Source organism: Aestuariivivens marinum (assembly GCF_022662175.1).
Lineage (GTDB): Bacteria > Bacteroidota > Bacteroidia > Flavobacteriales > Flavobacteriaceae > Aestuariivivens > Aestuariivivens marinum.
This window is the reverse complement of sequence record NZ_JAKMCR010000002.1, coordinates 346,029-403,699: the sequence shown is the minus strand read 5'-3', so window position 1 is coordinate 403,699 and position 57,671 is coordinate 346,029. Positions and strand designations below refer to the sequence as shown.

The 57,671-nt window shown below is 35.4% G+C and carries 45 protein-coding genes (1 of these 45 only partly in view); 18 read left to right on the top strand and 27 right to left on the bottom strand.

Features of this window, described 5'->3' with window-relative positions; genetic code table 11:
- A protein-coding gene (gene ccsA / locus MR053_RS09070) for a cytochrome c biogenesis protein (RefSeq protein ID WP_242132132.1) crosses the window boundary here: on the bottom strand, nucleotides 1-1,353 show its 5' portion. 1,827 nt of this gene lie to the left of the window's left edge; only the first 1,353 of its 3,180 coding nucleotides appear in the window; the start codon lies at nucleotides 1,351-1,353; the stop codon falls past the left edge of the window.
- Nucleotides 1,354-1,499: 146 nt separating this feature from the next.
- Between ccsA and MR053_RS09065 the strand changes: the two genes are divergently transcribed.
- Together MR053_RS09065 and MR053_RS09060 are read left to right on the top strand one after the other, a co-directional pair.
- Nucleotides 1,500-2,234: a hypothetical protein gene (locus tag MR053_RS09065; RefSeq protein WP_242132131.1), complete on the top strand. Its 735-nt coding sequence runs from the start codon at nucleotides 1,500-1,502 to the stop codon at nucleotides 2,232-2,234.
- Nucleotides 2,235-2,252: 18 nt separating this feature from the next.
- Nucleotides 2,253-2,966, top strand: coding sequence for a GW dipeptide domain-containing protein (locus MR053_RS09060; protein ID WP_242132130.1), 714 nt, complete (start codon nucleotides 2,253-2,255; stop codon nucleotides 2,964-2,966).
- Nucleotides 2,967-3,161: 195 nt separating this feature from the next.
- Here MR053_RS09060 and MR053_RS09055 read toward each other — a convergent pair whose 3' ends face one another.
- From MR053_RS09055 to MR053_RS09025, 7 genes are all read right to left on the bottom strand, one after another.
- Nucleotides 3,162-4,214 carry a cytochrome c3 family protein gene (locus MR053_RS09055; protein WP_242132129.1) on the bottom strand — a complete coding sequence of 351 codons (1,053 nt, stop codon included), beginning with the start codon at nucleotides 4,212-4,214 and terminating at the stop codon, nucleotides 3,162-3,164.
- Nucleotides 4,215-4,237: 23 nt separating this feature from the next.
- Entirely contained in the window at nucleotides 4,238-6,196 is a 1,959-nt protein-coding gene (locus MR053_RS09050) for a hypothetical protein (protein ID WP_242132128.1), read from the bottom strand.
- Nucleotides 6,193-7,047: a cytochrome c3 family protein gene (locus MR053_RS09045; protein WP_242132127.1), complete on the bottom strand. Its 855-nt coding sequence runs from the start codon at nucleotides 7,045-7,047 to the stop codon at nucleotides 6,193-6,195. Before MR053_RS09045 ends, MR053_RS09050 begins: the two co-directional genes overlap by 4 nt.
- Before the next feature lie 70 nt (nucleotides 7,048-7,117).
- Entirely contained in the window at nucleotides 7,118-8,206 is a 1,089-nt protein-coding gene (locus MR053_RS09040) for a 6-bladed beta-propeller (RefSeq protein WP_242132126.1), read from the bottom strand.
- 196 nt (nucleotides 8,207-8,402) lie between these two features.
- Nucleotides 8,403-9,056 carry a cytochrome c3 family protein gene (locus MR053_RS09035; RefSeq protein ID WP_242132125.1) on the bottom strand — a complete coding sequence of 218 codons (654 nt, stop codon included), beginning with the start codon at nucleotides 9,054-9,056 and terminating at the stop codon, nucleotides 8,403-8,405.
- A 1,202-nt stretch (nucleotides 9,057-10,258) separates the two neighbouring features.
- Nucleotides 10,259-11,956, bottom strand: a complete 1,698-nt coding sequence (locus MR053_RS09030; RefSeq protein WP_242132124.1) for a cytochrome c3 family protein — start codon at nucleotides 11,954-11,956, stop codon at nucleotides 10,259-10,261.
- The gene (locus MR053_RS09025) at nucleotides 11,953-12,927 is read right to left on the bottom strand and encodes a 6-bladed beta-propeller (RefSeq protein ID WP_242132123.1); all 975 of its coding nucleotides are present in this window, start codon (nucleotides 12,925-12,927) and stop codon (nucleotides 11,953-11,955) included. Before MR053_RS09025 ends, MR053_RS09030 begins: the two co-directional genes overlap by 4 nt.
- A gap of 251 nt (nucleotides 12,928-13,178) precedes the next feature.
- Here MR053_RS09025 and MR053_RS09020 point away from each other — a divergent pair, with 251 nt between their 5' ends.
- Complete coding sequence (locus tag MR053_RS09020) at nucleotides 13,179-13,784, top strand: DOMON domain-containing protein (protein WP_242132122.1); 606 nt, start codon at nucleotides 13,179-13,181, stop codon at nucleotides 13,782-13,784.
- A 79-nt stretch (nucleotides 13,785-13,863) separates the two neighbouring features.
- Here MR053_RS09020 and MR053_RS09015 read toward each other — a convergent pair whose 3' ends face one another.
- A complete protein-coding gene (locus MR053_RS09015; RefSeq protein ID WP_242132121.1) occupies nucleotides 13,864-15,093 on the bottom strand; it encodes a glutamyl-tRNA reductase in 1,230 nt (409 codons plus the stop codon).
- 82 nt (nucleotides 15,094-15,175) lie between these two features.
- Nucleotides 15,176-15,583, bottom strand: coding sequence for a c-type cytochrome (locus MR053_RS09010; RefSeq protein ID WP_242132120.1), 408 nt, complete (start codon nucleotides 15,581-15,583; stop codon nucleotides 15,176-15,178).
- A gap of 413 nt (nucleotides 15,584-15,996) precedes the next feature.
- Here MR053_RS09010 and MR053_RS09005 point away from each other — a divergent pair, with 413 nt between their 5' ends.
- The 9 genes from MR053_RS09005 to manA all read left to right on the top strand — a co-directional run bounded on the left by MR053_RS09005 (nucleotide 15,997) and on the right by manA (nucleotide 28,850).
- Nucleotides 15,997-16,410, top strand: a complete 414-nt coding sequence (locus MR053_RS09005) for an HYC_CC_PP family protein (protein WP_242132174.1) — start codon at nucleotides 15,997-15,999, stop codon at nucleotides 16,408-16,410.
- A 109-nt stretch (nucleotides 16,411-16,519) separates the two neighbouring features.
- Entirely contained in the window at nucleotides 16,520-20,236 is a 3,717-nt protein-coding gene (locus tag MR053_RS09000) for an efflux RND transporter permease subunit (protein WP_242132119.1), read from the top strand.
- A gap of 36 nt (nucleotides 20,237-20,272) precedes the next feature.
- Nucleotides 20,273-20,626 (top strand): four helix bundle protein, encoded by a 354-nt coding sequence (locus tag MR053_RS08995; RefSeq protein ID WP_242132118.1) that lies wholly within the window; start codon nucleotides 20,273-20,275, stop codon nucleotides 20,624-20,626.
- A 2-nt stretch (nucleotides 20,627-20,628) separates the two neighbouring features.
- Entirely contained in the window at nucleotides 20,629-21,909 is a 1,281-nt protein-coding gene (locus MR053_RS08990) for a TolC family protein (protein ID WP_242132117.1), read from the top strand.
- Nucleotide 21,910: 1 nt separating this feature from the next.
- A complete protein-coding gene (locus tag MR053_RS08985; RefSeq protein WP_242132116.1) occupies nucleotides 21,911-24,412 on the top strand; it encodes a heavy metal translocating P-type ATPase in 2,502 nt (833 codons plus the stop codon).
- A gap of 2 nt (nucleotides 24,413-24,414) precedes the next feature.
- On the top strand, nucleotides 24,415-25,125 hold the full coding sequence (locus tag MR053_RS08980; RefSeq protein ID WP_242132115.1) for a PepSY domain-containing protein: 711 nt from the start codon (nucleotides 24,415-24,417) through the stop codon (nucleotides 25,123-25,125).
- Between the two features lie 2 nt (nucleotides 25,126-25,127).
- Entirely contained in the window at nucleotides 25,128-26,894 is a 1,767-nt protein-coding gene (locus tag MR053_RS08975; protein ID WP_242132114.1) for an efflux RND transporter periplasmic adaptor subunit, read from the top strand.
- Between the two features lie 31 nt (nucleotides 26,895-26,925).
- Entirely contained in the window at nucleotides 26,926-27,366 is a 441-nt protein-coding gene (locus MR053_RS08970) for a heavy-metal-associated domain-containing protein (RefSeq protein ID WP_242132113.1), read from the top strand.
- A gap of 275 nt (nucleotides 27,367-27,641) precedes the next feature.
- Nucleotides 27,642-28,850, top strand: a complete 1,209-nt coding sequence (manA, locus tag MR053_RS08965; RefSeq protein WP_242132112.1) for a mannose-6-phosphate isomerase, class I — start codon at nucleotides 27,642-27,644, stop codon at nucleotides 28,848-28,850.
- Between the two features lie 10 nt (nucleotides 28,851-28,860).
- Here the strand turns inward: manA and MR053_RS08960 are convergent, their stop codons facing one another.
- The 10 genes from MR053_RS08960 to MR053_RS08915 all read right to left on the bottom strand — a co-directional run bounded on the left by MR053_RS08960 (nucleotide 28,861) and on the right by MR053_RS08915 (nucleotide 42,058).
- A complete protein-coding gene (locus MR053_RS08960; protein ID WP_242132111.1) occupies nucleotides 28,861-29,013 on the bottom strand; it encodes an SsrA-binding protein in 153 nt (50 codons plus the stop codon).
- 501 nt (nucleotides 29,014-29,514) lie between these two features.
- A complete protein-coding gene (locus MR053_RS08955; protein WP_242132110.1) occupies nucleotides 29,515-31,833 on the bottom strand; it encodes a M56 family metallopeptidase in 2,319 nt (772 codons plus the stop codon).
- 5 nt (nucleotides 31,834-31,838) lie between these two features.
- On the bottom strand, nucleotides 31,839-32,198 hold the full coding sequence (locus MR053_RS08950; protein WP_242132109.1) for a BlaI/MecI/CopY family transcriptional regulator: 360 nt from the start codon (nucleotides 32,196-32,198) through the stop codon (nucleotides 31,839-31,841).
- Between the two features lie 152 nt (nucleotides 32,199-32,350).
- The gene (locus MR053_RS08945) at nucleotides 32,351-32,764 is read right to left on the bottom strand and encodes a DsrE family protein (RefSeq protein ID WP_242132108.1); all 414 of its coding nucleotides are present in this window, start codon (nucleotides 32,762-32,764) and stop codon (nucleotides 32,351-32,353) included.
- A 15-nt stretch (nucleotides 32,765-32,779) separates the two neighbouring features.
- Entirely contained in the window at nucleotides 32,780-33,457 is a 678-nt protein-coding gene (locus MR053_RS08940) for a twin-arginine translocation signal domain-containing protein (RefSeq protein WP_223550834.1), read from the bottom strand.
- Between the two features lie 2 nt (nucleotides 33,458-33,459).
- The gene (locus MR053_RS08935; protein WP_242132107.1) at nucleotides 33,460-34,335 is read right to left on the bottom strand and encodes a c-type cytochrome; all 876 of its coding nucleotides are present in this window, start codon (nucleotides 34,333-34,335) and stop codon (nucleotides 33,460-33,462) included.
- A gap of 403 nt (nucleotides 34,336-34,738) precedes the next feature.
- Nucleotides 34,739-38,224, bottom strand: coding sequence for a 4Fe-4S binding protein (locus MR053_RS08930; protein WP_242132106.1), 3,486 nt, complete (start codon nucleotides 38,222-38,224; stop codon nucleotides 34,739-34,741).
- 96 nt (nucleotides 38,225-38,320) lie between these two features.
- Nucleotides 38,321-38,875 (bottom strand): OsmC family protein, encoded by a 555-nt coding sequence (locus MR053_RS08925; protein WP_223550840.1) that lies wholly within the window; start codon nucleotides 38,873-38,875, stop codon nucleotides 38,321-38,323.
- A gap of 225 nt (nucleotides 38,876-39,100) precedes the next feature.
- Nucleotides 39,101-40,126, bottom strand: coding sequence for a proline iminopeptidase-family hydrolase (locus MR053_RS08920; RefSeq protein ID WP_242132105.1), 1,026 nt, complete (start codon nucleotides 40,124-40,126; stop codon nucleotides 39,101-39,103).
- A gap of 87 nt (nucleotides 40,127-40,213) precedes the next feature.
- Complete coding sequence (locus tag MR053_RS08915) at nucleotides 40,214-42,058, bottom strand: sigma 54-interacting transcriptional regulator (protein ID WP_242132104.1); 1,845 nt, start codon at nucleotides 42,056-42,058, stop codon at nucleotides 40,214-40,216.
- A gap of 121 nt (nucleotides 42,059-42,179) precedes the next feature.
- Between MR053_RS08915 and MR053_RS08910 the strand changes: the two genes are divergently transcribed.
- Together MR053_RS08910 and MR053_RS08905 are read left to right on the top strand one after the other, a co-directional pair.
- Nucleotides 42,180-44,213: a FlgO family outer membrane protein gene (locus MR053_RS08910; RefSeq protein WP_242132103.1), complete on the top strand. Its 2,034-nt coding sequence runs from the start codon at nucleotides 42,180-42,182 to the stop codon at nucleotides 44,211-44,213.
- A gap of 148 nt (nucleotides 44,214-44,361) precedes the next feature.
- Nucleotides 44,362-44,700, top strand: coding sequence for a DUF4870 domain-containing protein (locus tag MR053_RS08905; RefSeq protein WP_242132102.1), 339 nt, complete (start codon nucleotides 44,362-44,364; stop codon nucleotides 44,698-44,700).
- 82 nt (nucleotides 44,701-44,782) lie between these two features.
- Here the strand turns inward: MR053_RS08905 and dnaN are convergent, their stop codons facing one another.
- The 5 genes from dnaN to MR053_RS08880 all read right to left on the bottom strand — a co-directional run bounded on the left by dnaN (nucleotide 44,783) and on the right by MR053_RS08880 (nucleotide 50,088).
- Complete coding sequence (gene dnaN / locus MR053_RS08900) at nucleotides 44,783-45,901, bottom strand: DNA polymerase III subunit beta (RefSeq protein WP_242132101.1); 1,119 nt, start codon at nucleotides 45,899-45,901, stop codon at nucleotides 44,783-44,785.
- Between the two features lie 83 nt (nucleotides 45,902-45,984).
- A complete protein-coding gene (gene gldG, locus MR053_RS08895) occupies nucleotides 45,985-47,652 on the bottom strand; it encodes a gliding motility-associated ABC transporter substrate-binding protein GldG (RefSeq protein WP_242132100.1) in 1,668 nt (555 codons plus the stop codon).
- The gene (locus MR053_RS08890; RefSeq protein ID WP_242132099.1) at nucleotides 47,645-48,130 is read right to left on the bottom strand and encodes a hypothetical protein; all 486 of its coding nucleotides are present in this window, start codon (nucleotides 48,128-48,130) and stop codon (nucleotides 47,645-47,647) included. Before MR053_RS08890 ends, gldG begins: the two co-directional genes overlap by 8 nt.
- Nucleotides 48,127-48,846: a gliding motility-associated ABC transporter permease subunit GldF gene (gldF, locus tag MR053_RS08885; RefSeq protein ID WP_242132098.1), complete on the bottom strand. Its 720-nt coding sequence runs from the start codon at nucleotides 48,844-48,846 to the stop codon at nucleotides 48,127-48,129. The genes MR053_RS08890 and gldF overlap by 4 nt, the downstream gene beginning before the upstream one ends.
- Nucleotides 48,847-49,197: 351 nt before the next feature.
- Nucleotides 49,198-50,088 carry an SAM hydrolase/SAM-dependent halogenase family protein gene (locus tag MR053_RS08880; protein WP_242132097.1) on the bottom strand — a complete coding sequence of 297 codons (891 nt, stop codon included), beginning with the start codon at nucleotides 50,086-50,088 and terminating at the stop codon, nucleotides 49,198-49,200.
- 154 nt (nucleotides 50,089-50,242) lie between these two features.
- On the opposite strand from MR053_RS08880, the gene MR053_RS08875 reads away from it, so the two are divergent.
- Both MR053_RS08875 and MR053_RS08870 read left to right on the top strand, forming a co-directional pair.
- Nucleotides 50,243-51,199: a PhoH family protein gene (locus MR053_RS08875; protein ID WP_242132096.1), complete on the top strand. Its 957-nt coding sequence runs from the start codon at nucleotides 50,243-50,245 to the stop codon at nucleotides 51,197-51,199.
- 140 nt (nucleotides 51,200-51,339) lie between these two features.
- On the top strand, nucleotides 51,340-52,287 hold the full coding sequence (locus MR053_RS08870; RefSeq protein ID WP_242132095.1) for a phosphoribosylaminoimidazolesuccinocarboxamide synthase: 948 nt from the start codon (nucleotides 51,340-51,342) through the stop codon (nucleotides 52,285-52,287).
- A 51-nt stretch (nucleotides 52,288-52,338) separates the two neighbouring features.
- On the opposite strand, the gene MR053_RS08865 is transcribed toward MR053_RS08870, so the two are convergent.
- Complete coding sequence (locus MR053_RS08865) at nucleotides 52,339-52,848, bottom strand: YybH family protein (protein ID WP_242132094.1); 510 nt, start codon at nucleotides 52,846-52,848, stop codon at nucleotides 52,339-52,341.
- Between the two features lie 63 nt (nucleotides 52,849-52,911).
- Nucleotides 52,912-53,235, bottom strand: a complete 324-nt coding sequence (locus MR053_RS08860) for an EthD family reductase (RefSeq protein ID WP_223550865.1) — start codon at nucleotides 53,233-53,235, stop codon at nucleotides 52,912-52,914.
- A gap of 323 nt (nucleotides 53,236-53,558) precedes the next feature.
- On the opposite strand from MR053_RS08860, the gene MR053_RS08855 reads away from it, so the two are divergent.
- Together MR053_RS08855 and MR053_RS08850 are read left to right on the top strand one after the other, a co-directional pair.
- Nucleotides 53,559-56,879, top strand: coding sequence for a glycoside hydrolase family 2 TIM barrel-domain containing protein (locus tag MR053_RS08855; RefSeq protein ID WP_242132093.1), 3,321 nt, complete (start codon nucleotides 53,559-53,561; stop codon nucleotides 56,877-56,879).
- 200 nt (nucleotides 56,880-57,079) lie between these two features.
- The gene (locus tag MR053_RS08850) at nucleotides 57,080-57,655 is read left to right on the top strand and encodes a YceI family protein (RefSeq protein ID WP_242132092.1); all 576 of its coding nucleotides are present in this window, start codon (nucleotides 57,080-57,082) and stop codon (nucleotides 57,653-57,655) included.
- Nucleotides 57,656-57,671: the final 16 nt, after the last annotated feature.

The following is a 57,671-nucleotide window of genomic DNA, read 5'->3' as shown; positions in this document are numbered from 1 at the left end:
TGAGTTTTTATTGAATAAAGTCCAAATAAAACCAATAATCATCAAGGCATATCCTAAATAGGTGATCATTGTCCCCCAAAAATCATGGTTTACAGATAACACGGTTCCTTTTTCATCTTGATCATATGAAGATTGGAAAAAACGATAGCCGCCATAATCAAGGACATTGTTCATAAAAATACGATGGTCTTTTGTAATGCCTTTATTAGGGTCTATAAGCGTAACTTCGCTTGCGTATGAAGAAGGACTCATGGAACCAGAATAGCGTTCCAACTCAAATTTATTAAGTTTCAATGAAAATGGTAAGGTTATTTTTTTCGCACCATAGGCTAATTTAAGACTTAGGTCCTCCAAAGGAACATTTACATAATTTTCCATGTAGCCCGACCCTCCAAGTACATTGATTTCCTGGGTTTTTCCATTGTGCTCCACATCTAAGACCAATGCATTGGGTCGTTTTTCATTATCCTCGGCTTCAACATATGTTATAGCGGTATTACGTAATACTTTAGTGAGCACAACTGCAATTCCAGTTCCTAAAGGCTCGTATAGCTTCATTTTAGTAAATTCACCAAGGCTGTCCTTTGAAATAAGCCCTTCTTCCATATCTGGCATACGAGAAGTTTTAATATCACCGGCATAATTAATAAATAATTGGTCTGCATTACCTGTAATCACCAAGCCATCCGGCCTTGAATTATTATTAAAGGCAATTGGAAAATTGTGGACATACTGTACCTCTCCATCTTTCAATTTAATGTCGTCTTTATGACCTTCAACATTAAGGGTTAATTCAAGCATTGTAAACCCTTGTTCGGCTTCAACATAAGACTCCTTGGCGTTTCTTATAAAATCTTTATATCGAATTGAAATATCCCCTTTTTGTTTGGTTTCAACTTTAACTTCAAAAGCATTATCAGTGATCATGCCTAAGTTCATTTCCTTGTCAAGATTATAATCCTTAGAGCCGTCTGATGCCCTAATATTCAAATAGTTTTGACTGCTGTAAATAAAATTGGACGAGGCACCTTCACGAATATGCATCATGCCTTCAAAACCAATATATCTCGTAATACCTGCACCAATAATGATGATGATAAAAGCGGTATGAAATATAAATCCGGACAATCGTTTCCAGGTTAATAACTGATATCTTTTAACACTACCAATAAAATTAAAGATCATTAACAGCATTAATACTTCAAACCATTTGGCATTGTAAATCAACAATTTTGCAGTTATGGTATCATAAGAGTTTTCAATAAAAGTAGCAACGCCCAAGGCTATTGCAAAAATGACCAATAGGCCTAGGGTTGTTCTCGGGGAGTAAATTATTTTCAATAATTTTTTCATGATAAGTCAGATGAATTTATAATGATTCAGCATCAAAATTACTATAATGCGCCATGATTATAGATGACTTTTGTCAGCTATTCTATACTATATTATAGCTATTTTTGTTATATCTTTTAAATCAATTATAATAAAAAAAAAATAGAATGAAAATCGCTTTAAATTTACTGGTCGTACTCGTACTTTTTTTATCCTGTAAGGATAAATCATCTTCCAAAACCACAACTGAACCTGAAATCCATAAAGGTATAGTTCAAGAAGTGCTTCACGTAAGGGAATATTCTTATATACGTGTATTGGAGGGTGACCAAGAAAAGTGGCTTGCGGCACCCATAACAAATGTTGAAAAGGGGGGTACCTACTATTACAGTAAAACCATGGAGATGAAGAATTTTGAGAGTAAAGAATTAAGCAAAACTTTTGAAACCATTTATTTCATTGAAAAGATAAGCGCCACCGAAGCGGATGTGAAATCACCATTAAAAACAAACCCCCATCCTTTGCCAATGGTATCCAATCAACAAGCAGTACCTGGCCAAGCAACCAAACCAGTTATTGAAAAAAAGGATGTAAATGTGGCTGCTACCGAGAACACCATTAGCATTTCCGAATTATTTAAAAATAGGGAAACCTATAAGAATAAGGTGGTTAGGTTAAGAGGAGAGGTTACAAAATATAACCCTGCCATTATGAATGTTAATTGGTTGCATATTCAAGATGGTACAGACTATGACGGTGAATTTGACCTTACTGTTACCTCTACTTCAACTGTAAAGGTTGGGGATGTGGTTACCATTGAGGGAAAAGTAACTTTAAACAAGGATTTTGGAGCAGGCTACAAGTATGGCATTATTATAGAAAATGCGACAATCCTAAACTAATCTTGAAAGCACAAGACTATGAAAATATTTAAAACAGTTTTTATTTTAGTACTATTTCTATTTGGGGTCGATACCTTGGCACAGGACCCACATGCCGATAGTGGACTCAAAAAAGTAATTGTACAGGAAGTTATACAGGTGTCTTCCTATACTTACTTACATGTTCTGGAAGGTGAAGAAAAAAAATGGATTGCCGTTCCAAAGGTTGAAGCCAAATTAGGCGAAATTTACTATTATAAAGGCGGTATGGCCATGCCCAATTTCCATAGTACGGAACTTAATAGAACTTTCGATTCTGTCCTTTTTTTAGGGGCCATTACTAGTGCCGATGCCATTGATATTGATAATGGCCTAATCGATCCAAATGCACCAAAAGGAGATGGCTCACCAGCAAAGAAACCTACCCTTAATAAATTAGAATTGAACATTGAACCCGTTGAAGGCGGCATTCGTATTGCCACCCTGTTTGAAAACGCTCAACAATATGCTGGAAAACAAGTTAAAATTGTTGGCGAAGTCACCAAATTTACGGCCAGTATCATGGGCAAAAACTGGGTACATTTTCAGGATGGAACATCCCATGAAGGCGCTTACGATTTAATGATTACCACTCAGGAGAATCTAACGGTGGGCGATGTTGTTGTTTTTGAAGGTGTTATTGCAATAAATAAAGATTTTGGGGCTGGATACTTTTATAAAGTCATTATGGAAGATGCGGTTCTGTTAAAGTAAACCCACAGATTAATAGCAATTTAAAAAAGCGCTGTTGGATTATCCTTCAGTGCTTTTTTATGTTATTTCACGGCTAGTATGTTGGTAACAAGATTTATATCTGGAAGTTTGCAATTAAAAAAGACCGGCTTTAAAGCCGGTCTTTAATACAACAAACATATTTAATCATGAAAATAAATAATGTCCAAATCCTTATTATCGCACATAGCTTTGTTCTTTATGGCAACCTGTGGCGCAGGTACCTCCATTGTCGTTCTCAATAAAATTTAAGGGCATATCCCAACGGCCAAACTTAACTGTTGCGGCAATAAGTTTGGTGTTATTGGCTCCATGCACATCATGACAGTTTGTACAATTACGCCCTTTTATCTTGTTGACATGCAGATAATGTAAATTATGATCACCTTCTCTAAATTCAGTTCCAACAGTCGTGGTTTCTACATTCAATAAGTCGGTATCATGGCATTGAAAGCATAATGCGAAATTATCTTCTATACCCTCAACATAATTGCCTATTGTAAAATTCTCTTTTAATAAACGTTCCATTTCAGATAAATGGGGACTATGACAACCGGTACAGCTTCTGCCTAGGGCTCTGTGTTCATGAGTACTTTCGCTTAGGTGTTTTTCAATATTTGCGAGGAGCGTACCATCTTCTTTTTTAAGAATTTTATTATGGCAGTTTAAGCACAATTCGCGGTTATTGCCTACCAATAGTCTTCTTTCTTTCGAGGCATGTGGGCTATGGCACTGTAAACAGGCCTCTCCTGTATAGGATGCGGTATGTACCGATTTTGCTGTGGCCCGATTATCATCAAAATCACTATGGCAGAAAAAGCACAGATCGGGGGCCTGGGTAAATACCAGTTTTGGATCGTTCGAGCTATGGACTTCATGGCATTCGGCACATTCCCCATTTTTGGCAGGTTTATGTACGTATTTTAAGCCGAATTGTTCCTTAATCTCGGTATGGCAGGAATAACAAAGGTCTGCACCTTCGGCAAAATAATTAAATGCCGATACGTCTTCTACAGGGTGCTCCTTACCATTGGGTTCATGGCAAATGGTACAATCGGTAGCCGTTGGGCCATGTAAAATGTCTTTTTTTACCGTACGCTTGTGGCATTCCAAACAACTTTCATTGCTGCTTTGCTGTGCTACAATCACATTATATGCAAATATGAAAAATACACACATCAAAACGGTTCCTTTTACTTTAAAATACCTTGCTTTTTTACTGGTTTTCATGATTTTAGTGGTTATGTATAAAGTTAAAAAATTCTGGTGACTTTTAGGTTAATGGCGCTAAAATTATAGTCTTCTGTAAGCAAATAGTGTCTTCTGTAAAGATCTGCCGAGATGCTTATCGTTAATTTATTGAACGAGGTAGAAAATTCGGCCCTGGAGGTGAACAGATCCAGATCAATGCCCTCGCCTTCCTGTTTCCGGTAACCTGCCGTGCCAATTAACTTGGTAGTATGATTAAACTGATACGCTAAATTACCTGAAGCATTCACAAATAGCTGCGTTCTGCCTTCCTCACCAATCATATCATAATCCCTCACATTGGCATTAATGACATAAGTTAACTTTTTATTTAACCTGCCATTGATATTTAAAAAATAGGCGTTGAGTTTATAGGGTACAATAGTAGAATTATAGTGGTCCTTTTCGGCACCCAATTCAATACCATCATAATGAAGCTGTACCCCAATGACGTTTTGATTGGTATAATTTAAAATATTGGTATTGGTAACATTAACATCATTATAATCTAAATTAAAGTGCCTGTAATACACATTGACCAAATTATTATAGAAACTGAGTTGCGAACTAAACCTATGGTTTGTTGATATGTAATTGAAACTGCCCAAACTTTGGGTTATAAAATCGAGGTACACCTGGGTGTTGTTGGGGATCAGGCCACCCGGCAGACGTTGTATCTGATAAAAGTTGTTGTTTTCAATAATGATATAATCTACATTTTCCTGGTAAATCAAGCTCCCTGAAATATCCTTTACTATAATAGTCTCTTTTAAGACATTGGGGTAGGGTATTAGGGTTACTTCTGTGTCGCTTAACACAACAGATTCATTAAAATAAGATATATTAATAGGTTTACTGTCCCTGTCCAGTTTGTTTAGAGCATAATTATAGGATAAAGTTAGATTGCTTTTAAAAGGAAGCTTTTTGGTATAGGTAAAACCAGCCCTTACAAAGTTGGAGGTTTCATTAAATGCCGTTTGTTTGATGGTTCTGGATTCATAGCCGATATAAGAGTCTACGCTCTCATAGAGTTTATGTCTTATAACACCAGAGTAGTTAATGTTATCAATCTTTTGACTGTTTTGTTCTATGTTATTAAAATTAAAACTGCCAGTAAAATTAAAATTGTTGGGTAAGGTATATATTAAATTTTCGTTTACACTGAAGCGTTTATATGCATTAACACCAGTTATATCCAAGTATGATATGTATGAGCTAAAGAACTTACTTTTCTTTGAGTCAAAATAAATGCGATCATTTAAATTTATTGTTGTACTATTTAAAATGTTTTTATATACCCCTAAAAGCTCATTGGTTAAATTTCGATGTGAAAATTTTACATCATGACTATCAAAATCACTAAAGGATGTTTTAGTGTTTAAGGTAAGCTCATCACCTTTATTTATAAAGGTACGGTTAAAAAATTTTTGCTCTTGCTGTCTATCAAAATTTAAATAATTAAATCGTAATGGTGCAAATTTATTTCTAAAAGTGATATTGCCTCCAAAATCAAAATTGTAATTTTTATTTTCATTGATGTTTTCAGCGTTCGAGTAAGAATTGCTATAATTAAAAAATGCACGATAATTCAATTGTTTTTTTCTAAAAATTGTGGTGCTCAATCGTAATTGTTGGGACACGGACTCTATGGCAAAATCGGGTTGTAGTAACGAGCTGTTTTGCCCGGCACCCGGGAAATAGGTGCCACCCACATTTAAGACCATAAAATTAGGGTGCCAGACATACGATTGGGTATCCACATCCAATCGACCGGACCAGAAGGTGTTTTCAATCTTATTACGAGTTATACTAATTTGAGAATTGACTATTCTATAGGTGCCCAAGAGTTCTATTTTGCCATTAAGGTCCATCAGGTTCCAGAAGGCAGGCTGATACTCTGTATCCTGGGCATAACCTATACCCATAATCATTAAACCTACTATAATCACTCTTAACGGTCTCATTGCAGTGCGGTTTTATTTAAGAGATAGTGGTTAGAACCTCCATGTGGATTATGGCAAGTAGTACACGATTTTGTATTGGTTTCTTTATGGGTACTTGTCTTGTTGAGGTCTTGGGCGTTATGGCAGTTTAGGCACAGGGCATTGGTTGTATTGGTTAGTAAATGGGGCTGTTTGGAATTATGGTCTTCATGGCAATTGACACACAAGCCTGCCGCTACAGGGCCATGCACATTATTGAATTTGCTGTTATAATTGTCATGACATCCAAAACAACTGTTCTGGGTCAATAAAAATCGGGTGTTAGCACCGTGGGGGTTATGACAGTTTAAACATTGTTGCGTCTCATCAAGCCTATTATGGATACTGGTTTGCAGTAAATAGGATTGGTCGTGACATTCCAAACAGAGTTGGTTATCGTTTTGTGTTAAGAGCCCCTCATATTTTGATTTATGGGGGTTATGGCATTGGGTGCAATGGCCAAAATCCACAGGTCCATGTAAAGTTTGATAGGTGTATTCAAATTGGTCATGACAGGTATAACATAAGGCTTTATTATTAGCCATGGATTCACTACGCTTATACTTTTGATGACAAGTCTTACACTTTTTTTCCTGAAAAGGTGGATGATAAATTTCTTTAGACTTGGCTTGTTCTAAAATACTATCTCGTTTTTTAAATCCTGTAGAATCAATACTATTTATATTAGCAATTATTGAATTTTCATTAATTGGATCTGGTACCCCATCAAAAAAAAAGCTTTTAAAATGATAACTGCTTTTGGGGCTACACGAAATCATAACTATGGTACAAACAAGAACTTTAAAAACTATATTATATATTTTTTTAGTCATGGTGTTCACCAAATTAGACTATTAAGAGCTTTGCGGGGTTTTAAATTTTATAACCAATAGCCCCATTGCTTCATTGTTCCTTAAGTTCTATTCTGCCATAGACTGAGACTTTATCTGGACCATACTGGTTGGTGACCAGTATTAAATACAATAGTTTATAGCGTTTATCCACCAAATGTTCAAAATAGTGGATATTGTCGTAATCAATAGTAATTTGGGCAGGCAGGTACATATCCCCTGGCCCTTTATAGGGCCCACCAAAAAACATCAATAACTGGCCGTTTTTATTAAACAGCTGGGCATTTTCAAAGGCGGCATCCAATACATACACATTGTCGTCTTGATCAACCGCATTGCCTTTGGGCCTTGAAAACTGACCTAAACCGTCGCCTATATTCCCCATTTTTTTTATAAACTCACCCTTTAGGGAATAGATTTTAAGTGAATAATCACCAGTATCAGTAATATATATATTATTGTTTGAAATACTTATTGCGCTAGCTGAATATAGCCAGTCGTCATTGCCGACCACACTATTGGGAAAATAGCTTAAAAAGGCTTTGGTGGTTTTATCAAAGATGTTGACGCGGTTATTTTGAATGTCAACCACATAAATTTTATCATTTGTAACAGCAACATCAACAGGTCTAAAATTTACTTTTTTTCCAAATTCTGTAATATAATTAAAATTGACATCATATACAGAGATTACACGTTGTAAAGGGTTGGCCAAATAGATGAAGCCTTCACTGTCAACAAACATATTAATAGCCTGTGCAAAACCTTTTTTTAGTGTGGGTTGTATTGAGTTAAATGTTTTGTTTTCAATGTCTAAAATGACTATTTTATTACTATTTAAATCGCAAATATATATTTTGCCTTTTGCCATGCTAATCCCATAAGGTTTTCCAATTTCAAAAACCATTTCCTCTCCCAATATAGATGCTTTGAATGCCGATTGTTTGGGTGTAATATCTGTAGATTTACTAAAGGCTCTTAAAAATTGTATACGAGCAGTATCTGCATACTTAGGATAAAAAATAGGTTTGTTTTGGGGTGTTACTTTAGTACTGGATATTTTTGGTGCACAAGAAAATACTACCAAAAACATACTTATGCCAATTATAATATATTTGAAAAAGATAATAGGAGTCTTCATACTTTTAACCTGTTTTTTTACTTTAAGTTTACGCTGTTACATATTATGTAAAGGTACCTATTACTAATTCCAAAAAGTATGACAAAAGTCAACTTAAGAACTTTAAAAGTATCTATAAACACCAAATTTTTAAAACTTGTTAAGGCAAAAAAAAAAGGCAAATAAAATTTGCCTTTTTTTCAACTCTAAGTTATAATTATTTGTTATGACAGGTTAAACATAATGCACTATCAGCATTAGTTTTAACTAACAGAAAACTAACTCCTGATGGTCCGTTATTATGAACATCATGGCAAGACGCACATTCCAATTGATCATTTCCTGTTCCGAAAAGCATATCATCATCAATTTGTGCAGTTATTCCACTATCTGTAGTTGTTGGGTTATGCAAACCACCATCAGTTGTCGCTAAAGTCGCATTATATGTTAAAGAAATAGGATGGTGTGTTGTTAAGTTTACCCCTAAACTTGCAGTAGTACCTGTAAAAAGTGTAGAAATATTACCAGTACCTGCATCTCCACCAAATGCATCAACATTCGTTACGCCATCATGACATGATAAACATAATTTTGATGTACCAGTTGGAACTCCTACAGTTGCATCTAAAGTTCCTGTATCTGCATAAGGAGTAAAAGTTTCAGTTGTAACCAAATGGTCCCATAATGGTGCACCTTGATCACTATGAAGAGCGTTGTGAGGGGTATGGCAAACTTTACATATTTCACCTCCAGACCAACCTTCAGCTTTAAAATCGTGAGCAGATCCAGTAATAGTACCGTTTTGAGCAAATGCAAATGTACCTGTTAATGCAAGTGCCAGTGTTAAAAATAAAGATTTTGTTGTTTTCATAATACTTAAATTTAAGTTTTTTATATATACATGTATTTATTAAAAAAATGTTAATTAATTGTTATGAATATAACCAGCATACCCACAAAAAAACATGACAAAAATCATGTTTCCTGCTTATCGCTATTTTTAGCGACACTTTTTTTAAAACACCTGTAAAACATTGAAAAACAGTAATATACAAGCACTGTTGTTTGCCCTTAGAGCGACACTTTTTTTTTGTGAAAAACACCTGTTTTTAGCAATTTTGTAAAATGCTGTAAATCAATGTATTATGTTGTTTATAATGAATTTAAATAAGCCTTAAAATTGTTCAATTCTTCTAGTTGGCTCCTAATTTTTTGTGAAATTAAATCGGATAAAAACGTCTTTTATTATATTCATTATCAATACATTATACTTTAAAACGGTGTAAAAAATGTAGGGGGATTCGTTAGGTTTTCTCTTGAGATTGTTAAGTGCTTGCCATGACGTCACTGCGAGCGAGCGCAGTGAGCGAAGCAGTCTCCTAATTGGGAGTACCGAACTAACTATAAGGAGATCACTTCGTTACTACGTGCCTCGTGATGACTTCACTGCGAGGAGCCCAAGGCAATGGCGACGTGGCAGTCTGTTTGTTTGGAGTTCCTGTTCATGGGATTGTCACGCCCTTTACAAGGGCTCACAATGACGTTTCTGTTCAAGGGATTGTCACGCCCTTTACAAGGGCTCACAATGACGTCACTGCGAGGAGCCCAAGGCAATGGCGACGTGGCAGTCTTTTTGTCTGGAGTTCCTGTTCATGGGATTGTCACGCCCTTTTCAAGGGCTCGCAATGACGTTTCTGTTCAAGGGATTGTCACGCCCTCTATAAGGGCTCACAATGACGTTTCTGTTCAAGGGATTGTCACGCCCTCTATAAGGGCTCACAATGACGTTTTCATTTGGTCACTGCGAGGAGCCTAATGCAATGGCGACGTGGCAGTCTGTTTGTGTGGAGTTCCTTTTCATGAGATTGTCACGCCCTCTATAAGGGCTCACAATGACGTTTTCATTTGGTCACTGCGAGGAGCCTAATGCAATGGCGACGTGGCAGTCTGTTTGTCTGGAGTTCCTGTTTATGAGATTGCCACGCCCTTTACAAGGGCTCACAATGACGGTTCTGTTCATGGGATGGCTTCGTGTAGCTTGTCTTGAGCGCAGTCGAAAGGCTCGCCATGACGTTAGTAATCGTCGCCTTCGGCTTTATGGGTATAATTCACCACACCACGGGGGTCATGGCAGGTCATAAAACATTTCTTTTGATCGAGGTCGATCATACGGCCATTTATAGGGTTGGGCTGTATCACGCTTTGGTCGAAATTAATACCATAGGCATTTTCACTTAAGGTACCGCCTTCATAACCATGGGGGTCATGGCAGGCATTACAGCCTATAGTCTCCATAAAATGGCCCTCACTGATTTGGGTATGGATGTTGGTTACACTATTGATTTCGTGACACTCAAAACACAAGGTGAAATTAGCCTGTATAAGCGATGGCCAGCTTTTACCCAATTGCGGCGTAATCTCTGTATTGTAGTTGGCCTTTAAAATTCTGGGATAAATAGAGCCATGGGGTCCTGCAGGTGCATTTTTACCATCACTGGCATGACAGGACGAACAATAAATTTTACTGTTGGCGTTATAGGGCTCTATAAGACCTCTTGGATTAGGGTTTTTCCCCTCTTGTATAACCGGATGCATAGAGACGTTGTTGGGGTCGAAATCCAAACGTGTATTTGCAGAGCCCAAATACCGTAGGGTATGCTGTGGCGTTACAGGATTATCGGCATGGCATTTAAAACAGATTTCATATTCGTTTACAGCAGGAAATATTTCCATACCCGACTGGCTAATCCCTTTAACATTGGCATTGGCACCACTTACAAAAGGGGCCTGTGCCGGTAATTCATTACTGGCATGGGCATTGTGGCAATCCACACATTCTACATGCTTGGTTTTATTAAAATTGGACTCCACAGGGTCATGAATACCGGTGTAGGCATACACATCGTGACGGTAGGGTTTAGTCAAATCGGCTTGAATATTGGATTTGGCCGTGTTACCATTATGACAATCCAGACAGTTGTCTTCTTCGGCTTCCCGTTTCAATAGGCGTTCTTTACCATTGGCATTGTGGGTATCATGGCAATTGGAACAGCCATTTTGCATTACTGAATTATAGGGCGCATCCATATGCGACCATGGATTTGGAGCAATACCGTTCCAGTTGGCTGTAGCCGTATTATGGCTGCTATTACTCCAATAGTTGGTGTCATGGCAGGTAAAGCAGAGCTCAGAAAATTCGTTGCTGTGCTTTAAAAAATTGCCATCCACATCTTTATGCGGATCGTGGCAAGCTGTACATTGCAGCTTGCTGTTATGATCCAATACATTACGACCTAAAGTTACTGGGTCTTTTAGTTGGCCATCTGTAGCCACCAGAGATGCATCGTAAATAAATGATATGGGATGGTCGTCGGACAGATCGGTACCCAAATTACCCCGCTTGGTCATGCTATGGGAAAATGACATGCTGTTGGGGTTTTTATAGGTATTGCCCAAGGCCACAGTCCCGTCATGGCAGGACAGGCATAACATGGAACTGCCATCGGGCTGTCCCGGTTTGGCATCCAGTGTAGAACTGTTATATAAAGTATATATTCTTCCAGATTTATTGCGATTCCATAGAGGGGCCTTTGGATTTGCAGAATGGGCCGTATGGCAAAATATACAGACCCTGGAATCGTCCAATGATTTAATGTTTCCTCTTCCTGAAGCGGATAAATTATGGCGTGATTGATCTACTCTTCCTTGTGCCATTATGGGGTATAAAGGAAAAATAATTAAGCCAATTATTATAAAAATCAATCGTTTCATTCCATATAGTTTAAATCAAATACCTGTACTCTGGAGTTATAACTGTCGGCAATATAGATGTGATTATTTTTGTCTATAAATATGCCCGATGGCATCCAAAACTGATTGATATCACGGCCCTGGGCACCAAAATTATAGAGGTAATTGCCCCGATTGTCAAAAATTTGAACGGTATGAAATAGGGCATCCACGACATAGATGTTACCATAACTATCGGAAGCAATCCCTTTGGGACTCGCAAAAAAACCGGAACCGTTGCCATTTTCACCAAATTCAAAAATAAACGTGCCATGAGTATCAAAAATCTGGACACGATAATTTAAAGCATCCACGATGTACGCTTTTTCATCAGAACCTATACAAATAGACGTTGGATAATTAAATTCACCTGGACCATGACCACGTAGTCCAAAAGCTTTTATGCGTTTGCCCGTAATATCTAAAATGGATATACGATGTGCCCCTGTTTCTATTACCCAAATTTGATTGTTGCTTTTGTTAAAGGCAATACCGGTAGGTTGGGTAAGCTCTAAACTATTGTTAAGTTCTGTAACCTGTTTACGGTCTGCTGAAAAAACAAAAATTTTATTGAGTTTGGAATCGGTGAATAATATACGGTTGTCTGGCAGGATACAGGCCCCAACTAATGAGGGGAAATAGGACGCTTCTTTTCGTAAAAATTTTGGAATTTCTAATTTGTTGTCTTTAGCGATAAAGATCGTACCATGACCCTGATCGAAGATGATACCCTCTTCATGGTCAAAACCAATCACCCCAACAGGTTTTTGCAAGGCGGTTATCTCACTTTTACCCAGGAGCAAGCGTTTGAACCAGCCTTTTTTAGTTTTTTTATTATCTTCTTTTAATGATGGAATTTGGTTGACCCAACTTACGGAATTGGTAGCATTAAAATCTAGGATTTCTACATAGGTTGTGTCTTGAGATTGAACTGAATTTATGTAAAATAGCATCAATCCCACAATTAAAAAAAACCTATGTATTTTATACGGATGCATAGTACTTATTATCCAAACCAATACCTATTTTTTTTAATGGGTTGTAAACATGGTAACTAAACAAATGTAATGTATTGTTATGAGCAAAATGGTGATAATTGTCATATAAAGGAATATGGATTTATTATAAATTGCAGTACTAAAGAGCTGTTGTTTTTGTATTTATAATTTTATAATAATAAGAGTCGTGTTCTAAAGATAAATTCATGAGGGCTTTGTTTGTTTTCTTTATAATATCGAGTTTTTGTATTACCATTCAGGCACAAGATAATACCTTAAGGCTTATGGAGAGCACTACGGTTTCGGTAATTATAGATGGTGAACTGGATGATCAGGAGTGGATGGATGCCAAGGAATTGACCCTAAAGGAGGAAACCCCTAATGAGGTGGCCGTATTATTAAAATATGACAAGGAGAACTTATATGTGGCTTTTAAAAATCTAACCGACTCCAATAACATTAATCATAATGCCGAGGTCTTAATTAGCACCAGCATAGAAGACCCTAATTGGGGTGACCAGAGCTACTGGTTTCATTCGTCCTACAGTAATTGTTCTGCAGTTGGGCTGTATTATTATTGGGAGGATTGCACAGCACAACCTGTGGGTTGGGCCGCCAATACTTTTCCTTTCACGGATGGTCATGACAATATTGAATTTAAAATCAGCTTTTTAAAGTTAGGCATAAACCCATCAGCAGGCATGCATATAAAAATGGCTTTTAAAATAAGCAATCCTTTGGAACAACATACCTATTGGCCTGGGCAAGCCTTAATAGCCGATCCATTAACCTGGGGAACCGTTGCGTTTTAATAATAAAGAGCGTTTTTAAAATAAAAAAAGGGCAACCTAATAAAAGTTTAGGATTGCCCCTTCCAAGTTAGTCATGGGATTATTTTAAGTTTTCAATACAATATTTAGTTACCTGTTCAGAAATTACATTATCCATTTTTAATGATGACATGAAGGTTTCTGGTTTGCTCATCAATTTTCTCATCACCTCATTGGTTACAGCTGTAATTTTTTCTTCTTCTTTGTCTGCTTCAAAATAGGTATTCACTTTTTTGGCTACCTTTATTTTATATTCCGCCAGTAATTCCCTTAAAGGGGCCTCATGTAACCACTTGCAGTATTCTGAAAGTTCATGGGCAATAATTTTATTGACCTCATCTATGGCTAAAAAGCGTTGTTCCTTTACTTCTTTAAGATCTTCGGCTATGGCATCTAGGTCATAATATGTAATATGCTTTTCATTAGCCAAAGCCCTGTCAATACTGCCCTGCACAGATAAATCGATGAGCATCACTTTTTGTTTGTGTTGAGGCACTTTCTTGATGAGGTTCTCAGAATTGCTTATGCCACTAATAATGACATCAAAATCCTCAAGTTTGTTTTCCAAAAGATTGTTCCAGTCAAATACATGACAATGGTAATCTTTAGATAAGTCCTTCGCTCTTTGCTCAGTGCGATTCGTGATGTAAATATTTTTGAAATTAAATTTAGAGTTATACTTAAACAATTGCTTAACAATATCTCCGGCACCTACAAAAAGCATTTTCATTGACTTTAGTGCTGCTTTTTCATAAGAATCTTTTATGATTTTCAAAGACTTATAGGCCAACGATGTAGTTCCGTCCCTAAAGTGGGTTTCATTACTAATGCGCTTATGGCATTTAAAGGCAGCCTGTAGAGCACGTTCCAATAAAGAACCCTGTAAATGATGGGCTATTGTAAACTGATGGGCTTTTTTAATTTGATGAATGATCTCTGCATCACCCAACACAGAAGATTCCAATCCTGATGATACTTGCAATAAATGATTAACAGTAGTTTCTGTATCATCACTTAATTTAAAAAGAGTTTTGCCTATACTTGAACTTTGATGACCTTTAAAGGTTAATAAAAAATCTCTTATTAAGTTGGCAGAGGTATTAACAGACTCAAAATAGAGTTCAGTTCTATTGCAGGTAGCCAATAACATTAGTCCTGAAATATCATTAAATTCTTTTCGCAGGACATTTACAAAACTACTTATTTGCTCGTTTGAAAATTGGTAATGTGATCTTTGGGTGACGCTGGCTGTTATATGTGAGATACTTATATAGCGTAATGATTTATCCATTAATAGTGATTCTTATTAATAGTTACAGATGTAATTTTTTGAGTTTATATTTAATTAAAAATAGTTTCAAATAGATTACAGCCTAAAGACTTCTTAAATAATTAACAATGAGCCAACGATCTTGTTCATCTGGAACTTTTTTATCAAATCCAGGCATCTCATCTCTTCCAAAAACCATTTTATAGTAAAGAGAGCCATCGGTTTGCTCTTTAAAAGAACTTGAGGTAAAGTCTCCACACGAAGTTTCTAGCCCTTCTGCTTTAGGACCGTCTCCCTTTCCTTTGGAACCATGACAGGATTTACAATGTTTGGCATATAATGTACGACCAATTCTTTCCGCATCAGCATTAGATGCATGGGGGTTTTCCATTTTTTCATATTTGGCAGGAACTTCCCATGGGTCTTGAACAAAAGTTTTTGAAATGTTCATTGATAATAAAACAAAACTACCTATAAACAATGCTGCTGTAATTAAAACTTGATTTTTCATAATATGTTATGAATTAAATTTTTTAAAATTAAAATTCATATATCATATATTTTATGACAAATATCATGTTTGGAAAAATTACTTACAACGAGTAGTTTTCATTTAAACAATTGTTGGACAGAAGTATGGTAAATTAAAAAAATGATTTTTTTAAAAATATCTACTAATTAAAAACCATGATTGAAAAGCTTTTTAGCGCTTGCTATATCTTGTGCAATGTTATTTTACATAGAACATTCACATTAGCCTAATTGGCTAAGTAACGTCCTTTTAAAAGGGAGGGTAAGACATTATTTGTTGCCAGACATATGGTTTTTATTGCCTTTTTTAATTTTAATTGCATCAATATGAAGGGTTTTAATTATTTGTTAAAAACAACATTCTAAAATAAAAATTTGTAGCTTTGTTTTATGATAAAACAATTGCTGCATAAAGTAATATCTGTATTTATGGCATTTTTGGTGTTTTTTTCCACCATGTCATTTACTGTAAATATGCATTATTGCGGTGATGTTTTAGTGGAAATGGCCATCTTTAAAAAAGCTAAGGGTTGTGGTATGGAAATGCAGAATCCTTCGACAGATAGCTGTTCGGTTTCCAAAAAGAATTGTTGTAGCGATGAGCAATCAGTAGTTAATGGGCAGGATGAATTAAAATTACCAATAGATCAGCTTTCATTTGAGCAACAACAGTTTGTGGTTTCCTTCATACATGCGTATTTAGATTCTTTTGAGGGATTTAATAAGAACACCAACGTTTATAAAGCGTATAAACCTCCCCTTGTCGTCAGGCAAATATACAAGCTTGATGAGACTTATTTAATTTGATTTTTAAACAATAGACTGTGTTATCCTATGACTGTAATGTCGTAAGGATAATTTGCTGTATTCGGTGTTATCCTAACGCTAATGTCTAACTGTTTAATTATCAAAGCCAATGCTAAACAAAAGCATAAAATTTTTAATAGAGAATAAACTCGTAGCTGTATTATTGCTTGTTCTTTTTACAGGATGGGGAATTGCAAATGCACCTTTTAACTGGGATACTGGTTTTTTGCCAAGTAATCCAGTAGCAGTAGATGCCATTCCAGATATAGGTGAAAATCAACAAATCGTGTTTACCAAATGGGATGGTCGTTCCCCTCAAGACATAGAAGACCAGATTACCTATCCACTCACGACCTCATTGTTGGGTATTCCGGGAGTTAAAACCATACGCAGCTCGTCTATGTTTGGTTTTTCTAGTATCTATATCATTTTTGATGAAGATATAGAGTTTTATTGGAGTAGAAGCCGTATTCTCGAAAAGCTCAATTCCTTACCTAGTGGGTTGCTCCCAGAAGGTGTTAACCCTGCTTTGGGTCCAGATGCTACGGGGTTAGGGCAAATATTTTGGTACACATTAGAAGGCCGCGATGAAAACGGTAATGTAACTGGTGGTTGGGATTTACACGAATTGCGAAGCATTCAGGATTACTACGTAAAATATGCCTTGTCATCGGCAAGTGGGGTGTCCGAGGTATCTTCTATTGGTGGTTATGTTCAAGAATATCAAGTGGATGTAAACCCAGAGGTAATGCGCCAATATAATATTGGTTTGCATCACATTGTAAAAGCAGTTAAGGAAAGCAATCGTGATATTGGCGCTCAAACTTTGGAAATAAACCAAGCCGAATATTTGGTACGTGGTTTGGGTTATGTAAAATCTATTGCAGACATCGAAAATGCAGTAGTGATTTCAGAAGATTATACATCTATCAAAATTAAAGATGTTGCTAAAGTGTCCTTAGGTCCTGCAACCCGTAGAGGTATTTTAGATAAAGAAGGTGCAGAAGTTGTTGGTGGTGTTGTTGTGGCACGGTATGGTGCAAACCCTATGGAAGTGATCAATAAAGTAAAGGCAAAGATCAACGAATTAAGTGCAGGCTTGCCAACAAAGACTTTGGCCGATGGTACCACCTCGCAGGTAACGGTTGTTCCTTTTTACGATAGAACAGAACTCATAAAGGAAACATTAGGTACACTTAATGAAGCATTAACCTTAGAAATACTCATTACCATATTGGTAATCATCATCATGGTATTTAATCTTAGGGCCTCGGTATTGATTTCTGGGTTATTGCCTGTAGCCGTTTTAATGGTCTTTATAGCGATGAAAGCTTTTGGTGTAGATGCTAATATTGTAGCCCTATCGGGTATAGCTATTGCCATTGGTACTATGGTAGATGTTGGGGTCATACTTTCAGAAAACATTATTCGCCACCTCGATGAAAATGAAGACAAACTATCTATAAATACCATAGTTTATAATGCAACGGCAGAAGTCTCGGGTGCCATTATAACCGCCGTTATGACAACCATTATCAGTTTCATTCCGGTATTTACAATGATAGGTGCTGAAGGTAAACTATTCCGGCCCTTAGCCTTTACCAAAACATTTGCATTAACGGCATCAATTATTGTGGCGTTATTTTTAATTCCACCCTTTGCTGCATTTTTATTCAGAAAGAAGAGCCTTAAAAAGAATTTTAAATATGTTTTAAATGGTGTTTTAATCGCCTTGGGTGTTGCAGTTCTATTTTACGGTTATTGGTTAGGATTGATTTTGATTGGATTTGGTATTGTGGCAATATTGAATGTTCAAAATAAGATTTCAGATAAAAAGGCAAGCCTTGCAAAGATCATTACTTCGGCTTCTGCAATTGTGTTCTTGCTGGCAGAATACTGGCGGCCATTAGGCGTGCATGAGAGTATCTTTTTAAATCTCATTTTTGTAGCTGTTATTTGCTTTGGTCTATTAAGTGTTTTCTCATTATTCATTAAATTCTATACACGTATTTTAAGGTGGTGTTTAAATAATAAATTACTGTTTCTATCCATTCCAACCGCAATTGTAATTGCAGGTTTTTTCATAATGAAAAATACAGGTAAAGAATTTATGCCATCATTAAACGAGGGTTCTTTTCTGTTAATGCCAACCTCAATGCCACATTCGGGAATAGAAGAAAACAAACGTGTATTGCAGCAACTGGATATGGCAGTAGCAAGTATTCCCGAAATTGAAACTGTGGTTGGTAAAGCAGGTCGAACAGAATCGGCTTTAGACCCTGCACCGTTGTCAATGTATGAAAACATCATTCTGTACAAACCAGAATACATGTTGAATGAAGATGGAGAACGCCAACGATATAAAGTAAATGAAGACGGTGCGTTTGTATTAAAAAATGGAATGTCATTGCGAGCAGATCAACGTGAAGCTTGGCCATCTCTCAATTTAAAAGAACAACTAATTCCAGACAATCATGGCGAGTTCTACCGTAATTGGCGATCAGAAATAAATTCACCAGACGATATTTGGAACGAAATTGTAAAGGTCACTAGGCTGCCAGGGGTCACTTCTGCACCAAAACTACAACCTATCGAAACCCGATTGGTAATGCTGCAAACAGGTATGCGTGCACCAATGGGTATTAAAATAAAAGGTCAAGATTTAAAACAAATTGAAACTTTTGGAATACAATTGGAAAGCATCTTAAAAGAAGCTGATGGTGTTAAGGAAGAAGCCGTATTTGCAGATCGAATCGTGGGGAAACCTTATCTGTTAATAGATATTGATAGAGCGAAAATTTCACGATATGGCGTAAGTATTGAAGAAGTACAAAACGTTTTAAAAGTTGCAGTTGGGGGTATGCCTTTAACCCAAACGGTTGAAGGACGGGAACGTTATGGAGTTAGGGTGCGTTATCCAAGGGAATTAAGGGAAAATCCAAACGACTTAGGGCAAATTTATATACCTGTTGAAAAAGGAAGTCCTATTCCTTTAAGTGAATTGGCAACCATTCGTTACGAACGAGGGCCACAAGTCATAAAAAGTGAAGATACCTTTTTGGTGGGTTATGTATTATTTGACAAAAAAGATGGTTATGCGGAAGTAAATGTAGTTGAAAATGCCCAAGCATTGATTCAAAGTAAAATTGATGCAGGTGAATTGGTTGTGCCAAAAGGTATCAACTATCAATTTACGGGAAGTTATGAAAATCAATTACGGGCCGAAAAAACCTTATCGGTAGTTGTACCCTTGGCATTAGTTATTATCTTTTTGATTTTATATTTCCAATTCCGTTCTTTAGGAACGTCGTTAATGGTCTTTACCGGAATTGCAGTGGCTTTTGCAGGAGGGTTTTTAATGATTTGGTTGTATGGCCAAAGTTGGTTTTTAAACTTTAGTTTCTTTGGAGAAAACCTAAGGGACTTATTCCAAATGCATCCAATTAATTTAAGTGTCGCGGTATGGGTTGGGTTTATTGCACTTTTTGGTATAGCTACCGATGATGGTGTGGTAATGGCAACCTATTTAACCCAGACGTTTAACAGAAACACACCAGAAACTAAAAAAGAGATTAGGGCTTCAATAGTTGAAGCTGGTGAAAAACGTATAAGACCGTGTTTAATGACTACAGCAACTACCATTTTAGCCTTATTGCCTATATTGACTTCAACAGGACGGGGGAGCGATATTATGATTCCGATGGCCGTACCAAGTTTTGGTGGGATGTTGATAGCATTGATAACCCTATTTGTAGTACCGGTACTATACAGTTGGAAAGCAGAATTGAAAATAAAAAGAGAAAAAATAAAAGTGAAAAGTGAATAGATAAATGGAGAAGGGAGAAAGAAAGCATGAAAAATTATGAGTAAAAGTATTTTAAAGGATAAAAGTTACAAGTTTGCAATTCTTATTGTGAAATTGTCGCAAAAACTAATTTCTGAAAATAAGCAGTACACTTTAAGCAAACAGCTTTTAAGAAGTGGTACTGCTATTGGAGCGCTTATTCGTGAAGCCGAATTTGCACAAAGCAAAAAAGATTTTATCAATAAAATGAGTGTTTCTCTAAAAGAGGCTAATGAAACACTGTATTGGTTAGATTTATTAAAGGATACAGATTATTTAAGTATTGAAGCGTATAAAAAACATTCTAATTTAAATAAAGAATTAGTAGCCATGTTGGTAAGTTCAATAAAAACATCTAAATCAAAGGTTTAAAAATGAAAAAGTTAAAATACATCATAGAAGAGTTGATTTTTAGTTTTTCACTTTTAGTTTTTCACTTTAAAAGCGTCTTAATTATTATTTTTTTACTTTTCTCTGTACACTTAATAAATAGTCAATCACTGAATGTATTGGTAAATGAAGCTTTGGAAAACAATCCCGAAATTAAAAAGTTTGAGCTGCAGCATAGAAGAGCTTCCGAAAAAGTGAATGAAATCAACGCAATTCCCAATACCGAATTTGGTGTTGGCTATTTTGTGAGTGAACCAGAAACAAGAACTGGTGCACAGCGTTTTAAAGTTTCGGTAAAGCAAATGTTACCCTGGTTTGGTACAATAACCTCACGAGAAAACTATGTGAATTCGTTAGCCGATGCTAAATATGAAGATATTGTGATTGCTAAGCGCAAATTAATGCTTTCGGTTTCGCAATCCTATTATAACTTATATGCAAACAAGGCAAAACAGAAAGTATTGATTGAAAACATCAACTTGTTGAAAACCTACGAAACCATGGCATTGACAGCGGTTGAGGTAGGAAGGGCATCTGCAGTAGATGTCTTGCGTTTGCAAATGCGTCAAAACGATTTGCAGCAATTAAAAGAGGTATTGCAACAACAGTTTTTGGCTGAACAAACAAATTTCAATAATCTTTTAAATAGGGAAAATAAAGTTATCGTTACTATAGTAGATAGCCTAACGATTCCTTTAGAGGATTTTGAAATTAATATTGAAAATTTAGAGGTGCATCCTGAATTATTGAAGTATGATAAACTCTATCAATCTATTGGAAAATCGGAATTTTTAAACCAAAAGAAAAGCAGTCCAATGATAGGTTTTGGTTTGGACTATATTAATGTTGAGCCACGTCCAGATATGACTTTTACCGATAACGGAAAAGATATTGTTATGCCTATGGTAACGCTGTCCATTCCCATTTTTAGTAAAAAATACAAGTCGGTAACCAAACAGAATGAACTTGAGAAACAGGAAATTAACTACCAAAAACAAGAGCGATTAAATAGCTTGGAAACCCTTTTGGATAAAGCAATAAATGAACGAGTTGCAGCACGGATAAGTAATAATACAGCGACCAAAAATTTAAATCGAACTAAAGATGCAGAAGATATACTGATTAAAAGCTATGAAACGGGAACAATTGATTTTAATGATGTTCTTGACATTCAGGAATTGCAGCTAAAGTTTCAAATAAACCAAATTGAAGCTGTTAAAACCTACTATGAACAAAGTGCAATCATTAATTATTTAGTGAATTAAAATGGAACACACTTATCATATACATGGAATGACCTGTAACGGGTGTCGCAGTCACGTAGAAGAAACACTTTCAAAAGTAACAGGTGTTTCTAAAGTATCGGTTAATCTTGAGAAAGCCGAAGCGACTATCGAAATGGAACAGCATATTCCTTTGGAAACCCTTCAAAAGGTTTTAAAAGATGATGGTGATAGATATAGTATTCATAATCAAGGTGAACACAGCCATCATTTAGAACCAAAAAAAGAAAAGGAATCAAAAGGAAAAGGCACAGGTATATTTTATTGTCCAATGCATTGCGAAGGCGATAAAACCTATGATAAACATGGTGATTGTCCTGTTTGTGGAATGGATTTGGTGGAGGAACAAAATCTATCTAAAGTATCGGTTGAACAATGGACTTGTCCTATGCATCCCGAAATTGTAAAAGAGGAAGCAGGGCCATGTCCTATTTGTGGTATGGATTTAGTACCAATGCAACCAGACCTTTCAGCAGAAGAAAAGACCTATAAAAAACTTTTGAAAAAGTTTTGGTTGGCTACGGCATTTACGCTACCCATTTTTTTGATAGCAATGAGTGAAATGTTCAAAAACAATGTGTTGTATGATATAATGGAACAGAAATATTGGAATTGGATACAATTGGTTTTATCGATTCCGGTAGTATTTCATTCTACTTGGATGTTTTTTGAACGCGCATACAAAAGTATTAAAACGTGGAACCTGAATATGTTTACACTTATTGGTATTGGTGCAGGTGTGGCATGGTTGTTTAGCGTTATTGGTATGTTGTTTCCAAATGTGTTCCCCGAGCAGTTTAAAACTGAATCTGGTGCGGTACATGTTTATTTTGAAGCTGCTACGGTTATTTTAACCTTGGTCTTATTGGGGCAATTATTAGAAGCGCGAGCGCATAGTAAAACCAATTCGGCTGTAAAGGAATTATTGAAGTTAGCACCTAATAAAGCCATTAAAATACTTGATGGTGAAGAGGTGGAAGTTGGCATTGATACGATTGAAATAGGAGATATTTTAAAAGTAAAACCGGGCGACAAAATTCCTGTAGATGGCATTATAACAGAAGGCGAAACCAGTGTTGATGAATCCATGATTACAGGTGAACCTATTCCGGTAAACAAAATAAAGGATGACAAGGTAAGTAGCGGAACAATTAACGGCAATCAGGCCTTTTTGATGAAAGCTGAAAAAGTGGGAAGTAATACCATGCTTTCCCAAATCATCCAAATGGTGAATGATGCTAGTAAAAGTCGTGCACCAATCCAGAATTTAGCCGATAAAGTATCTGGTTATTTTGTTCCATTAGTAGTGATGATTTCAGTTATCACCTTTATTGTTTGGTCAATTTGGGGCCCTGCCCCTGCGTATGTTTATGCGTTGGTCAATGCTATTTCAGTCTTGATAATTGCTTGCCCTTGTGCTTTGGGCTTAGCAACACCAATGTCGGTAATGGTTGGTGTGGGTAAAGGTGCCCAAAATGGGGTGTTAATTAAAAACGCTGAAGCACTCGAAAAAATGAATAAAGTTAATACACTAATAATAGATAAAACAGGAACCATAACCGAAGGTAAGCCAACCGTTCAAAAGGTAAGTGCTTTTAGTAATGGTTTCAATAAAAATGAAGTGCTTAACCACATCGTTTCGTTAAACACAAACAGTGAACATCCACTAGCGGAAGCCACCATTAAATATGGTAAAGAGCATAATGCAGAAATATTAAAATCTAACAATTTTAGGGCAGTAACTGGAAAAGGTGTTATGGCCGAGATCAATAGAAAAAAAGTGTCACTGGGTAACCCAAAAATGATGGAATATGCTAATGCCTTAGTAACACCCATAATGGAAGAGGAAGCTAAAAGCTATCAAAAACAAGGTAAAACGGTGTCTTATCTTGCTATAGATAATAATGTGGTTGGTTATGTAGTTATTGGTGATAAAATAAAGGAAACCAGTGCAAAAGCTATTAAAGCACTACAAAACACAGGAGTTGATGTGGTAATGTTAACAGGCGATAATCACGAAACTGCTCAAGCAGTGGCTTCAGAATTAAATCTTGCGGAATTTCTGGCTGGTATGTTGCCAGAAGACAAACTTAAGGAAGTAGGGAAGTTGCAATTAAGCGGTAAAGTAGTGGCCATGGCTGGTGATGGTATTAACGACGCACCGGCATTGGCAAAAAGTGATGTGGGTATTGCTATGGGAACAGGAACAGATGTAGCTATTGAAAGTGCTATGATAACCCTCGTTAAAGGAGATTTGCAAGGTATAGTTAAAGCACGTTATTTAAGCAATGCTATAATGACAAACATTAAGCAAAATCTGTTCTTTGCTCTTATTTACAATACCTTGGGTGTACCCATTGCAGCAGGTGTTTTGTTTCCGTTTTTTGGGATATTATTATCCCCCATGATTGCTGCATTGGCCATGAGCTTTAGTTCGGTATCGGTAATAGCAAATGCGTTAAGGTTAAGAAGTATCAATATTTAATTATGATAAACAGGCACACAGCATTAAAAATTAGAAAAACGCACCGCTATTTAGGTTTGTTTTTGGGAATCCAATTTCTGTTTTGGACAATTAGTGGTTTGTATTTTAGTTGGACGGATATTGATGATATTCACGGAGACCATTATAAAAATCTAGATCGTCAACCCAAAGCATTTAAAAATCTAATTAATCCCTCTCAACTTAATATAGACAATGGTATTCAAACTATTGATTTAAGAGACATAAATAACACACCTTACTACTGGATAAACCAAAAGTGGTTATTTAATGCATTAAATGGAAATCCTAAATCTGGCATTACAGAAGAAGAGGCTCTTTATGTTGCACAAAGTTATTTGAAAAACAATTTGGAAGTAACTTCTGTAGAAAAAATAGAAGCAGTGGATAAGCATCACGAATATCGTGAACGATTATTGCCGGCTTACGTCATTTCATATAAAACAGATGATGTTTTAAAAGCCTATGTTTCAGTTGCGGATGGTCAATTTCAAACTGTAAAACATCGTAGATGGCGTTGGTTTGACTTTTTATGGATGACTCACACAATGGATTATGAAAGCAGGGATAATTTCAATACTACTGTTTTAAGAGCTTTTTCCCTTTTGGGATTAATAACAGTTTTAAGTGGCTTTTTACTATGGTATACATCATCACCAACAATAAGAAATATTTTAAAAAGAAAAAACAAATAAAAATGAAAAAATATATTATCTATTCAGGTATATTACTGTTTGGCTTGTTTTTGGGGTGGTTGCTTTTTGGCGGCTCATCTAATCAAGAAAACCAAGATACTAACGAAGTTGCAGGATCTAAACATTTGTGGACCTGCTCAATGCATCCTCAAATTATGCAACCAGAACCTGGCGATTGCCCTATTTGTGGGATGGATTTAATTCCTGCCGAAGTGACTGCAGATGGTTTGACCGCAGACCAGTTTAAGTTAACGCCAAATGCTTTGGCGTTAGCCAACATACAAACTACTGTTGTTGACATGGAGGATACTACAGGTAATAAAGCCTTAAAATTATCAGGTAAAATAGTGGAGAATGAAGAAACCAATGCAGTACAGGTTAGTTATTTTTCTGGTAGAATAGAAGGTTTAAACATCAGTTTTACTGGCGAAGAAGTACGTAAGGGCCAGTTGTTGGCGACCATTTATTCTCCCGAATTGTATGCCGCCCAACAAGAGTTACTAACAACAGCATCTTTAAAGGAAACGCAACCTGAATTGTATAAAGCAGTTCGAAATAAGTTGAAGCTTTGGAAACTATCTGAAAATCAAATCAACCAAGTTGAAAGTTCAGGCAAAGTATTGGAAAATTTTCCTGTATATGCCACGGTTTCTGGAACAGTTATCGAAAAATTGGTTGAGCAAGGCGATTATATTAAACAGGGTCAAGCCTTATTTAAAATCGCAAACTTAAATACCGTTTGGGCAAATTTTGACGTGTATGAAAATCAAATAGATCTTTTTAAAAAAGGGCAGGGCGTTGTCATATACACAAATGCCTATCCCAACGCATCATTTAAAGGAACGGTTAACTTTATAGACCCAGTTTTAAATACCAAAACGAGAACGGTAAATCTACGGGTGGTTTTAAATAATAAGGATGGTGTTTTTAAACCAGGCATGTTCGTATCTGCTAAAATTGAAGGGGCTAAAAACACCTCAAATGAAGTGTTGGTCATTCCGTCTTCAGCAATTCTTTGGACAGGCGAACGTTCTGTTGTGTATCTCAAAACAAATCCCAATGCACCCATTTTTGAAATGAAAGAAGTGTCTTTAGGAAACAAAATAGGAGATAGCTATGAGGTGTTAGAAGGTTTGTTTGCTGGAAATGAAATAGTCACCAATGGTACGTTTACTGTTGATGCAGCTGCACAGTTGCAAGGTAAAAAATCTATGATGAATGATGGTACCGGGAAGGTGGTCATCGGCCATGAAGAGCATTTAAGCACAGGAAACAACAGATCTAAAAATGGTGATGGATATACCAGTAATACAGAAAGGTTGGAAGTTTCAAAGAAATTCCAGAACTATCTAAAACAGGTTTATGATAATTATATCGATTTAAAAAGTAATCTGGTCAAGGGGCAGGGCAGTAATGCTATGGAAGATTCAAAAAAACTATTAACCAGTTTATCAAAAATAGATATTGAAATAAAGGGCAAGGCACAGGACCATTGGGAAGAACTGGAAAAGGAAATTGAGTCTTTGGCAACATTAATTTCAAATTCAGAAGATATTGAAGAGCAAAGAGCCAGCTTTAAAGCGTTATCCCTGCATTTAATAAGAGCCGTACAGTTATTTGGGATTAACGAAAAGGTATTTGTTGAATTTTGCCCCATGGCAGACAACAACAAGGGTGGCTATTGGATGAGCAAGGAGGAAAAGGTGTTCAATCCCTATTTTGGAGACGCCATGCTTACCTGTGGAGAAGTAAAACAAGTAATAGAATAAATTAACACAAATAATAATTAAATTTTAAACAATGAAAAGAGTCATTCTAAGTGCAGCTGTAATAGTAACTATGGTTTTTACAAGTTGTAAAAACGAATCAAAAAAAGAAGTAGATACTACAACTACTGAAGTTTCAAAAGAAATCGCAATGACAGAGTTGTCTTTTGGCGTAAGAGGTAATTGTGGTATGTGTAAAAGGACCATTGAAAAAGCTGCAAATAGTGTTGAAGGTGTTGCAACTGCCAATTGGGATAAAAACAAAAAGAAAATTGATGTGTCTTTTGATGGTTCAAAAACAGATGAAATGGCTGTTCATAATGCAATTGCAGCTTCGGGTTACGATACCGAAAAAGTATTAGGAAGCGAAGAGGCTTATAACAATTTACCGGGATGTTGTCAATATGACCATACTATGTTAATGAATCAAACAGGTGAGAATAAAGAAACGGACTCTTCCATTCACGAACATTAATTTTTAAGATAACCGAGGCTAAACATCCTTCTCTTTGACATTATTTATAAACCTTTCATAAGTAATTCAATAATAAATGCTTATATCCTCTCGGTTATGCCAATAAAAAAGAGGGTTTAGGATCTAGGATAGAATTAAAAGCCATAATGCAATTAAAACCAAAAAAGTATTATGGCTTTAACCCTTTGGTAAAATTAAATAATAGCCCAATATTAGTTAGGTTTAACTTAAATTTGTAGGCTAATATTAGCTGCTTAAAATTGTATTAAGATAAAATGTCGAAATTACATATACTAAAGGGAAAACTGCAATACTATGCTTGGGGAGGCAAAACCTTTATTCCAAACCTTTTGGGAATGACCCCAGATAATAAAACATATGCCGAATATTGGTTAGGGGCCCATGACAATGCCCCTTCTGTGATTGAAACATCATCTGGAGAACGATTACCATTAAATGAATTTTTAAATTCTAATCTTAGTGCTGCTTTGGGAACTGATGTGGCCAAAACTTTTGGAAGATTACCTTTTCTGTTTAAGGTTCTAGATGTTCATGACATGTTGTCCATACAAGTACATCCCACTAAAAAAGAAGCCGAAAAAGGCTTTAAGACCGAAAATGAATTAGGCATTCCCATTACGGCAAGCCATAGAAATTATAAGGATGATAACCATAAACCTGAGATTATGGTTGCGTTAAGTGAATTTTGGTTGCTTCATGGTTTTTTGACTAGAGATAAGCTAATTAAAATACTGCAAGATGTTCCAGAGTTTAACTATTTATTGCCTGTTTTTGCTAATGAAGGTTACTTGGGCTTGTACAAAAATGTTATGGAACAAACAACTGATGAATGCAATGCTGTACTAAGGCCTTTAACGAAACGTATTCTGCCGTTATACCAGTCTGGAACACTAGAAAAATCAAGCCCGGATTATTGGGCTGCCAAAGCTGTTGATGCTGCTGAAGATAAAACGAATTTTGATAAAGGGATTTACTCCATTTACTTTTTTAATATCGTGAAGGTAAACTCTGGGGAAGCTGTTTTTCAGGATGCGGGCATTCCTCATGCCTACTTAGAGGGGCAGAATATGGAGCTTATGGCGAATTCCGATAATGTATTGCGAGGAGGATTAACTCCTAAGCATGTTGACGTGCCTGAATTGCTTAAGCATGTAGCTTTTGAAGCGACCATTCCAAATGTGATGGTAGGTGAGCTGCAAACCGACGGGATGGAACGCGTGTACAAAACGCCCGCACCAGATTTTGAATTGAGCAAAATAGTAGTGCTTGATTCTAAAAATTACCAGTCAAAGGCAAAGTCTGCCCAGATTTTAATAGTTATTGACGGTAAAGTAGAAGTTTCTGAAGCCGATAAGATATCAATGTTGTCTAAAGGAGAATCGGTCTTCTTAGAAGCCAATTGTGACTATGGAATAAGGGCATTGACGCCATCGGCTAAACTATATAAAGCGACAACGCCATAAAGGCATGTACTTAATCTATAGCGTTTCGGGTAACATACCATCGCCAGCCAATAATTACCAATTGGAACTTACTGGCTTTTGCTAAATCTAAATTCTTTTTTGAATAACTAGGAAGTATTGCTTTATTAACCTTTGCTAAAACTTTAAAAACCTGCTTTTTCATTTATCAAACCATTCTTAATCAAGGTAAAAATAGTAAAACTTATTCTAGACTAAGCTTTACTTTTTGGTTTTTTAGACAATAATCGATAGAATTAAATCGATTATTATTTCAGCAAGTGTTATCATAATTTTCGAGTTTAGGGTTAATAAAATATACTTTGTTTTGCAATTGAGTTTTCAATATATATGTAAAAGCACCCTAGTTCCAAAGGTTTTAATGGAAATTCATGGATTTAAATACAAATATGTAAGTAAAAAAATGCAATAAATTACAATATAGAACTTTATATCTACGATTAAGTTTTTATATGTAATATATTTATTTAATATTATTATAAATTGAAATAATTGTAGGGGATTTTTAACACTAAATTTTTTAACCTAGACCAGTTTTGTTTAAAACCGGTGGGTTTTTTTAGATTTCATCTTTTTGTGAAACTTTTGAGTATAAAAAAAGACACTCATTTCAGAGTGTCTTAATTGAATTAAATCTAGGTTTGAGCTAGTCTTTTTTTGTCGTGATTATTATAACCCCGTTTTTTCCTTTGTCACCGTATTTTTCTATTGCAGCTTTGTTTTTAAGCACAGTTATGGATTCAATGGTGTTTGGATCTAAATTTTCAAGCCCTGTGTAGGTTTCTTCTTTGCCATCTATAATAAAAAGCGCTTTTCGAAATTCTTCAAAAATTGTTGTGTTATTTTTTTCTAATATAACATTTACTTTATTGTCATTATTAATTGTGACCGCTTTTGTAGCCATTCCTTTATAACTAAAAATAAGGACATCTCCTTTAGTGACTTTTATTGAATAGTTGCCATCAAAATCAGACACTGCTCCTTCATCCCTTCCTTTAATTTCAATCTCGGTGCCAGGTAAACCCAAGCCTTTTGTATTGATAACAGTACCAGTAATAACAAACTCTTCTTGATTATTTTCAGAATTAAAAGGTTTGCCAACAATAAACTTGGTTTCCCAATCTTTTTTTGTTGTAATTATGACTACGCCATTTTTAGCTTTTTCACCATAAATAGAGACTGATGCAGCATCTTTTAAAACGGTAACAGACTGTATTCTATTTGGAAGTATACTTTTTATGCGTTCAGGGCCAACCTCAACACTATCTATAATATAAAGCGGTTCTTTTCCTTGGATTGTACTTAACCCTTTTATAATTATCGTATCGTTAGAGATATTGTATGTGTAAAAGTTAAGAGAATCTGATGATTTCATATTACTTCCTCGTGTAAAGTTCAAAGTGTCAGCTTTGATAGTATACGAATAGGTTTTTGTTTTAGTGCTAGAATCTCTTGGTTTTCCAAATCCGAATCCAGAGTTATCTTGATTATAAGCAAAGGGGTTTATTGGATTTAATGCGTTAAGGGTTATCGAACCAGCACCATTATCATTCTTGAATTTTGCATGGATAGCTATAATTTCATTTTTGGTGTTTCGTTTAATTTCACTAAAATTAAGCATTGTACCATGTGCTTTAGCTTTTGCAATGGCATCTTCTAAGTCTTGGTTTGTAAAATCCTTAGTAATTGTAACGCTAAATGGCGTTAGGTTAATTTTATCTTGTATTTCTTTAACTTTTGGGTTTAAGGGACGTACACCAAAAGAGGATTCATTTTTATAAAAAACAAAGGGTTCAATGGCATTTTTAATAATTCTAGGATTATTTGAAACGTACCCTCCTCCTTTAGTTTCAAATTTGGTTAAAATACTTAAAATTTCTCCTTTGCTATTACGCTTAACATTTGTATAGGTAAATATGATATCTTCATTATACAGATCTTTTTTAATGATTTGAAGGTCGCTGTCAGTTAAGTCTTTGTTGAAAATAATTGTAATATCTTTTGATGTTGGTATTTGGGAAGTATTATAAGTGTTTGCAGGGTTAATTTCTTTTAGGTCTATGTTATTCAACAGTTTTTCCTTCTTAATATTTGTGTCTTTTCCCAAAGCCTGAGCAACATAAACCTCTTCAATATTAAAGCTCATTAAAAACAGGGCTAAAAAGGGAAGTACGAAGGCATACTTAAACAGATTTTGTTTTTTTGATTTTGATTTGTGTAACATAACGATTCGTTTTTTGATTAATGATGAATAAAAATTATTGGTCAGTGCCATTTTAAAATCGGGAACACTGGTTTTTAGTAGTAATTCCTGATAGCTTTTTGTGCAAAACGTGTTATTCAACGCTTTATAATCTGCAATAAACTCAAGGTTCTGCTGTAAATCCTTTTTGTAAAACCAGCTTATGGGATTAAACCAAAAGGTAATGGATGCCAATTGTGATATAATAATGTCTAACGTATGATATTGCTTGACGTGTACACGTTCGTGCGAAATAATATGCTTTAGTTCTTTACTGTTAAATTGCTTGGGGTTATAGACCATCCACCTAAAAAATGAAAATGGAGGCGTGTTATTGGTGGTTTCAATTAAGGTATATCCGTGTTGTTTGTGTTTCTTGTTATTAACAATCAACCAAAGTAAGGATACCAATTGAATGCAAAACCGTAAGGCAAAAAAACTAAAGCCAATTAAATAGATAATGCCTAAATAATACCATAAAGAAACTGGGGTTTCAATAGTTTCTTCAGTTGTTATAGGTTCATTAAAAACCAGATGTTCTATAGGGGTAGGCGTGTATTCAATATAAATAGGAATGATAACAAAAGGTAAGGTAAATGTCGTTAGTAATCCTATTAACAAAAACCAACGATTGGACTGAAAAAAGGTATCGCGTTGTAGAAACAGTTTATAGCAGCCGTAAAAAATAATGAGGACTAAGCTTGCTTTAAGTAAATATTCCATAGCAATTACTTTTTGCTTTCAATTAGGTTTATAATTTCCCTTAGATCCTCGACACTAATTTTTTCTTCTTTGGCAAAAAACGATACCACGTTTTTATAGGAGTTGTTGAAGTAATGCTCTATTGCAGTGTTCATGAATTTTTTTCTATAGGCTTCTTTACTAACAATAGGGTAGTATTGGTGTGTCTTACCATAAGCATTGTAACTTACATAGCCCTTATCTTCTAAATGACGGATAATAGTCGATAGGGTGTTGTAGTGTGGTTTGTCTTCTTTTATTTCGGCAAGTACGTCTTTTACAAAGGCTTTTTCTAGCTTCCATAAAATATGCATGACCTCTTCTTCTTTATTCGTTAGTTTTTGCATAATAAAAATATTTGCTACAAACATATAACTATTTTAGTAGTTATACAACTAAAATTTACGTTTTGTAACGAATAATTTAGTTTTAAGATATAAAAAAGGCTGAATTGGATAGTGTTAAACAATTCAGCCTAAATGATTTGGATTGGTGTTGACTATTGACTTTCTTTAATATAGCCCCAACCTTCTTTTTGCTTTTCAATTATTTCTAAAATGCCATCAGGAACGCTTCTAACGCCAGTTATTAATTGCGTTGAATCAACATTATGGCGTTTCATGGTGCCTTCACAGATAACAAAATCGATATTGTCTTTTTTGGCTAGCATTTCCAAATCGTCTGCTACTACAGATTTATTCTTTAAAACCATATCCATAGCGCCACTATACATAACGACTTCAAACTTGGAATCTGGATAAGCGTTAGACATGGCCTTTACATGTCTAATAGTCGATTCATGGACTTTGGTATTGCTGCTAGTTACATCGAATACAATTTTTACGGGTTTTTCCTGTGCAAAGACTATTGTGGAAAATAGTAATACAAACACAGTATTTAATAGACGTTTCATAATCTTGTATTTATATTATTCGCCAGCAAAAACATAGCCACAGCCTCGAGCCTGTGCTCTAGCTAGTGCCCATACACCCGATGGCACCAATTTCACTTCATCCAGCATACCATTTACCCATTCTTCGTAAACTTCTTCTGGATTCATTCCCATTTTCTCAGCGACTTTATTGCTATATACTTTAGTGGCTAAATCGCATGCGCAGAACATGGCGCCCCTCTCGTTAAGACTTTTTATGCCTCCAGGTCCGTTTATAGGGTAATCGCCATCTTGTGGTTCGTAAAATGGATTACGCACTGCGAAGTCTCCAGTATGATCTTTTACACCAAAGAATTCACCCATCTTATATTTTGCCCATAGTTCATCCTTAAATGCTAGGCATAATCCGGTATGACGTATGACGGTCATAGCGGTAATATCGCTATCAGGTGAGCCCGTTGAGTTGTTGGACAGGTAAAATGCCCAGTTCCACAACACAGGAAGCCCCATGTGAGGTGTAGAACCATCATAAACAATACGGTGGGTCCCTTTAATCTTATCGAACCAATCTTCTGTTTCATTCATTTTTTTGTCGGTAAAAATAGACGTGTTGGCATACATTGGGTTTGAAAGTACAGAGATGGTACTTGCAGTTGCCCCAAGTGCCAAAGCACCTAGAAACCGTCTTCTTGAATTGTCGTTCATTGTTTTCATAATTACTTGGTTTTAGTGATGTTAAATTTTTCCTTATAATATTTTATAATAGGTTGAAAAGGTCCTTTTTGATGTTGTTCAACCGAAAAGTTATCTGCATAAGGCGGGTAAGGTGTAGATACAGGTTTTTTCTTAAGGTCGGGAAAATCTTTCTCTGGATTTGATTTCTTTGGGCGGTCCTGTGAATTTATATAACCTGCTACATCATAAGCTTCTTCATCGGTTAACACAGGAGTGTCGTAAGTCGTTCCAAATGGCATGTTCCCTTTAATAAATTGGGCTGCCGTAATAACTCGGGTCATACCGGCTCCGTGATTAAAGGAGTTAGCTCCCCATAAAGGAGGATACTCATAAGTGTAACCATTAGAGGACATAATGCCTTGGCCATCTTCACCATGGCAGACAACACAGTGCTTAATAAAAACAGTTTCACCATGGTTTAAATCTACAGCCCTGTTTGGGATTTCAATTTTTAAAAACCCAGTGCCCTTAATTTTGCCATCTTTTGGTGCATATCGACTTAACCAATCAAGATAAGTCACTATTGCTTGCATTTCTTTGCTTTCTTCTGGTAACATTTTTCCATTCATACTACGTTCCATGCAACCGTTAATACGTTCTTCGATGGTACCTATTTTATTTTCCCTACCCCTGTATTGTGGAAATCGTTGTATGATTCCTATTAAGGGAGCAGAGTAAGGCTTGGTGCCTAAGTCTAAATGACAGTTTTTACATGCCAATCGGTTACCTTGATATATCATTTTTGGATCACCATTATCAGGGCCAATGTATTTTGGGGTATTTAAGAACAGTTCGTATCCATATTTTAGCAACTCGTTGTCTTTTGAGTTGTTTAATTGGGATATGTCATAATTCATATAATATAATTTTGAAGGGGCAAATTTAGATTTGAATAAATTTTTGGGTAAAGCATCAAAACAATAGAGCATAAAAATGAAAGCTAAGCTCAATAGCGCAACAAAATACATCAATATGCGTTTTACTATTCTCTTATAAGGCTTAAGTATTTCCATTTATTTCTTTAAAATTTATGTTAGAACATAAAAGCATTAAACTTTTTTAGTGGCTATGTTTATCAATAAATCTGAGGCATGATTTTGTGGTGGATAGACTAGGGGCATGCTATATATAGCCAAATCATAGGAGAAAAGTATAGGGTTAAATTACAAAAAAATAGCATGCATTGTATATTTATAGGTTTTATTTTTTGATAATTCATGTCTTGTGTTTAGCATGTAAAGGATTAAGTTTTTTAGATTATTAATTAATATGATGACGTGTTACTGGTTTTAAGCTTTTAAAAATTCTATTGTTAGAAATAATCTTAGATCGGTTTATAAAAGTTGAAGATGAACGCATCAAATAATTATCAAATCTTTTATCAATTACCTTTTGATACTGTCTTAGCCAAGGTATTAAAGCTTCCTTGTTTTTCTTGAACAGTTTTTTAAAGCGACCTTCTAATTTCAAATAATCTTCGATTTTAATTGAAGGTTCATTCGAATCTAGCTGTAAGGCTTTTGTTTTTCTAGGATCATGTCTGTATAACAACCATTGTCCAGAATTTACAGCTGCTTTGTGGTATTGATAAGGTTTTGTCATATCTATGCCATGTGAATCGCTATGGCAATAAGCTATTATTATCGATGGCCCATTAAAGTTCTCGGCCTCGTTAAATGCTTTTAAGGTTTGCTCTTGGTCGGCACCTATGGCTACAGAAGCGACATAAACATCATTGTAATTCATTGCCAAAAGTCCAAGATCCTTTTTCTGTTTGGTTTTACCATTGAAGTCAAATTTTGCTTGGGCACCAAAAGGAGTAGCTTTGGAAGCTTGGCCACCTGTGTTATCGTAAACTTCATTGTCTAGAACTAAAATATTCACATTTTCACCAGAAGCCAATACATGATCTAATCCGCCATATCCTATATCATAAGCCCAGCCATCACCACCAACAATCCATACACTTTTTTTAATGAAACTATCTGCTAGCTTTAAAAGCTTTTCTGAATCTTCAGAGTCAATGTTTTTCAATATGGTTTTTAAGGATGTTATCCTTTGGCGTTGTTCATTGATACCAATTTCATCAGTTTGTTCTGCATTTAAAATGTCATAGACCAAATTAAAAGGAAGTTCTGTTGCCAAATCCTTTAATAATGTTTTGGCTTGTTGTTCTTGCTGGTTGATAGACATTCTAAATCCTAAACCAAATTCGGCATTATCCTCAAATAATGAGTTGGACCAAGCCGGCCCTTGTCCTTTGCTATTTTTAGACCAAGGCGTTGTTGGCAATGCACCTCCAAATATAGAACTGGCGCCAGTAGCATTTGCTATAAGCAATCTGTTGCCAAAAAGCTGGGACATTAATTTTAGATATGGTGCTTCGCCGCAACCTTTAATACCTGTGGCATATTTAAATAAAGGTTCTTGTAATTGTTGCTGACTTATTTTTGTTACATCTATTTTATTTCTATCGAACTCAGGGATGCTTTCAAAATAATTCCAATTTATCTGCTCTTTAGTAAGATTGGGCTCTTTGTGAGTCGCTTTTAAAGCTTTTGCTGGACAAGCATCAATACAATTATTACAACCATTACATTGGTCTGGATTGATTTGTATGGTATAGTTCTTTAAGTCGAAATCATTGGATGCCATATACTTCATGGCTCTTGGCGAACTTTCTAAGTACGAATCATCATATACTTTAATGCGTAATGCCGCTTGCGGACAAGCCATGCTGCATGCCCCACATTGGGTGCATAAATCGGTATTCCATTTTGGGAAAAATGAACTGTTTTGAGGCGTATTGAAGACTGATGTATTGGTAGGATAGGTGCCATCAACTGGTAATGAGCTTACGGAAATTTCATCACCTTTGTTTGATAGCATCTTTCCAAGTAAGGTATTGTAGAAATCATCGCTAAATGGAACTGTTTTTTCTTCCTTGAAAGGAGTTGAAATGTTGACCTTATTAATAAAGTCGTCTAAGAATAAAGTGTTTTTTTCATCATTATCAACGTTTTCATTTTTAATGGATAAAAAGCAAGCGTGTAATGCGTTAATATTAATATTCTTTAAAGGAATGATATTGTTAAGTTTAGTAAGATCTACAATGCGTAAATCAATTTGTTTGTTTATAATGTACTGTTGTGTTTTACAAGAAAGTGATTGCCAAAACATATCTGTTTGCAAAGAGGTATTAACTAAAAGTATTCCTTTGGCTTTTATATTTTTTATGATGGAACCATTTTCTCTAAGGTTAATATTGTGGCATGCTAAAAAATCAGCCTCATCAATAAGATAAGGTGCTTTTATTTTGGTTTTACTGAGTCGCAAATGAGCAATATCATAAGCGTTGGATTTCTTGTAACTTATTTGGGTATAGCCTTGTATATAGCTGTTTTTACCTAATAGTTTTATAGTATTTGCAAAGCTTTTGTTGTTAGAATCATTTTTTTCTTGATAAAAAATGGCTTGGTATGTGTTGTCATTAAAAAGAGGTGTATTATTGTATTCCAGGCTTAGTTTTGTAACATCATCATGAATGCCAACAGTAAAATTGTTTTTAGGTTTATCTTTTTTTAAGTTATCAAAAACAGCTTGAACCATTACAGGGTTAAATTCTTTTGAAGATAAGCCATAGCGTCCGCCAAAAATTTTTGGAAACGAGTGTATTAAGTCATTTTGATATGCCTCGGTAATGGATTTTAACACATCGAGGTACAAGGGCTCCCCAGTACTTCCCGGTTCTTTAGTACGGTCTAAAACGGCAATGGATTTAGTGGTTTTAGGAAGGGCTTGCAGCAGATGCTCCATACTAAACGGCCTAAATAAACGAACCTTTATTAACCCGAATTTGTTACCCTGCTGATTAAGGTGTTTTATGGTAGTTTCAATGGTTTCAGTTGATGAAGCCATGGCAACAATGATTTGCTCTGCTTTGGGATCTCCTACGTATTCAAATAACTTGTAGTGTCGGTTAGTTTTTAAGGCAAAAGCATCCATGTGTTTTTGAACAATATTCGGGCAGGCATTATAAAAAGAATTTATGCTCTCCCTACTTTGAAAAAATACATCAGGACCTTGGGCCGTGCCCCTAATAACAGGGTTATTAGGATTTAATGCTCTGGCCTTATGCGATTCGATTGCTTTTGAACTCATCATAGATTTAATAACATCATTAGAGATGGTTTCTATTTTGGCAATTTCATGTGAGGTTCTAAAGCCATCAAAAAAATGTACAAATGGTATTCTTGATTCCAATGATGCCGTTTTGGCTATCAACGCAAAATCTTGGGCTTCCTGTACCGAAGCACTTCCTAGCATAGCATAACCTGATTGTCGAACAGCCATAATGTCGCTGTGATCACCAAAAACGGACAAGGCATGCGTGGCAACACTTCTTGTGGCCACATGAATTACGTTAGGGGTTAATTCACCTGCTATTTTGTACATGTTGGGTAACATTAAAAGGAGTCCTTGAGACGCTGTAAATGTTGATGACAACGATCCGGTTTGTAAAGCGCCATGCATGGCTCCAGCGACACCTGCTTCGCTTTGCATTTGAAACACCGATGGAACATTACCAAAACAATTGGTGAGTTTTTGGGCAGACCATGCTTCAACCAATTCACTTATTTCAGAGGCAGGAGTGATAGGATAGATAGGAAATACCTCATTAGTTTGGTAAGCTATTCGTGCTACTGCTTGATTGGCGTTTAAAATACTATGGAAAGAAGCTTTCATGTGTTAGTGTTTTGGTATTTAAAAGTGAAAAAGGATAAGGACAATAATAATAAGAAGAAGAAGGCTACCCAATTACGAATAGCCTTCTTAAAGGAATTAAGCTTTTTCAATTTCAATTGAAACAGGGGTAGGGTTGGTAATCATGTCGAATACCGGAGAGAATTTGGCTAAATTTTCAAGTTGCTCTGCTGTGGCATCAGATTTAACTTTTAATTTAAACTTTATGCCATCAAAACCTTTTCGAACTTCTGCTTTTAATCCTAAAAAGCCTTGTAAATCTATACCACCGTCAATGCTTGATTCGGCACCTTCAATGTTAATACCATGTGCAGCGGCGTGATAAACCATGGCTCCAGTTAAACAAGAAGCTAAAGCGTGTAATACAACTTCAGGAGGAGTAGCGGCTTCGTTTTGCCCTAATAATACGTTGGGGTGACTACATTCCATAGTGAAAGCTTCTTCACGGGACGTGTCTTCCTGACCTACACCATAAAAACTTTTAATGCTTGATACGCAATGACCTCCATCTATCCAGTTGTTTTTGGCTCTGAATTCAAATTTGGCTAATTCTGGGTTTTGTTGGACGGCTCCAATAGTTTCTACTAATTGATCTACGTTTACTCCGTTTTTTACATTTGCTGTTGTAATCATGTTTTCTAAATTTTAATTTGTTAATTGATTTTTTAAATGTTTGACAATGAAAACGCATACGCTATGCCAAACATTTTAAAGTATTGAAAATCAGAATATTAAAATTTAATTTAAAGCAAAATGTATTTACGAAGAATCATAAATTAACGATAAATCGTAAGATATTAACGAAATATCGTGAGAGCTGAATATTGTTTTGGGAATATAATTAGAATAGAACTTAGGCTATAAGGTATTAGTGTCTACATCCTTTAAAAACCGGATAAGGCCCTCAAAATACGTCTTTTGGTCATCGTATTGCGATAAATGGCTGCCGTTGGCACAATACAGGTAACGTCCGTTTTTTACTTCCTGTGAAATCCATTTCATGTGCTCTGGATCCATAGTGTCATATTTTGCACCTATGCTTAAGGTAGGAACCGTTATCTTGTGCAATTGGTCTTTAATGTCCCAATCCTTTAATGTCGCATCGCCTTTTATCCCAAATTCACTGGGGCCTTGCATGGTAACATATACATTAGGGTTTACATGGTGAATGGCTCTATTAATGGAGTTTGGCCATTGGTCAAGTGGTTTTCTTAAGATATGTGCGGTGTAATAATGCTCCATAACCAGGTTTAAATAGCGTTCGTTACCATAATCTTCGTTATTTTCATAAATCATAATTTCTTCCAGTACCTCTGGCGGTAATTGGGGTGCTAGAACGTTATCTGAATATTTTTGGTATTCTGGGATGGAAGCTACCATATTGGAAATAATCAAGCCTTTTAAATGTTGCTGGTATTTTAAGGCATATTCCATAGCTAAAATACCTCCCCAGGACTGGCCCAATAGGTAAAAGTTATCCTTGTTAAGGTTTAGGGCTTGTCTAACCTGTTCTACTTCTTCAACAAATCGGGGTAAATCCCACAATGATAGGTCATTGGGTTGGTCACTATAAAAGGAACCGAGTTGGTCGTAGTAATAATACTCAATGCCTTCCTGCGGAAAGTAACCATCGAAGCATTCGTATAGTTCATGTGTCATGCCAGGACCACCATGCAGTAATAGTACTTTTATTGTGGGGTTGTTCCCGATACGTTTGGTCCATACCTTAAATTCACCCTTAGGCGTTTGTATAGGTATCATTTTAATGCCTCCAGTATATTGGTCATCATGATTAGTATAGCTGTGGTATTCTTTAATCGATGTTGATAAATCCAAATTTTCACTGGGTTGTGTTTTTGTATTAGATAAATTATTACAACTCATAAGAGCTAAAATTGCGAAAATGAAGAAGAAGTGTCTCATGGATTGGAAATTAGTTGTTTATATTACCAAAATACAAAAAAACTGATTTTATATGGGTCTTTCAATGCCTAAAACTTTCATCTTTGAGGCAAGGGTTGTAGGAGGAATTTGTAATAGCTCCGCAGCACCAAATTTGCCCGATATTTTCCATCGGGTTTGTTTTAAAGCCTTTAGAATATTTTCCTTTTCTAAAGCAGTCAGCTCCTTTGAGGTGAGAATTCGGTTTTGCTTCACTTCGTTTATTACTTGCACATTAGGTTGCTGATTGGGAATTATTGATTGCCAATTAATAGAACCATTATTAGATATAATAACAGCACGTTCAATGAGATTTTGAAGTTCCCGTACATTACCTGGCCAATGGTATGACTTTAAGTATGAAGCATCTGTATCATTTAAATGAATAGTTGGTTTATTTAATTTTTTTGAAAACCGATCAATCATTTCTTGTGCAATAAGCACAATATCGTTGCCTCTTTTGTTTAGGGCGGGGACTTCAATTGGGAATACATTTAAACGGTAGTAAAGATCTTCTCTAAATTTTCCAGATTTTGAAAATTCCAACAAGTCCCTATGGGTGGCTGTAATAATCCTAACATCTACTTTGATGGTTTCCGAACTTCCTATGGGGTCGAATTCACCTTCTTGAATGACCCTAAGTAACTTAGGTTGCAGTTCCAAAGGCAACTCACCAATCTCATCCAAAAAAATCGTGCCTTTGTCGGCTAATAAAAATCGTCCCTTTCGGCTTGCTGTAGCCCCAGTAAAAGCTCCTTTTTCATGGCCAAACAATTCACTTTCAATAAGATTGGTTGGTATGGCGCCACAGTTAATCCGTATAAGAGGTTTATCATTTCTATTGCTTTCTTTATGGATTGCTCTTGCCACTAATTCCTTTCCGGTACCCGTTTCACCTTGTATTAAAACCGTGGCATCTGTTTTTGCTACTTGATGTATGAGGTTTAAAACAGACTTCATACTTTGGTCTTCAGCAATGATACCATAACTATTGGTCAATTCCTGAATCTCTTCCTCTAAATATTGTGTTTTATTGGTTAGTAAGGATATGGTCTCTTCAGCAATTAAACGGTCTTCAATGTTTCTTAAAATAAGGGTAAAGTAGGTGTTGTCTTCATTACCATATTTACTTATGGTACCTTCATTTAAAGTTTCCGTTTCACTAGAACCAATTACTTTTATATAGCTGGGCAGGTATTTGTTGGTTAGTCCCTTAGAGGCTTCAGATTTTACAATACCTTCAATTAAACCGGCGCTTTCATCAGCTAAAAAAAACAGAATGTTACGGTGCAGTGCATCGTTATTCTCAAGGAGTTTGTTAGCTGATGCATTGGTAAGAACAATCTTAAAGTCACTGTCGAACATAATGATGGCATCCATGGCTCCGTTTATTAGTCCGTTCATTTTACTGTTGGCTAGTTCTATAGCCAGTTTAGAGGTTGCCAAGCGTTCTTGAATGGTGTCCAATTCCCTATGCCGTTTAATCATAACCGCCAAAATACCTTGTGAAAAACCACTATCACTTTTCATTAAATCCAAAAAATGTTCCCGTTCAATTTTTAAGACCTTAGTTTTTTCAATAGCAGTTATAGATGCCGAACGGGGATCATTATCTATCAAGGCATATTCACCAAAGCAATGACCCGATGTAAAGGTGTCGTATATATGGCCTTTATCATGGACTTTAACGGCACCAGAACGAATAGCATACATAGCATGCCCTTCATCGCCTTTTTTAAAAATACTTTCGTTTTTAATATAGGTTTCTTCAGAAATGTTTTCACTAAGCTTTTGTAAAGCCGTTTCGGATACTTCAGAAAAAAATGGAATTGAAGAAAGAAATTCTATAAGCTCTTTAGTTACTGTATTGGACATAATGCTATTAATGACTAGGTTAAAGATAAAAATTATTATATGTATTTAATACTTTGAGATCTTTAAATGCATGCTTTTTAAAGATAAATGACTAATTTAGTTCTTAAACTCAATTGTATTTATGTCACAGCACAGACAACTCGTTGCAATTATGTTTACTGATATAGAAGGTTATACGTCCTTAATGCAAAACGATGAGGAAGAGGCCATACTTATAAGAAAGAAGCACCGAGAGATATTCAATAATGTTACCGCACGCTATAATGGAGAGCTCATTCAATATTATGGTGATGGTGCTTTAAGTACCTTTAGAAGCTCTGTTGAAGCCATTAAATGTGGTATTGAAATGCAGAAAGCCTTTCAGGAAGCACCCGCTATACCTGTTAGGATTGGGGTTCACGTTGGAGATATCATTAGAACGGAGTCGGACATAATTGGAGATGCGGTTAATATTGCCTCAAGAATAGAGTCTTTAGCTGTTCCTGGAAGTATTTTGATTTCAGACAGGGTAAATGACCAAATTAGAAATCAAAAAGACATTTCTACTCAATTTATTGATGCTGTCGATTTTAAGAATGTCAATAAGGTTATTCCTATTTTCGCAGTGACCAATAACAATCTGGTTGTTCCAGATAAAAATAAACTTGAAGGAAAAACGAAACCCAAAGATGATGAAATTTATAAAAACTACCGAAAAAAAAGCCTTTATGCCCTTGGTGTTTTATCGTTAACCATTTTGGTGCTTACCTATTTTATTATGAATAGGGGTGCGGTATACGAGTTAAAGGAACCAACATTGGCAGTGCTTCCTTTTAATGATATGAATAATGATAATGAATCGGATAGCTTTGCCGATGGTATAACAGAGGATTTAATAACACATTTATCTAAAATTCAGCACATTCAAGTAATTTCAAGGGCTTCGGCAATGCATTATAAGGATACAGATAAACCGCTTAAGGATATAGCCAAGGAATTAGGGGTTAATTATATATTGGAAGGCAGTGTAAGGGTAGATCGAAACCAGGTACGTATTAATGCTAATTTGGTCGATGCTTCCAGTAACAAAAACTTATGGGCTGAAAATTATGATAATACCTTGGTTCAGATATTTAAAATTCAGAGTGACGTTTCCAGAGATATAGCCAATGCGTTAAAAATAACATTGAGTGATACAGAGCAGTTGCGTTTAAATAACGAACCAACAAATAATCCTGAAGCATATGCCGTTTTTAAGGAGGCTCAAAAATTTTTACATAGAGGGGGCGGTAAAGTTGAGGAATTGAAAAAAGCGGAAGACTTATTTAAAAAGGCAATAGATATAGATCCACAGTTCTGTAGGGCCTATGTTGGTGTAGCAGAAACCTATTTGGAATATATTTTTTGGGGAAGGGAATCACCAAAAAAAATGGTGGAATTGGCCTCAACACCAGCTTTAAAAGCATTGGCCATTAACTCTAACGACGGTGGTACTTTTGGAGCTTTAGGAGCTATTAGCTATTACAAATATGAAAAAGAAACCGCTCTACTTTACTTAAAAAAAGCTATTGAAATAAACCCTAGTTATGTGGGAGCCTATAACAAATTAGCTTGGATATACACTTTCGAAGGTAATTTGGAGTTAATGGAAGAAAACTTTAATAAGGTGCTAAAATTGGATCCCTTATCGACGAAGTATATAGGAGATATGGCGCAGACTTATTATTATTTAGGAGAATACCAAAAGGCTGTCAACTTAATGGACGAATCCCTAAAGCGATTTCCAAACGACAATATGTTAATTTGGATGAAAGCCTCAAACCTTTCTGCTTTGGGTAAATATGATGAGGCGATACAACTTTACACCTCACGTAGTGTGGCATCCCATACCAATTGGATGCTGGGTTATTGCTATGGTATGATAGGAGAAACCGAAAAGGCTCAAAAAATATTGGAATACCAATTGAATAAGAATGAATTAACGTATGTGCCTCCATATATGATTGCAACGATTTATATGGGTTTAGGCGATGTTGATAACGCCTTAAACTGGTTGGAAAAAGATTATGAAGTTGGTGGTCAAGGACTTTTCTTTTGGGGATTAGCGCAGGATATTAAATTTCACTCTTTAAAAGATGAACCAAGGTTTCAAGCCTTGTTGAGTAAGACACCTTAAGTTTGGTGGTTCTTCATGCTGAATTCAATTCAACAATCAAAATCTAATATCTGTTTCCAAATTGGATTATAATCTTCAGAAATATTTATTTTTTTGTAACAATCTATCAAGGGTTGCGTCATATAAGTGTCAATCAAAATAAAGTATCATGAGAGAAGATAATCAACTTATAGTTATAACCCATTTAAGCCAATTAATTACATTAGTCATAGGTTTTGGTAGCCTGTTATTGCCTTTAATTTTGTGGCTAACACAAAAGGAAAAGATATATCAAATGGATACGCACGGTAAAAACATAATAAACTTTCAATTAAGTTTAATAGTGTACTGCTTATTATGCATCCCGTTAATTTTATTTTTAGGTTTGGGTATTGTAGGACTTATAGTTTTAGGAATAATATCTGTTGTGTTTCCAATAGTCAATGCCTTAAAAGCAAGTAAAGGAGAAACACCAACATACCCCTTGTCTCTTAATTTTATTAGTTAGTTTTAGTTAGTATGAGATAAGCAAAAACGCTCACTAAAGGTGAGCGTTTTTTATTAACATTAATAGATTAGGATAAACTTTTCTATGAATTCAGCATTACGGGCATTACCAACATGGTTATTAGTTCACCTTCATCCAGTCCATCAATTGGTGTTAAAATACCAGCCCTGTTGGGTAAGCTCATTTCCAACTGTACATCGTTGGAATTTAAATTGTTTAACATTTCCGTCAAAAATCTGGAATTAAATCCAATTTGCATATCGTCTCCTTGGTAATCGCAAGTAAGGCGTTCCTCTGCTTTATTGCTGTAATCAATATCTTCTGCAGAAATATTAAGTTCTGCACCAGCAATTTTTAATCGGATTTGGTGTGTGGTCTTGTTAGAGAAAATACTAACTCTACGCACAGAATTTAAAAATTGGTTGCGTGCAATGGTTAATTTATTTGGGTTTTCTCTTGGAATAACAGCTTCATAATTAGGATATTTACCATCAATTAAACGACATATTAATTCTGAGTTTTCGAAAGTGAATTTAGCATTCGAATCGTTATATTCAATGGTTACTTCTTCTTCACTACCTGCCAAAATACCTTTTAAAAGATTTAGGGGTTTTTTAGGCATAATAAACTCAGCTACCTGATTAGCCCTAATATCTTCACGAGTATATTTTACCAACTTATGGGCATCTGTAGCCACAAAGGTCAGCCCTTGGGTTGAAAATTGGAAAAAGACACCACTCATTACTGGCCGTAAATCGTCATTTCCAGCAGCAAAAATGGTTTTACTTATTGCCGTAGCCAATACATCACCCAATACCAAAGTCTTACTGGCGTCTTCTAATGAAATGGCTTTTGGAAACTCATTGCCATCTGCATAGGCCAATGCATACTTGCCATGACTGGAACTAATTTCAATAGTATTATTGTCCTCTACAATAAAGGTTAAAGGCTGTTCTGGAAAGGTTTTTAAGGTATCTAAAAGCAAACGTGCTGGAATGGCTATACTACCTTTGCTATCACTTTCCACATCTAGGGTAGAGGACATTGTTGTTTCTAAATCACTAGCCGAAACCGTAAGTTTGGATTGTTCCAATTCAAACAGGAAGTTGTCTAAAATAGGTAAGGTATTTGAGTTGTTGATTACACCACCTAAGGTTTGTAATTGCTTTAACAAATAGGTGCTAGATACAATAAATTTCATTTATATATAAGATATTTTAATTTTAAAAGCTATCTACAAATATATTCGATACCGTCTAATATTGGAAACAAACTTATCAACATTCAAGCCATATACTTTTTCTTTCTGAAGTAATTAAAAGCAAAACCAAATATAGCCAATAAGACCAATGGTAATACGATGTTCAAGAGTTGCCACTTGGTTTTTTCTTTGGCTATTTTTTCATGATCCAGGAATGAAACGGCTATTTCCTTAGTTCGAATGTTTATAAGTCCGTCATCATCCAATAAGTAATTTACAGCATTCAATAAAAATTCCTTGTTACCTACGGTTTGGTTACTGGAACGGTCAAAATCCAAAGCCAAAGGACCATTTCGGTCAATTTCATTTTTTATAACATCGCCATCGGCAATAACAATCATTTTGGTTGCGATACTATTGGATTTTTCTTCACTAATTTTAAAGGGCTTGATGCGATTATTATAAACTGAGGTAAACTTCCCTTCTAAAAGTACGGCAAGGTTTTGATTGCCCTTGTTATATAAAGAAGGGTCTGGCTTTTGAGTAGCTTTTTCTAAACTAATTTCCTTTGGAACACCTTCCAATCGTGTAAACTTTGAAGTTTGTAATAAAATGGTCTTATTTACATTATTTTTCAAAGTGTCTATCTGATTAGCAAAATCGAACTTAACCAAGTTTAAATTATTGGTAATTGGATGGTTGGGATTTGCAGCTGCGAGAGGTGAGTAGGTCCATTGTAGAGGTAGAAATTGTGTATCGTTACCACTTCCCGTTGCCAACATAATTCGGGACGAGTATAGGTCACTAACAATTATAGGGTTTATGCGTACGCCGTACTTAAAAAGAAAATCGGTAAGGTTTAAATCCCTTCCTACAGCGAAGTTGCTTCCGCTATCGTTCATTAAACTATCCTTTTCTATAGCTATAGCATCTATAAGCCAAAGGCTTTTGCCTCCGTTCATGGTATATTGGTCCAAAACCAGTTTTTCTTCTTCTGTAAACGCTTCAGTAGGTTTGGCATTGATTATTAGGTCGAACGTTTCCAAATCCTTTAGTGTTTTTTGTGGGTTCGATGCCACACTGTCTAAAGTAAATTTGGCGAGGTAATAGTATTCCCCTAGCTTTTTGGCAAAGTCCGCGATATATTGATCTTTTAATTGTCCGTTGCCCTTTAAAATGGCTATTTTAAGATGTTTAGGCTGTGTTAGCTTGCTAAAGCCATCGGCGAAGGCATATTCTAAATGTTGAACCGAACCACTAACCAACTCTTGTTGTGAAGCTCCAATTTTATTCTTTATTAAAGGAATGCTTACGGTTATTCCATTATAACTGGCCAATGCCCATGGAAAAATAATAGCTTGTGAAGCTTTCCCGTTTTCCTGTACGCTTAATTGCATAGGAGTCAATCCACGTTGGGTAAGGGCTTGGATATTTTGATCTCTGTTGGTTTCGTTTTCAAGTGGATCGATAAACTTAAAAATAATATTTTTGTTTTTTGCTGAAAACTCTTCGAGTAGTTGTTGTGTTTCATTTTGTAAGCGCCTAAATTCTGAAGGAAAATCGTTACCATCCAAAAAGATATCGATTTCAATGGGTGATTCAACATTACTAATAATGTTAAGTGTGGCCTCGCTAAGGGTGTACCTTGAATCCTGAGTTAAATCGAAACGCTTATAAATCGTACTGCTTATATAGTTAATAGCAATAATAACGATTAATAATAGGACAATATGTTTTAGGTTTTTATTCAAAGGTTTCTTCAAACTGATATTGCGTAACACGTTTAACAAGGTTGTTTTTAAATTCTATTTCCAAACATTCCTTATTTCTGTTAAAGGCACCGGGCTTCATACCCAAATTATAATTCCACTTATCAGGCGAATTCATTTTTAAGGAATCATCCCAGCTGTACCAATTACTTTTTCCCAATAAGTATTCTACGTCTGTTTTACTTTTGCCATCCAGTAAATTTGAATGTATTATGTTTTCACTCATCTCGTAGCGTAATGCTGGTTTGGCCTCCCAAGCATCTGCATTAAAATACTTTTTATGGTGAAAATTAGTGAATATATTTATAAATGGATAAAATATATAAAAGTAAACCACGGGTGTTGCAGCGATTGTAATTAACAAAACCACCCATTTGCGTTTATCTATGCTTCTGGCAAATAGCCAAACTAAAATAAAGATTAAGCTTATTAAAATAATAAAAGCAGGTGTTAGAATCATAATTTGATTTTGCTAAGGTTGATTTTGGTCAAAACAATAAAAAATATACTTAGGCTTAAAAAATAGATAATGTCACGAGTGTCTAACACACCACGTCCCATACTTTTAAAATGATAACTCATACCCAATTGATCTGTAAAGGTACTTGATGTAAAATCGGCGATGCCTTCAAATCCAACATAAAATACCAAGCAAATAAAAACAGAAGTTATAAAAGCCACTATTTGGTTATCTGACAGTGTAGAGCTAAACACGCCAATAGCCGTATAAGCAGCAACAAGAAAAAGTAATCCAAAATAGGAGCCCATAGTACTTCCAATATCTAGATTTCCAACCGGATTTCCCAGTTCATAAACTGAATAAACATAAAGCAATGTTGGTAAAAGGGAGATTACTATTAAAATTAAAGCCCCTAAATATTTACCTAAAACAATATTGATGAGGGAAATGGGTTTGGTTAGTAAAAGCTCTAATGTGCCTTGCTTTTTTTCATCGGAAAAGCTCCGCATGGTTACTGCTGGAATTAAGAAAATCAATATCCAGGGTGCTAGCATAAAAAAAGAAGAAAGATCTGCAAAGCCATAATCCAAAATATTGAATTCTCCTTTAAATAACCATAAAAATAGACCATTCAATAACAGGAAAACCGCAATAACCAAATAGCCTATAGGTGATGCAAAAAATGAGTTTATTTCTTTTTTAAGTATGGCGTACATTATTTTTTTTGATTAGCAATCCCGGTCTCACAATATTAATCCACGAATATAAAAATTTTACTGTTTAATAGCGATTTTTGTTTTCTAATTAAGCGTAGTAATTTCGTCTTCGCTCCATAATTTTAACTTGTTCACAACGTTTTTAATAATTTCGATTAGTGGAATTGTTCCAATACCGTTTAATCATTCTAAAAGCAATATATAAAATATATTGGGGTTATTTAGGTCTATATCTAAATCAAAAAAAGGTTGAGCTATAAAAGTACTAATATCTTGATTTTTAGATTAAAAACGATTTTAATGCTGTTAATGTTTTTTTAGCTAAAAAATTAGTTTTAACAATAATAAGAGTTATATGTTTTCATTTAGCTCAGTTTTCAGTGGACGTTCAGGGAAAATTTCGACACTTTTCTTAATAAAATTAACACTAACTGTGTCCATCAACTTTAAACCCATAAGGGTAGAGGCGCTACCAACGGTTTGAGAGTTGCTTTTATATACGGCAATCTCTAAAAAATTTCCCGAATTAAAGACTACCAATCCCCTGCCTTCATCATGGCGTTTATCTTCTGGAATATCAAAATTTACAATATCACTGTATTTGTTATGTACTTTTTTGAATTTGTGGTTACGAGCAGAAATTTCAAATTCACGACCCTTTTGTATACCTTCAAAAAAAGTACGTTTAATATTAGTGATCACATTGCCATAATTATCTATGTAAATTATACTGCCTATAATTTGGTTTTTATCGTCATTTACGTACGGGACTATGTTTTTAATTGGTTTAATATCGGTAATGGGTTTTCCAATAACCTCCAGAGTTCCTCCTCTTGCTATATGGCAAGCCACTTTTACGAACACATCCAATACAGGAAAACTGGTTTGAATTTTATCGTGAATGTTTATTTCAACAATTTTTTCTGGAGCAATTTCTGAACATATCATGCTTAGAATACCGTTGTTGGCACAAATAAAAAAATGATCGTCCAACTTTAAGGCAACATGTTTGTTATCAGGATTAATTTCAGAATCAATTCCAATAATATGTATGGTGCCTTTTGGAAAACTGCTGTAGGCATTTTGTATAATATATGCTGCTTCCGGAATATTAAATGGAGAAACAGAATGTGAGATATCAACAATCTTAACATTGGGGAGTTCACTATAAATAGCGCCTTTTGTCGCGCCAGCAAAGTGATCTTTTTCACCAAAATCAGTGGTTAATGTTATTATCGCCATCGGCAAAATTGTTGATATGTTTTTAGTATTAGGTCACCCAAATTTATGTATTTTTGAGCTTTACAACCTATATATGCAAAACTAATAAATCATTTTGTCTAGTAATCATGTTTTTTATTGATGTTGGATAAAATTATAAACAAAATTCTAGCCTTTGAACGAAATTATAATCGAACTTGAAGAGATTACTCCAAAGGAGTTTTTTGGAGCTCACAACACCAATATTGAATTATTAAAAAAATACTTTCCAAAACTAAAAATCGTAGCACGTGGAAATAAGATTAAAGCTTTTGGTGATGAAGAATTACTGGAGGAATTCGATCATCGAATAACGATGCTTCTAAAGCATTTTGCTAAATACAATAAACTTGATGAAAATGTTATTGAGCGCGTGCTAACGAGTACTAGTAGTGATGATTATAATACATCGCAGGAAAGTGGTGAAGTCATTGTTCATGGCGTAAGTGGTAGGATAATAAAAGCACAAACTGCCAACCAACGCAAATTGGTAGAGAGTATGCGTAAAAATGATATGGTTTTTGCCATTGGCCCAGCAGGGACGGGTAAAACCTATACGGGCATAGCATTGGCTGTTCAAGCATTAAAAAGTAAAGCAGTCAAGCGTATTATTTTAACACGACCTGCTGTTGAGGCTGGTGAAAACCTTGGGTTCCTTCCAGGGGACTTAAAGGAAAAGTTGGATCCTTATATGCAGCCGCTTTATGATGCTTTGCGCGATATGATCGCGCCAGAAAAATTGGCGCATTATATAGAGAGTGGTACTATTCAAATTGCACCATTGGCCTTTATGCGAGGGCGTACTTTAGATAATGCTTTTGTGATATTGGACGAAGGACAAAACACTACCCATGCACAAATGAAGATGTTTTTAACCCGTATGGGAAAAAATGCCAAGTTTTTATTAACAGGTGACCCAGGACAAATAGATTTACCACGACGTACTATTTCTGGATTAAAGGAAGCCTTGTTAATTTTAAAAAATGTAGAAGGAGTAGGAATGGTATTTTTAGACGACAAAGATGTGATTCGACATAAACTAGTTAAAAAGGTTATAGAAGCCTATAAAAGTATTGAAAATAGGGAGTCTTAGCTTAGTTGCTATTCCAGCTTACTGCTGTATTCCTCAAGGACTTTCGAGAATCTCGGTTTCCATTCAGGGTTTACCGCTTTAATTTGGGCTAGGATTTTATTAAATGAATAAATAATCAACTCATAAAGAATAAACTAAAAATGAGTAATACCATTACAGACACCAATTTTAACTTTCCAGGGCAGAAAAGTGTTTATAAAGGCAAAGTGCGCGAAGTATATAATATTAATGATGAGCAATTGGTGATGATTGCCACCGATAGGCTTTCGGCTTTCGATGTGGTTATGCCCAAAGGCATTCCCTATAAGGGACAGATACTAAATCAAATTGCCACTAAAATGATGGCTGCAACAGAAGATTTGGTGCCTAATTGGTTAACCGCTTCTCCAGATCCTAACGTAGCTATAGGGGAATTGTGTGAACCCTTTAAGGTTGAAATGGTAATTCGTGGTTATATGTCGGGGCATGCCGCCCGTGAATATAAGGCGGGCAAGCGTTTGTTATGTGGTGTACCTATGCCTGAAGGCATGAAAGAGAACGATGCTTTTCTAGAGCCCATTATAACTCCTGCCACTAAAGCCGAAAAAGGAGATCATGATGAGGACATTTCACGGGAAGATATTTTAAAAAGAGGTATTGTTAGCGAAGCCGATTATAATGTTTTAGAGGATTATACACGTAAATTGTTTAAGCGAGGTAGTGAGATAGCTGCATCTCGTGGATTGATTTTAGTGGATACCAAATACGAATTTGGCAAAACAAAAGATGGACGAATTGTACTTATAGATGAAATCCATACGCCAGACTCCTCACGATATTTTTATGCAGACGGTTATGAGGAACGCCAGTCAAAAGAAGAGCCCCAAAAACAGTTGAGCAAGGAGTTTGTGCGTCAATGGCTCATTAGTAATGGGTTTCAAGGTTTAGAAGGGCAAACAGTACCATATATGAGTGATGAATACATTGAAACTGTTAGTGAGCGTTATATTGAGCTTTATGAAAATATCACTGGTGAAACCTTTGTTAAAGCGGATGTCTCCAATATACAACAGCGAATTGAAGATAATGTACTCAACTATTTAAAATAATTGTCATCCTATGTTTGTAAAAGGATATAAACATAGGATGACGAATGTATACTAATCAGATTGGGCTGGAGGTAAATTAGAATTGAAAATATCCCTAAATAAGTACCATTTACCATCTACCTTTTTCCATAGTACGAGATATTTACCTTCGTCGACCTTATTTTCCCCAACATATAATGCCAATTCACCCTCTTCTGTAACAAGGTCTTCTGTGCCCCAAACATCAAGAGTTATTAAGTCGACAGATGAAACACCTGAGTTTATGATGCTAGATATAACTGACTGAATATGCTCTCTGCCAACTATTGCTGGACTTCCGTTCATCATAAATTTGGCATCTTGGGTGTATAAATTGGCTATGCCAGCAGAGTCTTTTGCAACAAAAAGGTCAGCAAATGTTTTATTCGCTGCTACAATTTCAGCTTTGGCTATAGTCAGGTCAAATGTAGGTTCTGGAGTCACTTCTTTAGTTTCTTCGGTTTGGTTTTTACAACCGGTCACTATTGTAATACATAACAACAGGAGCGTTGTAAATATTATAAAGTTGTTTAGTGTTTTCATTCTAGTGATTTTAAATGATGCCTACTCTAAGTGGTTTTCGGCTGCTACATTAATAATATTGTTTTAGATTTTTACTTCGCTTATTTGAATAACAGGTTCTATATTAGTGTAGTTAGGGATGTCTGCCATAATTTTATCGGCATTGGCACCAAAGGAATTTTGGAAACTTTCAATAGTCTCAAAATAAATGTTTCCCATGGCTACATAAGGTGCGGGCGACTCTGGTTCACCACCAGAAACACCTTCTTCAATAGTGGCGCCAATCAAGGCATTGCCTAAAAGCCCTCCAACCATGGGGACATGTTTATTACAGTAGTAATCCATATCAAATGACTTGCCTGTTTCGTTAGGATATAATACACTTACTTTAATGGTTCCTTTTTTCATTGTTTAGTGATTTTAAATTATGCCTACTCTTATCGGTTTTCAGCTACTCCGTTTTAAAGGCAAGTACAATAAGAAGAAAAGGGGAATTAGATAGGCCTATTGTTAAGGCATGAATAACTTAGATATTCGAAATATACTAAATTTTGTTGACATAATTTTTACGATTCTAAGCTAAATCATTCAAAATGATATTCTTTTTTAAGATGGTCTTAGCAAACATTTTAATGTCGAAAATAGATTTAATAGTAGATGGCTTAGTGTAGAAGAATTGTATATTTGGTGTCAGGATAAATATTTAAATTTTTAAGCTCTTTTTTTAATATATGAAAAACTCAATTACTTTACTTCTGTGCTCATTAATAAATACTTATTGTATTTCCCAAAACAATCCCGAAAACATTGATTATTATATTGGAAACGAAACGGTTATTTCAGAAAACAAAGTAGATGCACACGCCTCTTTTACTTCTTTTACCTCTGAAGTGGACAGACAAAACAATTCACCAAAATACAAGCTTAGTTTAGATGGTATATGGAAATTTAATTGGGTGCGTTCACCAAAAGACCGTCCTTCTAGTTTTATGCAACCACAAGCAGATGTCAGTCATTGGGACGATATAAAAGTTCCTTCAAACTGGGAGGTGGAAGGCTTTGGTATCCCTATCTATGTAAACCATCAATATGAATTTGCTGATTATAAAGCTCCTGTTGCAAGTGATATGGAATTTGAAGACAGAATTTACCCAAAGTATCCAGGGAAGGTGCCTCAAGAATATAATCCTGTTGGTTCTTATAGAAGGGATTTTACCATTTCACAAGATTGGGATGGTAATGAAATATTTCTGCACATTGGTGCAATGAAATCGGGAGGTTTTGTTTGGATTAATGGGCACTATGTAGGCTATTCCCAAGGTAGTAAGTTACCAGCTGAATTTAATATAACCAAGTTTGCAAAACCTGGAAAAAACACTGTAGCGCTTCAAATTTTTAGATGGACCGATGGCAGTTATCTCGAGTGTCAGGATTTTTGGAGAATAAGTGGCATAGAACGCAGTGTATTTGTTTATGCCCAACCAAAACTACGTATTAAGGATTTTGAGGTAGTTTCTGGTTTAGATAAAAGTTATGAGAATGGCAAATTTGAATTGGATGTTGTATTTGAAAACCATTTGTCTAAAAATCAAACAATTGAAATATCATACAAAATATTAGATGGTTACAACGTGGTTCAACAGGGGTGTAAAAATGCAGCTATAGCTAAGAATACAACCGATAAGGTTTCATTTGAAGCCATAATAGGAAATATAAGACACTGGAATGCCGAGCATCCTAATTTATACACATTAATAATTGAGCTAAAGAATAAAAAAGGACTTCTTATTGAAACAACATCCAGCCAAATAGGTTTTAGGAGTGTAGAAATTAAAAACGGATTACTATTAGTAAATGGTCAACGTATCACGTTAAAGGGGGTTAATACTCAGGAAACCGATCCTGAAACCGGACATATAATGTCTGAGGAAATGATTATGAAGGATATTACTCTTTGGAAGGAAAATAATATAAATGCGGTCCGTTTGAGCCATTACCCAAGAGGGCGACGATTTTACGAACTGTGTGACCAGCATGGTATATATGTAGTAGATGAAGCCAATATTGAATCTCATGGTATGTATTATGGAGACCGTTCATTGGCAAAAAAGGAAAATTGGAAAAAAGCACATGTCGATAGAATGGTACGTATGGTTGAGCGTGATAAGAACCATCCTTCGGTTATCATATGGTCCATGGGTAATGAGGCCGGTAATGGTATTAATTTTTTTGAAGGCTACAAAGCCATTAAAGCCGCAGATAAATCAAAGCGACCCGTTCAATATGAACGCCCATACAAAGACTATGACGGTAGCTTATATGATATGGATTGGAATACCGATATTATTGTTCCACAATATCCATCACCTGCAACATTTGAAGTTATAGGGAAAAGCAAAACGGATAGACCGTTTATACCTAGCGAATATGCCCATGCCATGGGTAACAGTACAGGTAATTTTCAAGATTATTGGGATGTTATTGAGCAATACGAAAACTTACAAGGAGGATTTATTTGGGACTGGGTAGACCAGTCGATCTGGAAGACCAATGACAAAGGTCAACGTTATTATGCCTATGGAGGTGATTATGGTGAAAACATGCCAACGGATAACACGTTTTTAAATAACGGTATTGTATTTCCTGACAGAACACCACAACCAGGATTATATGAAGTTAAAAAGGCCCATGAGTTCATTAATTTTAAGCCCAAGGGAATTAATAGGCATAAGGAATTACGGATTTTGGTTGAAAACCTATACGATTTTACCAATTTAAATAACTTTGACCTTATTGCTTACATTAAGGCTGATGGTAAAACATTAAAGACAATTCCTATTGAAACCATAGATGTTAATACCCATACAGGTAAGCTTGTTAGGGTACCATTAAGTGATGTAAATTATGAGTCAAATACAGAATATTTTTTAGAGATTAAAGCACTAACAAAACAGGATTGGGGACTTTTACCAAAAGGGTATCAAGTGGCACACGAACAAATACGTTTGGACCAAGTTTATGTGACCCAATCTATGGAAACCGATTCTGGACCAGCTTTAAAAGTTGAAGAAAACAACAATGGCATTCGTATTTTTAATGAGGTTTGTGATTTGCAGTTCAGTAGCGTCGAAGGAAGATTGACTTCTTATAAGTTTAATGGTGTTGAGTTGTTGAAAGATGGTAAAGGGCCAAAACCAAATTTTTGGAGAGCCGTTACCGATAACGACGCAGGAAATAAAATGTATAAAAACAACATTGAGTGGAAAAAAGCATCTTTGTTTTCAAAGGTAACAAAGATTAATGTTGATCAAGTTGCTAATAATGTTGTTACGCTGCATGTAACGTATCAATTACCCGGGGTGGATACACAATTTTTTAGCACCTATCGTATGCACGGGACAGGCATTGTTGAGGTTGAGAATACTTTGGAAACAACAGACTACAACTCAGACATTCCTAGAGTGGGTATGCGTATGCAGTTACCTAAAACATACGATAACATATCTTACTTTGGTAGGGGACCTTGGGAAAACTATGAAGACAGAAAAGCTTCAGCTTTTATCGATTTATACCATTCTAAGGTCAAAGATCAATATGTACCATACATCCGCCCACAAGAAAATGGGTATAAAACAGATGTGCGTTGGGTAGCATTATCCAATAATAGTAATAATGGTTTGCTTGTTGTTGCTAAAAACATTGTAGAAGGTTTGGGAATCAGTGCCCTGCATATGACAGTTGAAGATTTTGATATGTCTTCAGATTTAAATTATGGAGATGCTGCCTCTACAAATATTGAATACAGAATAGACGGTATTCCAGAGTTTAACCAAAGCAAACATACTATTGATATATTAGAACGGGATTTGGTAGAATTGCATATCGATTTAGGCCAAAGAGGTGTTGGTGGTGATGATAGTTGGGGGGCTAGACCCCAAAAGGAATATCAAATATTAGCTAACCAAAGACATTCATATGGATTTGTATTGGTGCCTTTTGAAAAAGGAAATGACAATATGTTTGTAAGCCTATCAAAGCAATTAAAAGAATAATTGTGACCAAGCTAAACCAATAAATTGAATAAAAAAACCCGATTTTTTATCGGGTTTTTTTATGTTTTTTAAATAAAATAATTCTAGGTCATTATTGTTTATTTCCATTCATTAAGTAAAAACTATTTTTTAGTTGATGATAAAAATCATCTTTTTCCTATAGTATCCGTCAGAACTTTGCATATACAAAAAGCAATGTTATGAGACCTTCAATTAAAATAAAAATTATAGTACTTGTAAGCACTATTTTGTTCACTAGTTTTTCTATTGCTCAAACCTTCAAATTAGATACTAGCGAATCTAAATTAACAGTTTACGGTACTTCAAGTTTGCATGATTGGCATATAGTTTCTGAATCATATAATGGAGTTTTGTCATTTGTGAGTTTGGAAGAGGTAAAGCTTGAGAATCTTCATATCGAAATTCTAGCTGAATCCTTAAAAAGCGGAAAGAAATCTATGGATAAAAATACATATAAGGCCTTACAGACTGATAAATACCCTAAAATTACATTTGTACTAACACAAGTTAAAAACATTGAAGCTTTAGAAGAAAATAAATATGTAGCTGAAACTCTTGGAGACCTAAGCATTTCTGGCACAAAAAAGAACATTTCATTAAAGTTTGAAGTAGAAATAATTGGTAACACCGTTAAAATCAAAGGGGAAAAAGCCTTTAAAATGACCAATTTTAATGTGGACCCCCCAACTGCTTTATTTGGAACTATAACAACAGGGAATGAAATAACAATAAAATTCGAATCAATATTTAAATAAACATAATTAACATTAA

Coding starts and splice junctions, on each gene's coding strand:
- MR053_RS09065 (WP_242132131.1), top strand. CDS start 1,500: ATGAAAATCGCTTTAAATTTACTGGTCGTACTCGTACTTTTTTTATCC.
- MR053_RS09060 (WP_242132130.1), top strand. CDS start 2,253: ATGAAAATATTTAAAACAGTTTTTATTTTAGTACTATTTCTATTTGGG.
- MR053_RS09055 (WP_242132129.1), bottom strand. CDS start 4,214: ATGAAAACCAGTAAAAAAGCAAGGTATTTTAAAGTAAAAGGAACCGTT.
- MR053_RS09050 (WP_242132128.1), bottom strand. CDS start 6,196: ATGAGACCGTTAAGAGTGATTATAGTAGGTTTAATGATTATGGGTATA.
- MR053_RS09045 (WP_242132127.1), bottom strand. CDS start 7,047: ATGACTAAAAAAATATATAATATAGTTTTTAAAGTTCTTGTTTGTACC.
- MR053_RS09040 (WP_242132126.1), bottom strand. CDS start 8,206: ATGAAGACTCCTATTATCTTTTTCAAATATATTATAATTGGCATAAGT.
- MR053_RS09035 (WP_242132125.1), bottom strand. CDS start 9,056: ATGAAAACAACAAAATCTTTATTTTTAACACTGGCACTTGCATTAACA.
- MR053_RS09030 (WP_242132124.1), bottom strand. CDS start 11,956: ATGAAACGATTGATTTTTATAATAATTGGCTTAATTATTTTTCCTTTA.
- MR053_RS09025 (WP_242132123.1), bottom strand. CDS start 12,927: ATGCTATTTTACATAAATTCAGTTCAATCTCAAGACACAACCTATGTA.
- MR053_RS09020 (WP_242132122.1), top strand. CDS start 13,179: ATGAGGGCTTTGTTTGTTTTCTTTATAATATCGAGTTTTTGTATTACC.
- MR053_RS09015 (WP_242132121.1), bottom strand. CDS start 15,093: ATGGATAAATCATTACGCTATATAAGTATCTCACATATAACAGCCAGC.
- MR053_RS09010 (WP_242132120.1), bottom strand. CDS start 15,583: ATGAAAAATCAAGTTTTAATTACAGCAGCATTGTTTATAGGTAGTTTT.
- MR053_RS09000 (WP_242132119.1), top strand. CDS start 16,520: ATGCTAAACAAAAGCATAAAATTTTTAATAGAGAATAAACTCGTAGCT.
- MR053_RS08995 (WP_242132118.1), top strand. CDS start 20,273: ATGAGTAAAAGTATTTTAAAGGATAAAAGTTACAAGTTTGCAATTCTT.
- MR053_RS08990 (WP_242132117.1), top strand. CDS start 20,629: ATGAAAAAGTTAAAATACATCATAGAAGAGTTGATTTTTAGTTTTTCA.
- MR053_RS08985 (WP_242132116.1), top strand. CDS start 21,911: ATGGAACACACTTATCATATACATGGAATGACCTGTAACGGGTGTCGC.
- MR053_RS08980 (WP_242132115.1), top strand. CDS start 24,415: ATGATAAACAGGCACACAGCATTAAAAATTAGAAAAACGCACCGCTAT.
- MR053_RS08975 (WP_242132114.1), top strand. CDS start 25,128: ATGAAAAAATATATTATCTATTCAGGTATATTACTGTTTGGCTTGTTT.
- MR053_RS08970 (WP_242132113.1), top strand. CDS start 26,926: ATGAAAAGAGTCATTCTAAGTGCAGCTGTAATAGTAACTATGGTTTTT.
- manA (WP_242132112.1), top strand. CDS start 27,642: ATGTCGAAATTACATATACTAAAGGGAAAACTGCAATACTATGCTTGG.
- MR053_RS08960 (WP_242132111.1), bottom strand. CDS start 29,013: ATGAAAAAGCAGGTTTTTAAAGTTTTAGCAAAGGTTAATAAAGCAATA.
- MR053_RS08955 (WP_242132110.1), bottom strand. CDS start 31,833: ATGGAATATTTACTTAAAGCAAGCTTAGTCCTCATTATTTTTTACGGC.
- MR053_RS08950 (WP_242132109.1), bottom strand. CDS start 32,198: ATGCAAAAACTAACGAATAAAGAAGAAGAGGTCATGCATATTTTATGG.
- MR053_RS08945 (WP_242132108.1), bottom strand. CDS start 32,764: ATGAAACGTCTATTAAATACTGTGTTTGTATTACTATTTTCCACAATA.
- MR053_RS08940 (WP_223550834.1), bottom strand. CDS start 33,457: ATGAAAACAATGAACGACAATTCAAGAAGACGGTTTCTAGGTGCTTTG.
- MR053_RS08935 (WP_242132107.1), bottom strand. CDS start 34,335: ATGAATTATGACATATCCCAATTAAACAACTCAAAAGACAACGAGTTG.
- MR053_RS08930 (WP_242132106.1), bottom strand. CDS start 38,224: ATGAAAGCTTCTTTCCATAGTATTTTAAACGCCAATCAAGCAGTAGCA.
- MR053_RS08925 (WP_223550840.1), bottom strand. CDS start 38,875: ATGATTACAACAGCAAATGTAAAAAACGGAGTAAACGTAGATCAATTA.
- MR053_RS08920 (WP_242132105.1), bottom strand. CDS start 40,126: ATGAGTTGTAATAATTTATCTAATACAAAAACACAACCCAGTGAAAAT.
- MR053_RS08915 (WP_242132104.1), bottom strand. CDS start 42,058: ATGTCCAATACAGTAACTAAAGAGCTTATAGAATTTCTTTCTTCAATT.
- MR053_RS08910 (WP_242132103.1), top strand. CDS start 42,180: ATGTCACAGCACAGACAACTCGTTGCAATTATGTTTACTGATATAGAA.
- MR053_RS08905 (WP_242132102.1), top strand. CDS start 44,362: ATGAGAGAAGATAATCAACTTATAGTTATAACCCATTTAAGCCAATTA.
- dnaN (WP_242132101.1), bottom strand. CDS start 45,901: ATGAAATTTATTGTATCTAGCACCTATTTGTTAAAGCAATTACAAACC.
- MR053_RS08890 (WP_242132099.1), bottom strand. CDS start 48,130: ATGATTCTAACACCTGCTTTTATTATTTTAATAAGCTTAATCTTTATT.
- gldF (WP_242132098.1), bottom strand. CDS start 48,846: ATGTACGCCATACTTAAAAAAGAAATAAACTCATTTTTTGCATCACCT.
- MR053_RS08880 (WP_242132097.1), bottom strand. CDS start 50,088: ATGGCGATAATAACATTAACCACTGATTTTGGTGAAAAAGATCACTTT.
- MR053_RS08870 (WP_242132095.1), top strand. CDS start 51,340: ATGAGTAATACCATTACAGACACCAATTTTAACTTTCCAGGGCAGAAA.
- MR053_RS08865 (WP_242132094.1), bottom strand. CDS start 52,848: ATGAAAACACTAAACAACTTTATAATATTTACAACGCTCCTGTTGTTA.
- MR053_RS08860 (WP_223550865.1), bottom strand. CDS start 53,235: ATGAAAAAAGGAACCATTAAAGTAAGTGTATTATATCCTAACGAAACA.
- MR053_RS08855 (WP_242132093.1), top strand. CDS start 53,559: ATGAAAAACTCAATTACTTTACTTCTGTGCTCATTAATAAATACTTAT.
- MR053_RS08850 (WP_242132092.1), top strand. CDS start 57,080: ATGAGACCTTCAATTAAAATAAAAATTATAGTACTTGTAAGCACTATT.